The organism is Enterobacter sp. EGD-HP1 (genome assembly GCF_000733275.2).
In the GTDB taxonomy this organism is placed as follows: domain Bacteria; phylum Pseudomonadota; class Gammaproteobacteria; order Enterobacterales; family Enterobacteriaceae; genus Enterobacter.
In genome coordinates, this window is the sequence record NZ_AVOP01000006.1 from 56329 (window position 1) to 101236 (window position 44908).

Here is a 44908-nt window from a genome sequence, read left to right on the forward strand (position 1 = left end):
TATTAAAAAGAATACCAGGAAATATTGTCATTTCTTGTCTGCTTCAGTTCTGTATTAACATCGGGCTATATACGCTTTTTGTTGCAGTAGATAGAGGATATAGTAAATTACATACTTTAAGCTCGGGTGCTACTGATATCACCCACAGCTTTTTTTTAGGGGCGTTGCTGACGAGCACGCTCCTGACCGTCGCGATCGTGAGCGTTATACATGCTAAGTTTCTTTCTTCAAAGCATAAAGATGGGCTACATAAAGGCGTTTGACTGTTACGGCAAAGACAGCAAATGGCAGTATCTCTGCATCATGACATTCCAGCTTGCCTGGTTTTTGTTTTACTTATGGATCCCTTATCGAAGCGATTATGCGATTCTGCTGTTTTTACTGTTTTTCCTGCCCGTGATTTCAAGCAATACGCGGTGCATAAACTACTATGGCCGTTCACGCGCCCTGTGTTTGTTATGGCTTATTGCCCCGTACATCATGCTGTTCGTTCCTCTGTTTTTAACCCGGCGCCGGGATACAGAAGAGAGTTGAAGGAACAAAAAAAACAACGCCACCTCACGGTGGCGTTGTTTTTTTCAGTACTGGTCTCTGTCTAACCAGTTACCGCTTACAATCCGCGTTAACCCTTCGACCGGACGCTGGTAGACATACATCCACGCACTTCCGTACGGCGTCTGGATCAACTGGCGTGCGTATTCACCGCCCCTGGTGCGCAAGGCATCAAGTTCGGCAAGCGTCGCGTTATCAATACGATAGACTTCACCCTGTACTGTTCCTTCGCCCGGAACCGCGCCTGGATAGTGGCCCAGGCTGTACAACTGGTAGTTCTCGATATTGTAATTCCCCAGCAGCAGGGCATTGGTCATCCAGTGACTGTTGCCTTGCTTGGTTCGTAAACTGCCGTAGACAAATATTCGCATTGCTAAAACTCAAACTGATAGAGCAGATCAAGTGCCTGGTCTACGCCGGACACTGCTTCCAGATATAGCTTAGGCATCAGGCGATAGCGTAACGTGAGTGTTGCCAGTGAGTCAAAGATCCCCACACCATATTTTACCTGCAGACCCGGCAGCACATAGCCGCTGACCACCACCTGCGAGGAGTCACCCACGCCCTGGGTGTCCAGCGCCAGATTGCTTACGCCGAACGTCTCGCCGATTTTACCCACAACCTGCCCACTTTGTGCAACCCCCAGACCCACTAACATCGAGGTCATCGCCGCGCTGTCGCTTTGTCCGCTGTCCAGACCTTGTCCACGCAGCAGATAAGAGAGAGCTTCCTGCTGCGACATCGCCGGGTCAGAGAAGATCTCTGCCTTCGGTTCGTCAGCAGAACCGGTGACGCGAACGCCAGCAATGACGTCGTTTTCCGTCGCTTCCGGGTTACGAATCGCTTCGATGTTCAGCAGGGGCTGATCCGGTGGACCGGAGAATAAAAGCTCGCCTTTGCGGACAATCAGATCCTGGCCATAGGCGTGGAAACGCCCTTGAGGGATAGTGATCTGCCCGTTCAGGCCAAGCCCTTGTTTATCCTGTGCCACTTTCAGGTCGCCCGTGAGCCTCGCCTTCAGCCCAAACGCATCCAACCGCACGTTATTCCCCACGTGCACGATAAGGTTACTATTAATCGGTATGCCAGCGCTCTTCTGTTCGACAGGTTTCAGATTTTCATTGAGCATAACTTCATCACTTGAGACGCCGACCGCACTTTCCGGCACGTCGTGAACCACGATGCGCGCCCAGGGTACGTCGACGCGTCCGTCAAGCGTGAAGAGGCTTGGCGTGGCTTCAAAGACCACATCAGGCGAGACGTCCAGGCGCACCATCGGCGGTACGGTGATGCGTACCCGGCTCCCCTTCGCCGCGATGCGGGCGCGCCAGTTATCGATCTGGCTCCAGTCCGCGTCGCCGCTCAGGTTGATTTGCCCCTGCTGGGTGAGCACCGAGCCGCTCAGCGTCGAGCTCATGCCGTTGAAGTTCATCGCAATCTGGCTGGGCTGCATATCGAACGGCATGAAGTTACCGTCGATATCCACACCGCTGAGGCGCAGCTGGCCGAACAGCTGCGGGCTTTGCGCGTTGCCGGCCAGGCGCAGGTTGGCATTCACCATGCCCTCTGCTTTTTCCCCGCGCGCGAAAATCGGGTTCACCATCGCCAGGTTGAAGTTACGAATGTTGACGTTGCCGCCCAGATTACGCCGTCCCTGCGGATCGGTAATCTGGACCTGCCCGTCCATCTGACCGTTGTTGGTCAGGCGGATTGTCCACCCCAGCTGTGCGCGATTGTTATGCAGATCGGCACTCAGGTTCAGGGTGTCGAATGCCACCGGAAGCGGCGCGTCGTTGACCTCCTGCGTCACCTTCACATTACGACCGGATAGCGTGACGCTGCCCTGCGGCAGCCCCTCTTTGGTGGTATCCCATGCCACATCGGCTTTCCCGCTGAAGACGCCGCTGGCCTGAGTCGTGTCCGGCATAAACGGCTTCAGCATCGCCAGATCGAAACGATTAAGGTTGATCTGCGCCCGCCCTTCCGCGCCCGCATCAATGGTCTGCGGCACGCACAGCTCCGCATTCGGGTTGGTCCAGCAGTGTGGCCCAATGCTGATCTTCTGCTCGGCGTTGCGGTAGTCCAGCGCGATGGAGCGTGACAGCGCCAGCGGCCCGACCGGCGTATTAAAACGCGTGTTATCCAGCGTCCCTTTCCAGCGTTCTTCCTTGCGGTCGAAGCTGCCGGTCAGGTGAAGCTGGCCGGAGACCGGCTCGCCCTGCACGCGCAGCTGGAGATCGTGCTGCTTCTCGTTCCCTTTGGCGTCCAGGGTCACCAGGTTAATGTTCACGTCCGGCTGAGAAATACGCTCTACGCGCAGGTTCAGGTTACCGCCGATCTGATCGGTGGATTTCACATCCCCTTCCACGCGGACGCGGGCAACGCTCAGCTCCTGCCAGCGCAGGTTATTGGCGGTAATGTCCGCCAGCAGCTGCGGCGCATCCACGGTGCCGCGCACTTTCACGAGACCTTTCGCCGTCCCCCCCAGACCCGGAAGGGCGTTATCCAGATTCGGCGCGTCGATGGTGGCGTCCAGATTAAGATCTTTCACCCCCAGCTCGCCTTTGATATCCGCCGTGTTGCGGCCCAGCGCCACGTGCAGACCCGGAATGACCCACTGCAGGTAGCTGTTGCCTTTCACCGAGCCTTCAACGTTAACCTTGTTCTGCTTCACGTTCCCGGTGAGCTTAATTTCCGGCACGTCCATCTGCCACGTACCGCCGTACAGGCTGCCGCGCGTTTTGATCAGGCCGTCCAGTTTTGACGGCCAGTCCGGCACCTCTTTGGCGGTGTTAATGCCCGTCAGCTTCAGCTCACCGCGCCAGCTGATCGCCTGCTGCCAGTCGAGCAGCGCGGTCAGCTCGGTTTTGCCTTCCAGCGCCGCGACGGTCAGCTTGTCGAGGTTAACCTGCTGTTCGTTGCCCTTCGCATCCAGCGTGATGTTTGCGGGCGGCACGCCCTGCCCCTTCACCGCGGTGCGGAACGAGAGCGTGTAGTCGGTCATCTTGCCGCTCAGCTTCAGCTTCAGGTCATCGGCCTGGAACTGCTTTTCGCCGGTGAACGGCCAGTAAAGCTGCTTGCTGACAACCTCAAGATTGAGCGGCAGCCCGGCTTCCGCCAGCTGCGTTTGCGCGCGCAGGACCAGGTCCACCGGGCCGGAGAGATTGACGTCAACATCGAGCTTATCGCGCAGCGCCCCGCCCACCTTGACCTTCACCTTCTCGCCTTTCAGCGGATCGATGTTGAGGGCACTGTTGAGGGTGATATCCACCGGCCAGTTGTCGCGCAGCAGCGCATTCCCCGACGCATTCACCGAGCCCTGGTTGGTGTCGATATCCAGCGCGTCGAGCTTCATGTTGCCGTCAATGCTGCTGACTTTCAGCAGCATATTGAAGACCGTCAGATCGGTATCGCCGGTCAGGCGCAGCTGCTCGCCTTTGAACTCCTCAATATTGAGGTTCAGCGGCAGGTGAACGTCGGTCATTTCCGGCAGGACAGGCTTCGAGAAGAGATCTTTCAGCGTTTCGCCCAGCGGCTTTTCTTCCGGCTGCGGGTTCTGGATCTTCGGCTCGACGATCTCTTCCTGCGCCACGTCGGCCACCTTCGGCAGCGCGATCAGCAAGCCCTGCAGGGACGTCGGCGTCAGGGTGAGGTTTTTCTCCTGCCAGCGCAGGCCGGAGGTGAAATCCATCACGGACACGGTGGTGTCGTCGATTTTGATATTGACGTTATCGAGCGCCACCCGATAGAGCGCGATCGGGTACGGCGTGGAGAGATTCAGCGGGCCGCTGTCCTCTTCCTCGACCGGCGCAGACTTCGGCATTTTTTTCGAATCTATCGCCACGTTGACGTCTTTAAGCGACAGATCGTTGACGCAGAGCTTGCTGTCACGCAGACAGCCCAGCTTCACCGCGAGATGGAACTCCCCGGCGTTCACCGCCACGCCCGGCTGCTCGTAGCGGATGTTTTTCAGACGCAGATCGCGCCAGCCGCCCGTTACCTGACCAATCTCCAGCCCCGGCACCCAGCGGTTCGCGGCGTTAAACAGCAGATGCAGCCCGGTCGTCGTTCCCACCAGAAACGCCACCGTACCGAGCAGCAGCACGATAAAGATCAGCACTCCGAGGCTTATTTTCTTCCATAAACTCATAATTCAGGCCCCAGACCGATGTAAAACTGTAATCCGTGTTCATCTTTGTCGCCGACAGGCACGGCAAAATCGAGCTTGATGGGCCCGACGGGTGACTGCCAGCGCACGCCCACGCCCGCGCCGGTTTTAAAGTCGCTGCGGCGGATATCGTTCACCGCTTCACCGCCGTCAACAAACATGGCGCCCCACCACTTTCCGCTGACGTTGTACTGATACTCCAGCGACCCCGTCGCCAGTTTTGACGCGCCGGTTAGCTGGCCCTTTTCGTTCTCAGGCGAGATCGATTTGTACTTATACCCACGAATGCTACGGTCGCCCCCGGCGAAGAAGCGCAGATCCGGCGGCACGCGCTCGAAGTCTCCCGTTTCAATCCAGCCGAGATTGCCGCGCATCACAAAGCGATGTTTGTCATACAGCGTGCGGATCCAGACGTTTTGCGCCTGCAGGACGGAGAAGTCCACGTCGGAGCCCCAGGCGGAGTTGGAATAGTCGATGGAGTAGCGCTGCGAGTCACCCCAGGTCGGCATCAGGCCCCCACGCGAGCGGGTGCGGCTGATCATCACGCCCGGATAAAGCAGCATGGTGGTATTGGTGACGTTGGCCTGGGTAAAGTGGTCCAGGCTCCAGCGCAGGTTAATGGCGCGCTGCCAGCCGCTGGAGAGATCCCAGAAACGGGAGACCGCAAGCGTCGTAGAGTCCTGCTTGGTGTCGTTCAAATCGGTGCGCTTAAAGCCGCCCTGCAGAAGGTAATATTGCTCAAGCGGATTTTTCAGCAGCGGCATTTTGTAGCTGAAATCCAGCTGCTGTTCAGGGGCCGAGAGGCTCAGGCTGGTGGTCAGGCTGTGGCCGTACGAGTTCATCCACGGTTTTTTCCACGAGGTTTTCACGCGTGGTCCTACATCCGTCGAGTAGCCAACACCGGTCTCAATGGTGTTCTCGGTGCGCGGCGAGACAACGCCATGCAGCGGCAACACCTTGGTTTTGCGAGACTTATCAAATTCCGGGGCGACAACCACGGAGTTAAACCAGCCGGTGGCTGAAAGGCGACGGTTCAGTTCCGCCAGGTCCCTCGACTGGTAGTAATCCCCTTTTTTGAACGGCACGAGGTTTTGCAGGTACTCTTCGCGAATTTGCGAACCTTCAAACGTCACATCGCCAAAGCGGTAGCGTTCCCCGCTGTCGTAGTCGATATCCCAGAAGGCCTGACGTCGCGCCAGCGCAATGCCCAGCTGGCTTTTATTAAACTGGCTGTCGAAGTAGCCCTTACGCAGAGAAACGCTCGTCAGCTCTTTTTTGAAATGGTCGTAGTCGCCGTGGTTAAGCACGGTACCGACTTTCGGCCGCGTGCTGAGCAGGTCCAGGTAATCCCGGTCGGTACGCGCTCCGCCGCGCAGGATGACGTTTGTGCCGCCAATCAGTACCGGCTCACCCGGCGAAACGCGGGCAATAAGCACCTGGCGCCCCTTCTTTGGCGGCGGACGGAGATCGAAATCAATGGTGGGTTCGTAATAACCCAGCGCCTTTAGGCCCTCACGGATGGCGTCATCGACGCGCGCGCGAAAACGCCGGTCCGGCGTCACCTCATCACTCTGGATGGTCGACAGCTGCGCACGCACGTTTTTTTCCAGCGCCCCGGATAACCCCTCAACCTGCAAACGGACATTCGCCGCGCTGGCAATCCCGCTTGTCAGCAACACACTGACCAAACATAACTGGCGGATTTTTGTCACGTTTTCTCCTGAATATCCCTGTTTCCACCCTGGAAGCAAATGAAGTGCCGCTCCGCGGCAAAATACGGCCTGTTGGCCAAAAACCCGAATCGCGGGTTGAAAATGGGTGCAACACCCAAATATTTCTTATGATTAAATCTAGACTCATTCAGCGCATTTATTGTGTTCAATTAAACGCGTCGTGACAACCTTAACTGAAACATCGCACCCCGGGAGGCCCCATCGTGAGTTTATTCGACAAAAAGCATCTGGTTTCACAAACAGATGCATTACCGGGACGCAACACCCCTATGCCTGTGGCGACCTTACACGCCGTCAATAACCATTCCATGACCAACGTGCCGGAGGGAATGGAAATCGCCCTGTTCGCCATGGGCTGCTTCTGGGGCGTTGAGCGCCTCTTCTGGCAGCTGCCCGGCGTTTACAGCACGGCAGCTGGCTACACGGGCGGTTACACGCCGAATCCGACCTATCGCGAAGTCTGCTCCGGCGAAACCGGGCATGCGGAAGCGGTACGCGTAGTCTATGACCCTGCGGTGATTAGCTACGAGCAGCTCCTGCAGGTCTTCTGGGAAAACCACGACCCGGCGCAGGGCATGCGCCAGGGCAACGATCACGGCACCCAGTACCGCTCGGCCATTTATCCGCTCACGCCTGAGCAGGATGCCGCCGCACGCGCCAGCCTTGAGCGCTTCCAGCAGGCCATGCGTGAAGCGGGCGATACGCGCGAGGTGACCACGGAAATCGCGACGGCGAAACCGTTCTACTACGCCGAGGACGATCACCAGCAGTATCTGCATAAAAACCCGTACGGCTACTGCGGCATCGGGGGCATCGGCGTCTGTCTGCCGCCACAGCTGGCCTGATTACCGATCCAGCGCCACGCGCGCCGCGTGGCGCGTGGCGTTACTGACCGAACCGTAATCCATCACTTTGCCCTGCAGCAGCAGATTAAAGACCGGCGCCTGCGGTCGGTTAAGCCGCGTTTGCAGCAGATGTACGGCCTCAATCCCCAGCTCGCGGCAGGGCACCGTGACGCCCGTGACCGGTTTTTCCAGACGGTGCGCTAAATTCCAGGCAAAATCGGTCGTAATCAGCGAAATGTCTTCCGGAATGCGCAGCCCGTGGCGCGTTAGCACCCTGACCACCCCTTCCACCATGCGGGTACTGTTCGGGAAAATGACCTCCGGCCACTGGGATCGGTCATGACTCAACAGCCACGCATCCAGCGCCTGCTCGGCCTCTTCAGCGGTAAACCACTCCGTCACGAGCAAATCGCGCTGCGGGTCAAAAGCCACGTGAAAATGGCGGTACGCCTCTTTGATACCGTCCAGACGCGCGTACAGCGTATCCCGCCTCAGGCAGGTGAGCGTGAGCACGCGGCGATGCCCCTGCTCAAAAAGATACTGCATGGCAGTGAAACCAATCGCCCGGTGATCGGGCGACACGGCATCCAGCACCCGATCCCGATCGACGGAATTAATCAACACGCAGGGCTTATTCAGCGTACTCGCCAGTTTAAATATGGTGGAATCATCAGTTCCAATAATAATTATCGCGTTGATATTCTTATGACTGGCCTTTTCCATAAATAATTTCACATCGGCGTGCTGTTCTTCTAACCCACAGCAGCTGACCCACACGTTGTGCGGCGCGCAGGCTTCCGCGATCCCTTTCGTCACTTCCAGATAAAAAATATCCCCGCGTCCCTGAAAGGTTCTTTCCGGCGCAAAAACAGCGATACCGTTAATTAATAGTCTTCCGCTCGCCATTGACTCCAGCACCCCTAATTCTCGCGCGGTGCGAACTATCGCTTCCCGGGCTTTATCGCTGGTATACGACTTGCCGCTTAATACCCGCGAAACCGTGCTGACGGAATAGCCCGTCAGGGCCGCAATTTCCTCCATTTTCAACTTGCCCGGCATAGTGTGACCTCGCTCTCATTCAGTTTTTGCAAATATTTGCAGAAACAGTTCGTTGATTTTAAAACCAAATTTCAGAAAGCCTGGAGATTACTTAATCACCTTGCGAGTATTCTCACAAAAACACATTGTCGCTGCGGCTCCCCTTTCCTATTTTCCGGTCATCACTCATTTCAACTGAAATTAAGGTGTGACATGGAGAAGGTACGTTTTGGCATTATTGGAATAGGGAATATCGGTACGGTCCATGCGCGTTATTTACTGGCGGGTACGGTCAGCGACGCCTGCCTGGCAGCGGTTTGCGATAATGCACTGGAAAAACATCCGGCCATTCGCCAGCTGGTCGGCACCCTCCCCCTTTTCAGCGACGCGCAGGAGATGCTCCAGAGCGGGCTTATCGACGCGGTGATTGTCGCTACGCCGCACTACGAGCATCCGCGCCTGTCGATGCTGGCGATGCGCAGCGGCATCCATACCCTGTGTGAAAAACCAGCGGGCGTGTATACGGCGCAGGTGCAGGAGATGAACGCCTGCGCCCAGACGTGCGACGTGGTGTTCGGCATCATGTACAACCAGCGCCCGAATCCGCTCTACCAGAAGGTGAAAGATCTGATCGACAGCGGCGAACTGGGTGAGATCCGCCGCTCCAACTGGATCATCACCAACTGGTATCGCTCGCAGAGCTACTACAACTCCGGCGGCTGGCGCGCCACCTGGAAAGGAGAAGGCGGCGGCGTATTGCTCAACCAGGACCCGCACCAGCTCGATCTCTGGCAATGGCTGGTCGGCATGCCGGTCCGCCTGCGCGCGTTCTGCCAGTTCGGTAAGCATCGTGAAATCGAAGTGGAAGACGAGGTCACCGCCTACGCCGAATATGCCAACGGCGCGACGGGCGTGTTTATCACCACCGTGGCGGAAACGCCGGGCACCAACCGGCTGGAAATCGTCGGCGATCGCGGCAAGGTGGTCGTCGAAGAGGGCAAGCTGCGCTACTGGCGGCTGCGTGAATCTGAAACCGCCTTCAACGCCCGCTGGCAAAACGGTTTTGGTGAACCCGAATGCTGGGAAGTCACGCTTCCCGTCGCCCCGGAGTGCAGCGAACACCACGTCATTACCGCCAACTTCTGTGCCGCCATCCTGCGCGGCGAGCCGCTCATTGCGCCGGGTCTGGAAGGGATCCTCGGGTTGACGCTCTCAAACGCCATGCACCTCTCCACCTGGACGGACGACTGGGTCGACCTCCCGCTCAACGAAAAACAGTATCTGCGCCTGCTTCAACAGCGCATCAGCACCTCAGTGGCTAAAGAGACAGCCAGCGTCACGCTGGATGCCTCCGGCACCTGGTAACTCCGGAGAAGAATCGATGTTAAATGTCGCTATTGTGGGAACAGGAAATATCTCGCATAACCATATTCAGGGCTATTTGCAGTTTGGCCAGCGCTGCCGGATCGTCGCGCTGGTGGATATCTACCCGGAAAAAGCCCACGAGAAAAAAACGCGCTACGGCCTGACGGAAGCACGCGTGTATGACAGCCACCAGCAGATGCTGGCCTCAGAGCCGGATATCGACATCGTCGACGTCTGCACGCCGCCCTACGTCCACGCAGAGATCGGCATTGATTCCCTGAACGCGGGGTGCCACGTGCTGTGCGAAAAACCGATGGCCGCCTCGCTGGAGGAGTGCGACGCGATGATCGCCGCGCAGCGAGCCAGCGGCAAAACGCTCGCCATCATTGCCCAGAACCGCTTTACCGATGCCTTCTGGCGTCTGAAAGCCGCGCTCGATTCCGGCCTTGCGGGAAAAGTCTGCCACGCGCAGGTGGATTCGTTCTGGTGGCGCGGACACTGCTACTACGACCTGTGGTGGCGCGGCACCTGGGAAAAAGAGGGAGGCGGCTGCACCCTTAACCACGCGGTGCACCACATCGACGCCATTCAGTGGATGCTTGGCTTCCCGTCCGAGGTGGTGGCGATGATGACCAACGTGGCGCACGACAACGCTGAAGTCGAAGACCTCAGCGCCGCGATCTTCAAATACCCCAGCGGCGCGCTCACGCAGTTGACCGCCTCGGTCGTGCACCACGGCGAAGACCAGAAAATTATCATTCAGGGTGACAAGGCGCGCATCTCCGCCCCGTGGCAGGCCTTTGCCAGCGTCAGCGCCGATAACGGCTTCCCGCAGGAAACCCACGACCAGCAGCGAGAAGGGCAGCTTAATGCCGTTTTTCAGGAGACGCCGAAGCTCGAGTGGACGCTGCATACCGGGCAAATTAACGACCTGCTTTATGCCATTGAGCACGGCACCGCGCCGTTAGTGGATGGCCTGCAGGGCAAACGCTCCCTGGAGCTGATTACTGCGATCTATAAATCCGCCATTACCCGCAGCGTGGTCTCGCTGCCGATTCAGCGCGATGACCCGTTTTACCGTACCGGCGGGACGAACGCCCTCGCCCCCCGTTTTTATGAAAAATCCGCAAGCGTCGCCAACTTCAGCGAAGTCGGTGCGATTCCTCTTGGCAAAGATCTGGATGAAGGAGTGACACCATGAACAAGCATGACGGAATGAACTATGCACCGGTGGGCAAACCGCAGCCGGTTGTCCGCGAAGGTGAATTCGTCTTCGCCGCCGCCGCGCTCGACCACGGCCATATCTACGGGATGAGTAACGGCCTGATAGAAGCCGGGGCCACCCTGAAATGGGTGTACGACCCCGATCCGGCCAAAGTGGATAAATTTATCCATCAGTACCCGCAGGCAAAAGTGGCGGAGTCGCTGGAAGTGATACTCAACGACGACGAGGTGCGTCTGGTTGCGGGTGCGGCCATCCCCTCCGAGCGCTGCGCGCTGGGGCTGAAAGCCATGGCCGCGGGCAAGGACTACTTCACGGATAAAGCGCCGCTCACCACTCTTGAACAGCTGGCGGATGCCAAAGCGATGGTCGAGAAAACCGGACGGAAATACGCCGTGTACTACAGCGAACGTCTGCACGTCGAAAGCGCGGTTTTTGCCGGACAGCTGGTACAGCAGGGGGCGATCGGTCGCGTGGTGCAAACCCTGGGCACCGGCCCGCACCGGGAAGGAACGGGCCGCCCGGACTGGTTCTACGATCGTCGCTACTTCGGCGGCATTCTGTGCGATATCGGCAGCCACCAGATCGAGCAATTTCTCTTTTACACGGGCAACAGTAACGCCACCGTGGTCGCCAGCCAGGCACGCAATTTCAACCATCCGCAGCATCCGGCATTTGAAGATTTCGGCGACGCAACAATCAGAGGCGAAAACGGCGCCAGCGGCTATTTCCGCTGCGACTGGTTCACCCCGGACGGACTCTCAACCTGGGGCGATGGCCGTCTGACGCTGCTCGGAACCGAAGGCTATATCGAAATCCGCAAATATGTCGATCTCACCCGCGGCGAGCAGGACGTGGTTTATCTCGTCAATAAAAAGGGGGAATTCCGCTATCCGGTCGCCGGAGAGGTCGGGTTCCCGTTCTTTGGCGAACTGATCCTCGACTGTCTGCATCGTACCGAAAACGCCATGACGCAGGCGCACGCTTTCAAAGCGGCGGAGCTCTGCGTGAAGGCTCAGATGCTGGCGAACGCGACGGAATAACGGGAGGCGATAATGACGATCCTGAACACGGCGGTTATCGGTGCCGGTGCAATTCACGGCTGCCACGTGAACGCGCTGCGCCAGATGCCCAACGTCGCACTGCGCGCGCTGGTAGACATCGACTGCGTCAAAGGACAGAAGCTGGCGATGGGCTATCAGTGTCGCTTTTATCAGGATTACCGGGAAATGCTGCTGGATGGGGGCATCGACGTGGTCCATATCTGCACCCCGCATTTCGAGCATAAAACCATGATCCTGGCGGCGCTCGCCGCCGGGAAGCATGTTTTCTGCGAAAAACCGGTGGGGATGAACAGCAGCGAGCTCGTTGAAATCACCCGCGCCGCGGAGCAGGCGCCGGGGCTGCTCGGCGTGTGCTACCAGAACCGGCTCAACCCCACCAGCCTGGGCATTCTCCAGGCGCTGGACGACGGCGAGCTGGGGAAAATGCTCAGCATCAAAGCGGTGCTGACGTGGTCACGCTCGGGCACGTACTACACCGAAAGCCCGTGGCGCGGGCGGCTGGCAACGGAAGGCGGCAGCCTGCTGATCAACCAGGCCATCCATACCCTCGACCTGATGCAGTGGTTCGCCGGCGGCGTGACGCGGGTGAAAGGCGTGGTGGACCGCGGCGAGCTGGCGGACGTGACCGAGGGAGAAGACAGCGCGATGGCGACGCTGCATTTTGCCAACGGCGCGCGCGGCCTGTTTTATGCCAGCAACTGCAATACCACGGACTCCCCCCTCTGGCTTGAAATCCACTGCGAACGGGGCTCTCTGCTGCTCAGTGACAACGTGCTCTGGCGCATCACTCCCGGCGAGCGCCGGAGGCTGGCCAGCGATAACTCCCCTGACGGCTCGGTCAAAAGCTACTGGGGGCTGGGGCATGAGCAGGCGATCCGCCGTTTCTATCATGCCATTTCTCATCCCGGAAACGCGAATTACACCGACATCCGCGAAGCCGGAAAATCACTCACCCTTGTGGAGGCAATTTATCGCTCATCTCAGTTAAGACAATGGATAGAACTCAATAAGTAGAACGTAATGTGTCGTCCAGATTTGAATAAAAATACGACCTGAAAAACAGGTTAATCATTACCCTACACTGGATATTATTATGGTCAAACCTACTGAACGTAGAGTGGGTTACGGCGTGGCGCTTGGCTACGGCGTAACCGATCTGTTTGGCGGAGGTGCGTTCACCATCATTGGCACCTGGCTGCTCTTTTTTTACACCACCTATTGCGGGCTCTCGGTTATTGAAGCGGGGTCCATATTCGCCATTGCCCGCGTGATTGATGCGTTATTAAGCCCGATTATGGGCTATATCACCGATAATTTCGGCGATACCTGGCTCGGACGTAAATTTGGCCGTCGCCGCTTCTTTTTACTACTCAGTTCGCCGCTCATGTTTTTGTATGCCCTGCTGTGGCTGACGGACATGGGCTACTGGTATTACCTGGGGACCTATCTCTCTATTGAGCTGCTGTCGGCAATGGTGCTGGTGCCCTGGGAGACGCTGGCGGCGGAGATGACAAACCGCTATGAAGAGCGTAGTCGCCTCTCCGGCGTGCGCATGATCTGCTCTCAGTTGGGCGGTTTTCTTGCGGTTTCCGTTCCCGGCGTGATTATGCAGTTCACGGGGAAAGATAATCCCTTTACCTATACTCTCACCGGACTGATATTTTCCTGCGTGTTCTGCATCGCGGTATTTATTACCTGGTACACCACCTGGGAAGCAAAGGATGTGCATCAAGAGTCCGATTTTAAAGTGGACAACCAGCGCAGCAGCGGGATACTCAATCACCTGAAATACCTGGTACTGGATCTCTTTTCGTCATTCCGCATTCGCGCGTTTCGCCTGCATATTATTATTTATATCTTTTCGTTCACGGCGATGGACGTATTCGGCTCGGTCTTTACCTATTATGTCGTGTATTGCCTGAGCCAGGATGCCTCAGCGGTTTCCGGCTGGCTCAGTATTGCCGCCTTTGCCTCAGTACCCGGTACCTATGGATTTATGCTGCTGTTGAACCGTCTGAACATGACGCCGTCTGCCGCCCTGCGACTCGCGTACGGCTGCATCCTTCTGGTACTGGCGTTCCTGTTTACGGTCTACCTGACCAAAACGCAGGTGCCGACGCTGCTGTTCTCGGCGGTCTTTGTTCTGTTGGGTGCCGCCCGCGCCGGTCTCTATTATATTCCGTGGAATATTTACAGCTTCATTCCGGATATTGACGAGATGGTGACCCAGCAGCGCCGCGAAGGCATTTTTGCCGGTGTGATGGTCCTGACCCGTAAGAGCACCGTGGCGATTGCCATCATGATCATTGGCCTGGTGCTGCAGGAGTCCGGCTTCGTGAAGGGCAGCGGTGCACAGCCTGAAAGCGCGCTGGGGGCGATTATCGGCCTGATGATCTTCGCGACGGCAGCCCTGCTGGCGGTCAGCTTCTTTACCACCTACAGGTTCAAGCTCACCCGCGAGACGCACAAGCTGCTCCTGAAGGAGATTGCGCGCCGCAAGCTGGGCGGCGATTACCGCGACTGCGACGCCAGGACCCGCGTGGTGATAAAGCAGTTAACGGGTTATGAGTATGACCAGGTGTGGGGAGGAAGCGCCTCACGACGCGCGGAGGGGAACGCCCGTTTATCCGCCGCGAAATAGCGCCCTGTACCGGACAGCGCCACGCTGTCCGGTCTGTTTTATGCCAAAAATGTGACCTCTGGCAGATTTACATCTCTTTACGCTATACTACCCGCTGAAATAATCGGCTCAACGCTACGAGCTGACGTTCAATGTGTTTTCACACAAATGGTATCAACTTCCCTTCCGAGGATCTGGCGAGAAGCCGGATAAACTATGTTAAACAGTATTTTAGTAATACTTTGTCTGATTGCCGTCAGTGCATTTTTCTCGATATCTGAGATCTCGCTGGCCGCGTCCCGTAAAATCAAACTGAAGCTGCTTGCCGATGAAGGCAACATCAATGCTACCCGCATCCTGAAAATGCAGGAAAACCCCGGCATGTTCTTCACCGTGGTGCAGATTGGCCTTAACGCGGTCGCCATTCTCGGCGGTATCGTGGGTGATGCGGCGTTTTCCCCGGCGTTTTATAGCCTGTTCGTTAAGTACATGTCCGTTGAACTGGCCGAACAGCTGAGCTTTATCCTCTCCTTCTCGCTGGTAACCGGCCTGTTCATCCTCTTTGCAGACCTGACCCCGAAACGCATCGGTATGATTGCGCCAGAAGCTGTGGCTTTGCGTATCATCAACCCGATGCGCTTCTGTCTGTACGTGTTTCGTCCGCTGGTGTGGTTCTTCAACGGCCTGGCAAACGTCATTTTCCGCATCTTTAAGCTGCCGATGGTGCGTAAAGACGACATCACGTCTGACGACATTTATGCGGTCGTGGAAGCCGGCGCGCTGGCGGGGGTGCTGCGCAAGCAGGAGCACGAGCTGATTGAGAACGTATTCGAACTGGAATCCCGTACCGTGCCGTCTTCCATGACGGGCCGTGAAAGCATTATCTGGTTCGATTTACATGAAGATGAGCAGAGTCTGAAGAACAAGGTGGCGCAGCATCCGCACTCCAAGTTCCTGGTCTGTAATGAAGATATCGACCACATCATCGGTTACGTCGACTCCAAAGATCTGCTGAACCGCGTGCTGGCAAATCAGAGCCTGGCGCTTAACAGCGGCGTGCAGATCCGCAATACCCTGATTGTGCCGGACACCCTGACGCTCTCCGAAGCGCTGGAAAGTTTCAAAACCGCCGGAGAAGACTTCGCGGTGATCATGAACGAATACGCGCTGGTGGTGGGTATTATCACCCTGAATGACGTGATGACCACGCTGATGGGCGACCTGGTTGGCCAGGGGCTGGAAGAGCAGATTGTTCAGCGCGACGATAACTCATGGCTGATTGATGGCGGCACACCGATTGAAGACGTGATGCGGGTGCTGGATATCGACGAGTTCCCGCAGTCCGGCAACTACGAGACCATCGGCGGCTTTATGATGTTTATGCTGCGTAAAATCCCGAAACGTACCGACTCGGTGAAGTTCTCTGGCTACAAGTTTGAGGTGGTGGATATTGATAACTACCGCATCGACCAGCTGCTGGTGACGCGCATCGACAACAAGCCGACCGTACTGGTGCCGAAGCTGCCGGATGCGGAAGAGAAAGTGTCGGCGTAACCTTCCTGCCCCCACAAACATCAACGGCTCCCATTGGGAGCCGTCTTTTTATCTACTACTACTGCATAGCACGTTGGTTAAGCCATCTCAGTCTGCAGACGCATAACCTGACGGTTGACCTCGGACATCACAGACAGGTGCTGTTTGTCCTTCACTTTTGGGACAAGGATCTTGCCCTTATCAAACTCAAAAGCGCCAACATCCTTGATGTACAACCGTCCACGGAACAGGATCTTCACGTACTTCGCCACCTGAAGCGGGTTGTAGCGTTGGAAAATTTTCATTCTTGTATCTCCTGCGAATCATACGCTCTTGCGGTGCCACAATCGGCCCGACTGTCCTGAGCGCAAATTTTGATGCCCAATGACTATAGACCAGAACTACGGTGTTACCCAGTGTGCATAAGTTTATTTACCGTTTGATTACAATTATTCAGAATAATCTTTGCAAAGCGTGACTGAGAGCAGTATAAGCCGTCGTTTTTTCATGGATATGTGCGTTCACCCGCAAACTGGCATCGGGATTGCGGGAAAACCCCATTGATCGCACTTATGATTAAAAGCGCAAGACCAAGTGGTCGGATCACCTGCAAACAATAAGGAAACGCCATGACCCTACGTAATATCCTTGCAGCAGCCTGCCTGCTGCTGCCCCTGTGGGCTTCCGCTCACAGCATTGAAAAAGGACAACGTGTACCGCCAGTCGGCATTGCTGACCGGGGAGAATTGATTCTCGACAATGATAAGTTTAGCTACAAACCCTGGAATAGCGCGCAGCTCGCGGGCAAAGTGAGAGTTGTACAACATATTGCTGGTCGTACATCCGCAAAAGAGAAAAATGCCAACCTGGTGGAAGCGATCAAGGCCGCAAAATTCCCTCACGACCGCTACCAGACCACCACGATCGTGAATACCGACGATGCCATCCCGGGCTCCGGGATGTTTGTGCGCTCCAGCCTTGAGAGCAACAAAAAGCTCTATCCGTGGTCGCAGTTTATCGTCGACAGCAACGGCGTAACCCGTAAGGCCTGGCAGCTGGAGGAAGAGAGCTCCGCGATTATCGTGCTGGATAAAGAGGGCCGCGTACAGTGGGCGAAAGACGGCGCGTTAACCCAGGAAGAGGTGCAGCAGGTTGTCGACCTGCTGCATAAGCTGCTGGCTCAGTAAATAGAGACGCGGAAGCCGGGGTTGAGGAAGGATTCGCGCGGGGTATAGTCAAGCGGCTTGCCCTGCCAGTCATGAACGTGCGCCCCGGCGGCCGCGGCAACGGCATGACCTGCCGCGGTATCCCAGACGTTGGTTGGCCCAAAACGAGGGTAGAGCTGCGCGTGGCCTTCCGCCACCAGGCAGAATTTCAGCGATGAGCCAATCGAGGTGGTCTGGTGTTCACCCAGCTGCTGCAGATACTCCTGCAGCTCGCTGTCGCCGTGCGAGCGGCTAATCACCACCAGCGGTGGACGCGCATCGCGCACCTGGATCTGCTTGCGCACGCCGCACTCTTCCTTCCACGCCTTCCCTTCTGCGGCGCTGTACATCACCTTCATTACCGGCGCGTAGACCACGCCCAGCACCGCTTTGCCCTTCTCAATCAGGGCGATATTGACGGTGAATTCACCGTTGCGCTTGATGAACTCTTTCGTCCCGTCCAGCGGATCGACCAGCCAGTAGCGCTGCCAGCGCTGGCGTTCGTCCCAGCTTTGTGGCGCTTCTTCTGACAGAACGGGGATGTCCGGCGTTAAGGCCTGTAACCCTTTCAGGATAACCTTATGCGCCGCAATATCCGCCGCCGTGACCGGAGAGTCGTCGGCTTTGCTGACCACCTCCATAGGTTTGCTACCGTCATACACCTGCATGATGGCATCTCCCGCATCCCGTGCGAGCTGACAAATTTTATCTAGCATTTTCCACCTCTTTGTTAACGCAGTGAGGTTAACTCTTTGTTTTAGTTATATCGTAATGTGAACAATTCCGCTATCTGTGAAGCAATTCCGGTTTCAGGTGACTTTTTTCTGTCAGGATTCACATTTCTGTAAGCAACACGTTATAGATACATACTCTTTTGTGCTCTGCATCGAAAAAAGGACTCCTCTGATGATTAAGTTTAGTGCAACGCTTCTGGCGACGCTGATTGCAGCGAGCGTGCAGGCGGCGACGGTAGATCTGCGTATTCTGGAAACGACCGATCTGCACAGCAACATGATGGACTTCGATTACTACAAAGATACCCCGACGGAAAAATTCGGACTGGTGCGCACGGCAAGTTTGATCGATGCGGCGCGTGGCGAAGTGAAAAACAGCGTGCTGGTCGACAATGGCGATCTCATTCAGGGTAGTCCGCTCGGGGATTACATGGCGACCAGGGGCCTGAAAAAAGGCGAGATCCATCCGGTGTATAAAGCGATGAACACCCTGGACTATACCGTCGGCAACCTCGGCAACCACGAATTCAACTACGGTCTGACATACCTGCATGACGCGCTGGCCGGTGCGAAATTCCCGTATGTTAACGCCAATATCATCGACGTTAAGACCCAAAAGCCGCTCTTTACCCCTTATCTGATTAAAGAGACAAACGTCGTCGACAAGGACGGTAAAAAACAGACGCTGAAAATCGGCTACATCGGTTTTGTCCCGCCGCAGATCATGACGTGGGATAAAGCCAACCTCGACGGAAAAGTGACCGTTAACGACATCACCGAAACCGCACGCAAATACGTGCCGGAAATGCGGGAAAAAGGCGCCGATCTGGTGGTCGTTGTCGCCCACTCGGGTCTCTCCGCCGATCCGTACCAGGCCATGGCAGAAAACTCTGTTTACTATCTGAGTGAGGTCCCGAGTGTCGACGCGATCCTGTTCGGCCACGCCCACGCGGTCTTCCCGGGCAAAGATTTCGCCAGCATCAAAGGGGCAGACATTGAGAAAGGGACGCTCAACGGCGTGCCGTCGGTGATGCCGGGCATGTGGGGCGACCATCTTGGCGTGGTGGATCTGGTGCTGAACAACGACGACGGCAGCTGGAAGGTGACGCAGTCAAAAGCCGAAGCGCGCCCGATTTACGACGCTGCGGCTAAAAAATCTCTGGCGGCGGAAGATAAAAAACTGGTCGACGTGCTGAAGCACGATCACGACGCCACGCGCGAATTTGTCAGCAAGCCGATCGGCAAATCCGCCGACAACATGTACAGCTTCCTGGCGCTGGTGCAGGACGACCCGACCGTTCAGGTCGTCAACATGGCGCAGAAAGCCTATGCCGAACACTTTGTGCAGGGCGATCCGGATTTGGCAAAACTGCCGGTCCTGTCAGCCGCTGCGCCATTCAAGGTGGGCGGGCGTAAGAATGACCCGGCAAGCTATGTTGAAGTCGAAAAGGGCCAGTTGACCTTCCGTAACGCCGCCGATCTCTATCTCTACCCGAACACGCTGGTGGTGGTAAAAGCGACGGGCCAGGAAGTGAAAGAGTGGCTGGAGTGCTCTGCCGGACAGTTTAACCAGATTGACCCGCACAGCAGCAAGCCGCAGTCGCTGATTAACTGGGACGGCTTCCGGACCTATAACTTCGACGTAATCGACGGCGTGAACTACCAGATTGACGTCACCCAGCCGGCGAAATATGACGGCGAGTGTCAGGCGATTAACCCGCAGGCGGAGCGCATCAAAAACCTGACCTTCAACGGCAAGGCGATCGACCCGAATGCCACCTTCCTGGTGGTGACCAATAACTACCGCGCCTACGGCGGCAAGTTTGCCGGGACGGGAGATAGCCACATCGCCTTTGCCTCGCCGGACGAGAACCGCTCGGTGCTGGCGGCGTGGATCGGCGCGGAGTCGAAGAAGGCGGGTGAAATTCATCCGGCAGTGGATAACAACTGGCGTCTCGCGCCGATCCACAGCGATACGAAAATGGATATCCGCTTCGAAACGTCGCCGTCCGATAAAGCTGCCGCGTTCATTAAGGACAAGGCGCAGTATCCGATGAAGCAGGTCGCGACGGATGATATTGGGTTCGCTATTTATCAGGTGGATTTGAGCAGGTAGCGGTGATTGTGCCGGGTGGCGCTTCGCTTACCCGGCCTACGGGATGGAAGATTACGGGTAGGCCGGGTAAGGCGAAGCCGCCACCCGGCTTTTACGCCGCACGATCGTCCCGATTCGCCATCACCTTCGGTGTATTCACTTCAATCCAGTCCGCCAGCGCGGCGACCTTCTCGCTCACCTCAACGCCCAGCGGCGTCAGGCTATACTCTACGTGCGGCGGCACCACCGGATACGACACGCGATCGACAAACCCGTCCAGCTCCAGCGCCTGGAGCGACTGGGACAGCATCTTTTCGCTCACCCCGCCCATTTTACGGCGCAGATCGCTAAAGCGATGCGTTCCCTGGCGCAGGGCCAGCAGAATCAGGACACCCCAGCGGCTGGTCACGTGTTTGAGCACCTCGCGTGAAGGGCACTGCTCCGCGAAAAGATTGCCATCGCGCATTTGTTCGCTGAGCGTTGGTATCGTTGTTTTCATACTTACCTTTTTGTACGTACTTACTAAAAGTTAGCTATGGTGCTAGTGTGCCACAACACCAGACAAACACGAAGGAGATTCATCATGATCGCGATTACCGGCGCTACCGGCCAGCTTGGCCATCTCGTTATCGAACAGCTGTTGAAAACCGTACCGGCCAGCCAGATTGTGGCCATCGTACGTAACCCGGCGAAAGCGCAGGCCTTAAGCCAGCAGGGAATTGTGGTTCGTCAGGCGGACTACACGGATGAAGCCGCATTCACCGCCGCGCTGAGCGGCGTGGATAAGCTACTGCTGATCTCTTCCAGCGAAGTCGGCCAGCGCGCGACCCAGCACCAGAACGTGATTAACGCCGCCAAAACGGCAGGGGTGAAATTTATCGCCTACACCAGCCTGCTGCATGCGGACAAATCACCGCTGGGTCTGCACGTTGAACACGTTGCCACTGAAAAAGCGCTGGCGGCGTCCGGCATTCCGTATGCCCTGCTGCGCAATGGCTGGTATACCGAAAACTACCTGGCGAGCGCGCCACCTGCCCTGGAACACGGGGTATTTATTGGTGCGGCAGGCGAAGGCAAAATTGCCGCTGCTCCCCGTGCAGACTATGCCGCAGCGGCAGCCAAAGCGATCGCAGAAGAAGGCCATGCGGGCAAGGTCTACGAACTGGCGGGCGACCACGGCTGGACGCTGAGCGAACTGGCGGCTGAACTCAGCAAACAGAGCGGGAAGCCTGTCACCTACCAGAATCTCAGCGAAGCGGATTTTGCCGCCGCGCTGAAAAGCGTCGGCCTGCCTGCCGGGCTGGCAGATATGCTGGCGGACTCCGATGTGGGCGCGTCCAAAGGGGGACTCTTTGACGATAGCCATACGCTGAGCAAACTGATCGGGCGCGCAACGACGCCGCTTGCGCAAAGCATTAAAGCCATTCTGTAACGGTGTCACCGTTCTTTCCTGCGGCCGGGTGATTTCCCTTACCCGGCCTGCTCATATTGATTAATAACAAAATCAGATATAGCGATTAAAAGTCCGGATATTCTTTATCCGTCGCGTAGGTTATCGGTTTTTCAAATCCGGGAATGGTGATGCCATTCATATCAATCTTAATATCTTCCTCATTTATCCCCTGCTGGCCGAAAAGATAAATAACATTGAGTTTACCCTGCGATGCCGCTTCGTCGTATGCGTTTGCCTGACGTCGCACCTGGCGGTTACGCTGTTGATATTCCGCAAACACCGCGTCCCCGTAGCGTTTACGCAACCATTGATGGGTAAGCTTTGGCGAGTAAACCACCCCCGTGGCATTATTACCGCCAAAGCCTTTTGAATTAATAAAGGCGATTTGTCCCTGGCCTTCCTCTAACTTGCAGTCCTGAAGAGGAATGGCTAAGCGCGCGTTGTTCACCTGCGGCGCGATGTGGGACACGCTTTTAATTCCCGGCAAAATACCGTAGCGGAAGACGCCGAGGCAGCCGATCAACTGGTCGCCGCTGGCGGGCCCCAGAGAGTGGCCGAGATACGATTTCACCGCCGTCACCGGCCAGTCGCGAATAGAAAAGGCTTGCGCAACGCGGTCAAAAATATCCGCCTCGGAGACGCAATTCTTCGGCGTGCTTGATCCGTGCGCCTGAATAAACGATCCCTTCTGCACCGTCTCCATCCCGGCCATCGATACCGCAGAGGCTACGGCTTTCGCCATGGTGATGTAGTTCCCCGGCCCCGGCGACGCAATAGAACGTTTAAAGCCGTCAGCGTTGATAAAGACATTCCCCACCGAACCGTGGATCTCTGCGCCAAGCTGCAGCGCCAGCTCGTCGTCCATTAACACAACATACTGGCTGGATTCTGCGATAACAAAACCGCAGCTGTTACCAAACGGGCGGCTGCTGTTGCGCCAGTCGGCCGTTTCCGTTTCATCAATGTGCTTAAGCTTGCTCTGTGTTGCCAGGGCGCCCATGGCGTCGAATCCTTCAATCACTTCTGAGGTAACCGGCGCTTCGGCGCTACCAACGACGGCTACGCGAATGCGCCCCGCTTTGATATCTTCGACTGCCGCATTCAGGTTATACAGAAACGTGGCGCACGCCCCCAGCGTGGCGCTGGTATGACCGACGCTACCCAGCACATACGCATTGAGGAAATCAGCACACATGCTGTTCAGGCCCAGCGGACAGTGTTTAGCGCTGACGCGATGGCCTTTCAGGCGAGACTGCAGCATTCCGCCAAAACCATAATCGTCGAGCTGTCCCAGGATATTGCCCGAATAGACACCGAGCTGATCCGGCGCGATTTTTGCCTGCACCTCTTGCCACGGGATCCCCAGGGCGTTGATGGCGTCTGACGCCCCAACAATCGCCATTTGTAACGCCCGCGGATGAAACTGCGAGCTGTAATGGTCGCCCGGGCGGAATCCCTGCGGCAGCAAGCCTGCAGCCTGAACTTCCGTGCGCAAAAACGCCTCAATTTTGCAGTCCATCTCTCCCTGAACGGTAATACGCGCGCGCTGATCCGCTAATGCCTCAACCTGCCATCCCGCCGGTAAAGGGTCAGGTAATTGCCTGGCAGAGATATTAAAACTGAATACTTCTTCGCCTGAAACCATATTCAATTTTGCATGGCTGGCGATAGCATCGACATCGAAATAGTCGCGCGTAATTTTTCTGATTAGGGTTCCCTCAAGCACCTCGTCTTTTATCCTCGCGGCAGCCTGAGCAGGTGTAAATCTTTTACCTGAAATGTCGCAATAATCGCCCTCATTATATTTAAGCGTGCCCATCAGGATGGCTAACGATAATAATTCCTCCTGCCTTTCCTCTTCCGATAATGACTCAATAATCATTCGACGAAATGCATGATGTGAAGAACTACGACCCGCTGGACCGTAGCCGCCAAAAGCCGTTATTACGGGTAATTTCGCCATAATCCATCCTGTAGTGGTCTCTGATTAATATTGCTAAGTAAGTGCGATCGTTTCAGATATGAGTTTACAAATCACCCACAAAAGCTAATATGAAAATCCAGCCAAAATGCTGACTTTTCTGGCCAGGGTAACGTTGAGCCACCAAAAATAATAGCCAAAACAGGTATTAACCAAAAATGACAAATACACAAATAGGATTTGTGTTATGTGAACGCATGCTAATTTCCGGTCTCAGCCTGCCGATTGAAATGTGGAAAGCCGCAGCCAGCAGCTTTTTAGCCGAGCAAAAAACAATGTCCCACGCAGAAACGCACAAACCTGAGAAGTCGCTCTTCAGACTCTGTCGCCCGGAGAGTATTCTGAAGGTGAATATCATTGGCATAAACAGCGAGCCTATCCTGACGCACAGTGGTTTTAGCATCACCGCCGATATCACGCTTGCTGCAGACAGGCACTATGACGTTATCTATCTTCCTGCCCTGTGGCGGAATCCTCGTGCAGTGGTCAGACAGCAGCCTGAACTTCTGAAATGGCTGACCGAGCAGGCCGCGCGAGGAACCCGCATCGCCGCCGTCGGAACGGGGTGCTGTTTTCTGGCGGAGTCGGGACTGCTCGACGGGAAGCCCGCCACCACCCACTGGCACTACTTCAAACAATTCTCGCGCGACTACCCCAGCGTAAAATTACAAACAAAACACTTTCTCACGCAGGCCGATAATATTTTCTGTGCCGCAAGCGTTAAGGCCCTGTCAGACCTGACGATTCATTTTATCGAAACGATATACGGAAAACGTGTAGCCACACATACTCAGCGGACATTTTTCCATGAAATTCGCAGCCAGTTTGATCGCCAATGCTACAGTGAAGAAAACAAACCTCATCCGGATGAAGAGATCGTTCAAATACAAATCTGGATAAAAGCCAACTGCGCTACAGATATATCCATGCAAAATCTTGCCGATATGGCTGGCATGAGTTTGCGCAACTTTAATCGCCGCTTTAAAAATGCCACCGACATGTCTCCTCTGCAGTATTTATTAACCGCCAGAATTGAATCCGCCATGACAATGTTGCAATCCACCAATCTGTCCATTCAGGAGATTGCGAATGCGGTTGGATATCAGGATATTGCGCACTTTAATCGCCAGTTTAAGCATAAAACCACGATTTCTCCGGGGGATTACCGTAAGACCGTCCGGGCAAAGATGTTTAGTGCATAAACGCCGGTCATCTCTGATAATGAAAAGATGACCACGAGGAGGCTCACCGTGCAAGGCGTACCGGAACAGTTTATTGATGAAAGAGACAGCGCGCGCTTTCGCCATCTGGCGCAGCTACCGGGTCTGGAGCTGTATCACGCGCACATTTCTGACTACGCCTTTGAGCCTCACACCCATGAAGCCTTCGGGATCGGCACGATTGAAACCGGTGCCGAACGCTTTCGCTATCGCGGTACCCAGCATCTCGCGGCGGAAAAATCCGTCGTTACCATGAACCCGGACGAGATCCACACCGGTGAATCCGCCACCGAGGGCGGCTGGCGCTATCGGATGGTCTATATCGAACCCGATCTGCTGGAAGAGGTGACCGGCCTCCGGCACTGGTGGTTTAGCGACGTGACCCGTCATGACCCGCTGCGCTCGCAGCAAATCGGCAGACTCATTTACGGCCTGTGGCATACGGACGATCCGCTTGCGCAAAAAGGATTACTGCTGGATCTGATTGATACCTTCCGGCCGTTTGCCCATCACGCGCCGGTGGCTCAGGAAGGCGCGCACCGCTTCGAACGCGTGCGCGAGTACCTGCACGACAACTATATGCGCGCCCTGACGCTGGACGAGCTGGCCAGCGTCGTTTCGCTCAGCCCGTACCATTTCCAGCGCCAGTTCAAAGCCCATTTTCACGTGACGCCGCACCAGATGCTGATGGCCATTCGCCTCTGGCGCGCCAAAGCGTTCCTCACGCACGGCATGCCCGCGGCAGAGGTTGCCGCCGCGACCGGACTGACGGACCAGTCTCATTTAACCCGCGCGTTTACCCACCGCTACGGCATTACCCCCGTGCGCTACCAGAAGCAGGTCACCCGGCGCTAATGCGCAACCTCATACAATACGCGCGCATTTTCCCCTCCTACACTGCATACAGCGTAAATACCTGTGGATGGAAAAATGATTAGTGGTGTGTTGTATGCCCTGCTGGCCGGGCTGATGTGGGGGCTGATTTTTGTCGGCCCGCTGATTGTGCCCGAGTATCCGGCAATACTGCAGTCGACCGGACGTTATCTGGCGCTCGGGCTGATTGCTCTGCCTCTGGCGTGGCTGGGACGCGCGCGCTTGCGTCAGCTCAGCCGCAAGGACTGGGGTACCGCGCTGGCGCTAACCATGATGGGGAATCTTATCTACTACGTTTGCCTCGCCAGCGCCATTCAGCGTACCGGTGCGCCGGTATCTACCATGATTATCGGCACGCTGCCGGTCGTCATCCCCGTCTTTGCGAACCTGCTCTACAGCCACCGCGATGGCAAACTGGCGTGGTCAAAAATGGCGCCGGCGCTGATCTGCACCGCCGTGGGGCTGGTATGCGTCAATATTGCCGAGCTGCGTCATGGGCAGGCGGAAGTTGACCTGTGGCGATACGGTTCTGGCATTGTGCTGGCGTTCATTTCCGTGGCGTGCTGGGCCTGGTATGCCCTGCGCAACGCGCGCTGGCTGCGGGAGAACCCGGACAAGCACCCGATGATGTGGGCGACGGCGCAGGCGCTGGTCACCCTGCCCGTCTCAATGGTGGGCTATGCCGGGGCGTGCATCTGGTTAGGCCATCAACAGCCTGACTTCGCCCAGCCCTTCGGGCCAAGACCGTGGGTGTTTGTCGGCCTGATGGTGGCGATTGCGGTGCTGTGTTCATGGGTGGGCGCGCTGTGCTGGAACATTGCCAGCCAGAAGCTGCCGACGGTGATCTTAGGGCCGCTGATTGTCTTCGAAACCCTGGCCGGACTGCTTTATACCTTCCTGATGCGCCAGAGCGTGCCGCCGCTATTCACGGCCTGCGGGATCGCGCTGTTGGTGGTGGGGGTGGTGATGGCGGTAAGGGCGAAGCCGGAAAAACCGCGGGTCGTTCCGGCGTCGGAGATGTGATTTTTGCCGGGTGGCGCTGGCGCTTACCCGGCCTACAAGGAGCCGTTTCGTAGGCCGGGTAAGCGCCAGCGCCACCCGGCATGATGTTAAAACGTTTCCCAGTTCCCTTCAGACGCCGCCGCTGCAGGCTGCGCTTTTGGCACGTAGGTTTTTACCGGCGCCGCTTTAACCGCCTGGTTGCGGGTGATTTTGAACACCGCCACCGCTTCGTTCAGGCGTGCTGCCTGATCTTCCAGCGCTGCCGCCGCGGCCGCAGACTCCTCTACCAGCGAGGCGTTCTGCTGGGTCACGCGGTCCATTTCGGCTACCGCCTGGCCCACCTGGTCGATACCGCGGCTCTGCTCGTCAGAGGCCGAGGCAATTTCGCCCATGATGTCGGTGACGCGGGTGACCGCATTGACGATCTCCGCCATCGTCTCCCCGGCTTCGTTAACCAGCTGGGAGCCCGCGTTCACGCGCTCGCCGGAATCATCGATCAGCGCTTTGATCTCTTTCGCCGCCTGGGCGCTGCGCTGTGCGAGAGTACGTACTTCACCGGCCACCACCGCAAAACCGCGACCCTGCTCGCCCGCGCGCGCCGCTTCCACCGCCGCGTTCAGCGCCAGGATGTTAGTCTGGAAGGCAATACCGTCGATCACGTTAGTAATTTGCGCGATTTTGCTGGAACTGGTGGCGATTTCGTCCATTGTACGCACCACGCCTTCCACCACGTTACCGCCCTTCTTCGCCGTTGAGGAGGCGTCCAGCGCCAGACGAGACGCCTGACGCGCGTTGTCGGCGTTCTGCTTCACGGTTGCCGTCAGCTGTTCCATGCTGGCAGCCGTTTCTTCCAGAGAAGCGGCCTGCTGCTCGGTACGTGAGGAGAGATCGTTGCTGCCCGCAGAGATTTCGCCTGCACCGGTGTAAATGGTATCGGCGCCTTCACGCACCACGCCCACCGTGTTCGCCAGCGAGGTTTGCATCTCCTGAACGTTGCGCGCCAGGATGGCCATCTCATTTTTACCGTCAGCCTGAATCGGCTGGGTTAAATCCCCTGCCGCAATGGCGCGAATATGGTTAATCACCTCTTCCAGAGGCAGCAGCAGCACGCGGCGCATGGCTACCCAGCTGGAAATAATCACCACAATCACCAGCAGCATGACCGCAGAGAGGATCCACAGGATGTGTTTGTAATCACTTTCATTATCCTGAATGCCTTTATCGGTGAGCGCGGCCTGCGCTTCACGCCATTCACGATAAACCTTCTGCATCGCATTTTGCTTTTGTTCTGCATTCTGCTTGAACATATCTTCCAGATTGCCCTGGCTCAGCAGAACGTTCATTTGGGTCAGCGTTGCAGAGTAAATGCGGTACTGCTCTTCGAGCCGGTTAGCCAGGTTCTCATCCAGCCCTGGAGTATTCGGCAAGGCATAGTATTTATCGTAATGAACCTGGGCTTCTGTCAGCAGATTTTTCGCCGTCGTCACCAGTTCATTCAGCTGACCGCCGTTAATTTGCGAGGCCATGCTGCTTTGCAGGCGCAACATCCCGCGGTTCAGGGTCACGCGGGCCTGATTCAGACTGATCCACGCATCGGTAAACTCCGCCACGTTCTTGCTGGAGAGCTGCGACACGGTGAAGTTGTCTTTATCGTTGTTCAGCGCGTTGATAAAGATACCGGCGGAAATCACTTGCATGATGCCGAGCACAAGCAGCACCGAAATCAGAAGGGTAATGACTTTTATACGTTTAAACATGCGTTGCCTTTGTTATATGCAGGTTTGTCTGACGTGGATATATCGGCAGGCGCGGCGGGTTGTTTACTGTTTCTACACCTTTAAAAAGTTTCTAAACCACTTTCCTAAGTCCATTCAGAGAGTTAAATCGGATATTTTTGTGATCCGCATCTCACTTTTACCCGTCCCTCTAAAGGGTTATAGCGTCGCCTTAAAGATGCATTTAATATGCATCTTATATTATTAATGACGAGGTAACTGCTATGGCCTTTCGCGACCAACCCCTTGGCGAGCTGGCGCTCTCCATTCCTCGCGCTTCAGCGCTGTTCCGTAAATACGATATGGATTACTGCTGCGGCGGTAAGCAAACCCTGGCGCGAGCGGCTTCCCGCATGGAGCTGGACGTTGAGGTGATTGAAGCAGAGCTGGCGGAGCTAGCCGAGCAGCCCGTCGACAAAGACTGGCGAACCGCCCCGCTCGCTGAAATCATCGACCATATCATCGTGCGATACCATGACCGTCACCGTGAACAGCTGCCGGAACTGATCCTGCAGGCGACCAAAGTCGAGCGCGTTCATGCCGATAAACCGTCCGTACCGCGCGGCCTGGCGAAGTACCTGACCCTGCTGCACGAAGAGCTTTCCAGCCACATGATGAAAGAAGAGCAGATCCTCTTCCCGATGATTAAACAGGGAATGGGAAGCCAGGCAATGGGGCCAATCAGCGTGATGGAAAGCGAGCACGATGACGCAGGTGAATTGCTGGAGGTGATCAAACACACCACCCACAACGTCACGCCGCCGCCAGAAGCGTGCACAACGTGGAAAGCGATGTACAATGGCATTAACGAGTTGATCGACGACCTGATGGAACACATCAGTCTTGAGAACAACGTTCTGTTCCCGCGGGCATTAGCTGATAAATAAAAAAGCCCGGTGGCGCTAGCGCTTACCGGGCCTACAACGTCCTCGAACGTAGGCCGGGTAAGCGTCAGCGCCACCCGGCAACATCCTTAACGCATGCCTGCCATACGTTTCTTACCGATAAACACCCAGCCCAGCCCCAGCGCGATAAACCACAGCGGCGTGACGATCAGCGCCTGACGGGTATCATCTTCCAGCGTCAGCAGAACCAGCACGAAGACGAAGAACGCCATGCACACCCAGCACATCAGCTTGCCCAGCGGCATCTTGTAGATCGATTTTTCATGCAGGTGTGGACGCTGCTTGCGGTACACCAGGTATGAACAGAGGATGATGGTCCAGACGAACATAAACAGGATCGCAGAGACCGTGGTAATCATGGTGAACGCGCCAATCACGCTTGGGTTCACGTAGAGCATCACCACACCGCCCAGCAGGCACATGCAGGAGAAGGTCAACCCTTTAGCCGGTACCGCGCGCTTCGACAGCTTGGCGAACGCGCTCGGCGCCACGCCTTCCTGCGCCAGACCAAACAGCATACGGCTGGTGGAGAATACGCCGCTGTTCGCGGAAGACGCCGCAGAGGTCAGCACCACGAAGTTAATCAGGCTCGCGGCAGCAGGCAGGCCTACCAGCACGAACAGTTCAACGAACGGGCTCTTGGTTGGCACCACGGAGCTCCACGGCGTCACGGACATAATAATGACCAGCGCGAAGACGTAGAACATGATGATACGAACCGGAATAGAGTTAATGGCGCGCGGGAGAGACTTCTCGGGATCTTTGGTCTCTGCAGCCGTGGTTCCCACCAGCTCAATGCCCACGAAAGCAAATACCGCAATCTGGAAGCCGGCAAAGAAGCCGCTGATGCCTTTCGGGAACCAGCCACCGTCATTCCACAGATGGGTAAACGAGGCCTGAACGCCCGTTGGCGACTGGAAGTGGGTGAGCACCATCACCAGACCCACGACGATAAGCCCGACAATCGCCACGATTTTGATCATCGCGAACCAGAACTCCATCTCACCGAACATTTTAACGGTGGCGAGGTTAAGGCTCAGCAGTAGAACAATGACCGCCAGCGAGGCGACCCAGTCCGACAGCCCCGGGAACCAGAACTGCGCGTAGGCGGTAATCGCCACGACGTCCGCCATACCGGTGACCACCCAGCAGAACCAGTAGGTCCAGCCGGTGAAATATCCCGCCCACGGCCCGAGCAGGTCAGAAGCGAAGTCGCTAAAGGATTTGTATTCGAGGTTCGAGAGCAGCAATTCACCCATTGCACGCATCACGAAGAAGAGCATAAAACCGATGATCATATAAACGAATATGATCGACGGCCCGGCAAGACTGATGGTTTTGCCTGACCCCATAAACAGCCCGGTACCGATGGCACCCCCAATCGCAATGAGCTGAATATGACGGTTTGTGAGATTGCGCCGTAGCGACTGTTCAGACGTCGCCTCTTCTGTAGCGGCGACTTTGACCTGATCTACCATGTAATTTTCCTGTTTATGCCTGTCTGTGTTGTTAAGGCTCTTCTGGCCTTTAAAAACGTCAAAAAAATGACGGTCCCTTTGTAAGGGTTTATCGATATTAGGTAAGAATCGGCGGGATGAATACTATGATTTAGATATTATGTTAATAATATGTTGAAAGTGAGTGTCATATCACTCATACAGCGCGAAACAGCTCACAAAAATACACGCAACAGTTTCGTTTGCAAGATAAAATATTGATTACGTCGTAACTATAGGTTTTAACACTTATTTCCTCTCCCCAACCGGGGAGAGGAAATAAGAAAAGTCGATTACAGAATTTCCAGCAGCTCGACTTCAAACACGAGGGTGCTGAATGGCGGGATGGACGCGCCAGCGCCGCGCTCGCCGTAAGCCAGGTTGTGCGGGATGGTCAACTCCCATTTAGAACCCACTGGCATCAGGGTCAGCGCTTCGATCCAGCCTGCGATAACGCCATTCACCGGGAATTCAGCCGGTTCGCCGCGCGCCACGGAGCTGTCGAAGACGGTGCCGTCGATCAGCTTACCGGTGTAGTGTACGCGAACGTGGTCGGTACGTGCCGGGATTGCGCCGTCGCCCTGATTGATCACGCGGAACTGCAGGCCGGATTCGGTGCTGTTCACGCCTTCACGCTCGCGGTTCTCTTCCAGATATTTCACACCTTCAGCGGCCATCTCTTCAAAGCGCGCGCGACGCACGGCGTCAGCACGCTCGTGGATTTCACGCAGCGCACGGTGCACGACGTCAACCGGAACGGCAGGCTGTTTGCCTTCCAGCGCGTCAGCGATACCCGCCACCAGCGCTTCTGGTAACAGACCTTCCAGGCCGGATTCGCTCAGCTGCTGTCCTACCTGCAAGCCGATACCGTAACTTGCCTGCGCTTCGATAGTGTCAAAAGTCGGGGTGGTCATGGGTTTTCCTTCCATCACATTTAAAGTAGCGGGCAGCATATCAGCCATGCCCTTATGGGTAAAACTTTGTCTGAAGTTAAGGTGACAAACCGCGACGAAACAGAAACAATAGAGATAACCAGGATTAATCCCGAACTGATGTCACGGATGTCGGGTTTACTACGCCGTTCAGGCAGTTAGCAAACTATACTTCGGGGCACAGGATAAAAAATACGCGGAGCAGGAGGAGTGCCATGCCCGGGCGATTTGAACTGAAACCTACCCTGGCGAAAATCTGGCAGGCGCCGGACAATTTTCGCATCATGGACCCGCTGCCTCCTCTGCATCGCAGAGGGATCATCATTGGCGCGCTGATGGTGATCTTGGGCTTCCTGTTACCTTCCGGGGGCGATGATGTCGATACCGCACCCGTCACCCGCAATGCCCAACTGGACATTCAGTCGCAGACGCGGCCGCAGCCTGACGCACAGCCGATGCAGACGCAGCTCGTCACCCCGTCTAACGATCCGGGTCAGGTCGCGCCGGTTGAGCCAGAGCCTATTCAGGATGAACAACCGCAGGATCAAGCCGCCGCCCCGTCTCAGCCTCAGGCGCAACAGCCCACCGGCATTGAGCAACAGTGGCGTTCCTATCGCGTAGAGCCGGGCAAAACCCTGGCACAACTCTTCCGGGACCACAACCTGCCGCCAACCGACGTATATGCCATGGCGCAGGTGGAAGGTGCGGGTAAACCGCTCAGTAACCTGCAGAATGGTCAGATGGTACAGATTCGCCAGAATGCCAGCGGGGTGGTGACAGGGTTAACGATTGATACGGGAAGTGGACAGCAGGTACTGTTTACCCGCCAGCCGGACGGCAGTTTTATCAGGGCGCGTTAAAAACCCGGTTCTCTAAAAAGCAAAACGCCGGCACAAGGCCGGCGTTTCAACGTGAGCAGAGTAAAAAATTACTCAGCTACAACGTTAACAACCAGTTTAGCGAACACTTCGCTGTGAACCTGGAAGTCAACTTCGTGCTCACCAGTGGTACGCAGAACGCCGTTCGGCAGACGAACTTCGCTCTTAGCCACTTTAACGCCTGCTGCAGAAACTGCATCAGCGATATCGCGGGTACCGATGGAACCGAACAGTTTACCTTCGTCGCCAGATTTAGACGCGATGGTAACGGTGCCCAGTGCGTTGATTGCTTCAGCGCGAGCGTTAGCAGCCGCCAGAACGTCAGCCAGTTTGGCTTCCAGTTCAGCGCGACGTGCTTCGAAAAACTCTACGTTTTTCTTGGTAGCTGGAACAGCTTTACCCTGTGGAACCAGGAAGTTACGTGCGTAACCCGCTTTAACGTTAACCTGATCACCCAGGCTGCCCAGGTTTGCTACTTTATCAAGCAGAATAACTTGCATTACCTTATCCTCTTAAAGTCGTATTAATGGACCGTGCCCGATTACTGATGACGATCAGTGTACGGCAGCAGGGACAGGTAGCGAGCGCGTTTGATAGCGCGAGCCAGCTGACGCTGGTATTTTGCACGAGTACCGGTGATACGGCTTGGGACAATCTTACCGCTTTCGGTGATGTAGTTTTTCAGCGTTGCGATATCTTTATAGTCGATCTCTTGAACGCCTTCCGCGGTGAAACGGCAGAACTTGCGACGACGGAAATAACGTGCCATATGGCTAGTCTCCAGAATCTATCAAATCAATCTGCTCGGCATGCAGAACCATTTTGCTCAGGCCGTTCTTTGCCTTGTGGCAAGAGATGAACCCCTGAACGATTACTGCACTACCGACCGTTAAACTGTGAGTAATGGCCTGGTTTTCGTGTCCGCTAATAATAACGGGCATTTGGCACCACGCCTGCCGGTGAAACCCGGCTTCCTCTTGCACAGAACGATGCTCAAGCACGAACTGGCAATGCGGAATTCCTGATGGACTGACCTTTCGAAGGGGAGCCCTGCATACGATGCCGGACAACGCCAGACGGTTGGTCATCAGAAATTACTCTTCAGAATCCCCAGCATCAGAATCATCTGCGGTTTCGTTTGCGAAATCATCGCGACGCTCACGGCGCTCGTCTTTCGCTTTAACCATCGGAGATGCTTCGGTAACTGCGTTTTTGGTACGCATAACCATGCTGCGGATAACGGCATCGTTGAAGCGGAAGGTAGTTTCCAGCTCATCGATCACTTCCTGCGGCGCTTCAACGTTCATCAGAACGTAGTGTGCTTTGTGCAGTTTGTTGATCGGGTAAGCCAGCTGACGGCGGCCCCAGTCTTCCAGACGGTGGATCGTACCTTCTGCACCAGTGATGGCAGCAGAGTAACGCTCGATCATACCCGGAACCTGTTCGCTCTGGTCAGGATGGACCATAAAAACGATTTCGTAATGACGCATCGAATTGCTCCTTACGGATTATTCAGCCTCCTGTCTGGGTCAGCCGAGGCCCGGGGAGGCAAGGAACGTGTTAAAGGTCGGCTGAAAAATTGACGCGTCATAATACTTGCGCGCCCCTGGAAACTCAAGCTGATTGCACAAATAATTCGCACAAAGCGCGAAGCGGGTCTAAGTGGGTGATTTAAAATTGGTCACACCCGGAAGCGCTGTTTTTTTGAACAACTGCATCAGAAATGGTCACGCATCCCCGCAGGATGAGTGATTACACTTTAATCAGAGATCACCTGAATTAAAGAAGGAGTATCCCCCCTCTCGCAGCACGTAGTCGTGGAGCGCATATCATGAAAAAAATCGCATTAGCCATAATGGCGGCGCTTTTGCTTAGTGCAAACGCGATGGCAGCCATCAAGATAGACAGCCGACAGGCCAGAAACATGGATGATGTGCAAAGCTTGGGCGTAATTTACATCAATCATAATTTCGCCACGGAAAGTGAAGCAGATCAGGCATTAAACGAAGAAACCGATGCGCAGGGCGCAACCTATTATCACGTGATGTTAACCCGTGAGCCCGGCAGCAACGGCAATATGCACGCCAGTGCAGATATTTACCGATAACGCTTTAACGCTAGCACCAGGAAAGCCAACAACGAGAACATAGCCATAGTTGACGTTGCCCCCTGCCCGGGGGCTTTTTTTTGTGAATGGCTCCGGAATACCACCGGTTACAACTGTTTTTCGGTATTCCAGAGCACTTATTCACTTCTGCCCGTAGTAGGCATTCGGGCCGTGCTTGCGCATGAAATGCTTGTTCATCAGGTAGTCATCAATGCCCTGAAGCTGTGGGTTGATGCCGCGGGCAATCCACGCCATACGTGCCACTTCCTCCATGACGACCGCATTATGGACGGCGTCGTGGGCATCTTTTCCCCAGGCGAACGGGCCGTGCTGATAGACCACAATACCCGGCGTATGCAGCGGTTCGCTTTCACCCAACGTTTCGATGATGACATTACCGGTGTTGAGCTCGTATTCGCCTTCCACTTCAGCCTGCGTTAATGCGCGCGTGCAGGGAATGTCGCCAAAGAAGTAGTCCGCGTGGGTCGTGCCCAGCGCCGGGATGGGCAGCCCCGCCTGTGCCCAGGCCGTCGCGTGCGTGGAGTGGGTATGCACCACGCCGCCAAGGGACGGATAACGCCGGTACAGCGCCAGATGGGTAGCGGTATCTGAAGAGGGACGCCATTTTCCCTCCACGACGTTTCCGTCGAGATCCACGACAACCATATCGTCTGCTTTCATGGTGTCATACGCCACGCCGCTCGGCTTAATCACGATCAGCCCCTGCTCGCGGTCGATTGCGCTCACATTGCCCCAGGTGAACGTGACCAGACCATAGCGCGGCAGATCCATGTTGGCTTCAAAGACCTGCTGTTTAAGCTTAAGCATGTTCAGCCTCCAGCAACCCTGCACGCGCCATACGTTCGCGCACCCAGTCCCGTGCCTTCGCCACTTCCGCAGCCGGGTCGTCCGACGTCTCGCTCCACATCTCAATCAGGTACGGCCCGCAATAGCCTGTCTGCCTGAGCGTTTCGAAGCACCGTTCGAAATCCACCACCCCGGTGCCGAACGGTACGTTTTTAAACACGCCAGGTCGGGTATCTTTGACGTGCACCGCCACGATATGCCCGACGCCCGCCTGCAGCTCCATCTGCACGTCGTTATCCCATGCAGACAGGTTGCCGATATCGGGATAAAGCTGGAACCACGGGTTATTCAGGTAGTGCGCGTAGCCCAGCGCCTTGCTGATGGAGTTCATCAACGGGTAGTCCATGATCTCCATCGCCAGCGTGACCTGCGCGCGGCTTGCCATCTCAACGCTCTCCTTCAGGCCGTCACGGAAACGACGGCGCGTTTCATCGTTGGCTTCCTGATAGTAAACGTCATAACCCGCCAGCTGGATCACGCGGATACCGACATCCTGCGCAAAGCGAATGGCTTTACGCATGATCGCCAGCCCCTGCGCGCGCACGGCATCGTCTTCGCTGCCGAGCGGAAAACGACGGTGGGCGCTCAGGCACATGGACGGCACGCGCACGCCCGTTTCAGCGACGGCGCTCACCAGCGCCAGCCGCTGTTCGCGGTTCCAGTCGAGGCGAGAGAGACGATCGTCCGTCTCATCCACGGACATTTCGACAAAATCGAAACCCAGCTGTTTTGCCAGCTGTAACCGCTCCAGCCAGCACTCCCCCGCAGGGAGTGCCTTTTCATAGATGCCAAGCGGGACCTGTTTTGACAACATACCCGCTCCTTAGCCCCAAAGCTGAGCGATTGAGCGTTTGAACTGACGCGCCGCTTCCACCGGAGACGCCGCATCACGAATGCTACGACCGGCAATAAAGACGTGAATCGGGATCCCCTGGAACAGCGGCAGATCTTCCAGCGCCAGGCCGCCGGTGACGGTGACTTTGAAGCCCATATCCGCCAGACGTTTGATAGCACTGATATCCGCTTCGCCCCACGCCACCCCTGCGGCCTGCGCATCGCGGCTACGGTGGTAAACCACCTGCTGAATGCCCGCGTCACGCCACTCCTGGGCCTGCTCCCAGGTCCAGAAGCCGGTCAGCTCAATCTGCACGTCGCCGTTAAACTCTTTTGCCACGTCCAGCGCGCCTTTGGCGGTGTTGATATCCGCACAGCAGATCACGGTGACCCAGTCAGCATTCGCTTCGAAGCACATGCGGGAAAGGATTTTGCCTGCATCGGCGATCTTGGCATCCGCCAGCACGATTTTATGCGGATAGAGCGCCTTCAGGTCGCGAACGGCACGGACGCCTTCGCCCACGCACAGAATGGTGCCCACTTCGATGATGTCGACTTCTTCCGCAATCAGGCGGGTGGTTTCGTAAGCGTGGGACAGAGTTTGGTTATCCAGCGCAACCTGCAACATTGGTAATGACATGTTCAATTCCTCTTAGACTGCCGCCGCATTGGCGTTATCAATTAAATCCAGCACTTCCTGCTCGGTACGGCAGGCGCGTAAACGGTCGAAATTGGCTTCGTCATCAAACAGATTGACGATCTGCATGATGCCCACCTCCTGGTGGGTGTTGGCATCCACGGCGGCCATGGTGATCAGGATATCGACCGGGTCGTTATCTTCATGGTTGAATACCAGCGGCGTTTTCAGCGTCACCAGCGCGAAGCCGGTTTTCTTCACGCCCTCTTCAGGACGCCCGTGCGGCATTGCCAGCCCAGGCGCTATCACAAAGTAAGGGCCGTGCTGCGCGACGCCATCAAGAATGGCCTGGTAGTATCGCGGCTCGACAACGTCAGCCTTAACCAGCAGATCCACGCTCAGCTTCACCGCTTCCTGCCAGGTGCTGGCCTCAGCCTGTAAAAGGATGGAGTTATTCTCTGCCAGCGAATCACGTAGTTTCATATGGCGTCCTTACTTCACGTCTTGTGGGAAGTGTTCTTTAATCACTTCCAGCAGTTTTGGTCCGAAATCCGCAGGCGACAGCATGTTGCGCACGCCCACCACATATTTATTGCCAGACACGCTAATTTCGCCGGCGATATGGGTAGAGGCGATGATGATGTCCGCGCCGTTCAGTTCACTTTTGTATTCACCCACTGCGCAGCTGTTCACCGTGTGGTCGATGTTTGACTGGGTTAAAAACTGGTCCACTTTCATCTTCATGATCATGGAGCTGCCTTGCCCATTGCCACACACAGCCAGGATACGTACGGTCATAATCGAAACTCCTTAATGAGCAGACACTTCTGCTGTTTGTTTTTCCGCATCTTCTTCAGCCCGCAGCGAACGGCCAGCGAAGAACATATAAGTAAGAGCAATCAGGATGATGACGGCCATAAAGACCAGCCCGACGGAGGCAAAGCCCTGCATCATCGGCGGTGCCAGAATTGACCAGTCCGCCATGCCCATCCAGGCACTCATACCGGTGAGCTTGACCGCCCACACGCACCCGAAGATTTCAACCATGCCCATCACCAGGCAGATCTTGAGCGCTGCGCGCCAGCCGCCAAAGTGGTTAGCAAACACGCCGATGGTGGCGTTGGAGAAGAACATCGGAATAAAGCCAGGAATAATCAGGATTGAAGAGCCGCAGCCGACCAGGATGCCCACCGCAATCAGCTGGCCGATGGTGCCCCACATAAAGCCCCAGACCACCGCGTTTGGCGCGAAGCTGTAGATAGCGGCACAGTCAATCGCCAGCACCGCTCCGGGGATCAGGCGCTGTGAGATACCGTTGAAGGCTTCCGACAGTTCGGCGACGAACATGCGCACGCCTTGAGTGATGATGAAAATAGCCACCGCGAAGGAGAAGCCGGTCTGCAGGATATAAACCGTCCAGTGGGTTTTACCCGCCATAGCCTGAACAACATCAATGCCGAAGGAGAGCAGAATGGCGCCGAAGAAGATGGTCATCACAATGGCGGTGGAGACGATATTGTCATGGAAGATATTCAGCCAGCCCGGCAGCTTAAGGTCTTCAACGCTCTCTTCTTTTTTGCCCAGGTACGGCGCAACTTTATAGGCAATCCATGAGGCGAACTGCTGCTGGTGACCGATGGAAAAGCCACAGCCGTCAGTCACTTCCTGGGTTGGCTTGTACATCATGTTGGAGGTGATACCCCAGTAGAGCGAAACCAACACCGCGGTGCAGATAATCGTGGTCCACATTGGGTAGCCGAAGATATAGAGAGAAACCGCGATCAGCCCCGCCTGCTGGAACATGATGTGCCCGGTAAGCATGATGGTGCGAATGCCGGTAATACGGCGCAGAAGAACGTAAATGATGTTCAGCGCCAAGGCGAGCAGAACCGCATAACCCACCCAGCTATAGGCATCACCCATGCGGTCGATGGTCGCCATCATTGAGGCGTAGGTGTCAGAGATGGCACCGTTGATGCCATACACCTCAGACATTTTGGCGACGACCGGCTTGAAGGTGCTGGTCAGAATGCCTGACCCCGCCTGCAACAGCATGAAACCGATAATGGTTTTGATGGTGCCTTTGATAATCACGCTGACGCTTTTGCGCAGCAGGATATAGCCCAGGCACGTCACGATACCCAGCAGCAGCGGGGCGTTGGTCATTACCTGATTAAAGAACACGGTAAAGACGTTGTAGAGGATCTCCATAACTCTCTCCAAAAATGAGAACACGAGGGGCAATCCCTGTGTGGTTGGTGCCATCACTCTATTAATCACAAATAATCACCACAAGATTGAATCTGATTATTTGTGACGTATCACGCAAATTATTTCCACGGTGTTAGTAATGATTTTCAGTACCGTACACAGAAAATGAATTAATCTTTATAATTCATGTAATTAATATTTATTGCGGGATAGTCTAACAAGGAAGAAGCGCAGAGTCCGTGAAGTCGAGCAGATAAAATTCCTCATTTTTGCCATTGCAAAGCGCATCAAATGGTGACAGCATTAATCATAACGAATCACATAGTGATTACTTTTGATTAAACCAGGAGTCAAAACGATGAGTAAAGTGAACACCATCACCCGTGAGTCATGGATTCTGAGCACCTTCCCGGAGTGGGGCAGCTGGCTGAATGAAGAGATTGAGCAGGAACAGGTTGCTCCTGGCACGTTTGCAATGTGGTGGCTGGGCTGTACCGGCATCTGGCTGAAATCAGAGGGTGGCGCCAATATCTGCGTCGATTTCTGGTGCGGCACCGGCAAGCAGAGCCACGGCAACCCCCTGATGAAAAAAGGCCATCAGATGCAGCGCATGGCGGGCGTAGAAAAACTGCAGCCGAACCTGCGTACCACACCGTTTGTGCTTGATCCGTTTGCCATTCGCCAGATCGACGCCGTCCTTTCTACTCACGATCACAACGATCATATCGACGTGAACGTGGCGGCAGCGGTGATGCAAAACTGCGCGGACGACGTGCCGTTTATCGGGCCACAGACCTGCGTGGATCTCTGGATTGGCTGGGGCGTGCCGAAAGAGCGCTGCATCGTGATGAAGCCTGGCGACGTGGTGAAAATCAAAGATATTGAAATCCATGCGCTGGATGCCTTTGACCGTACCGCATTGATTACCCTGCCAGCCGACCAGAAAGCCGCTGGCGTTCTGCCGGACGGTATGGATGAGCGTGCGGTCAACTACCTGTTTAAAACCCCTGGCGGTTCCCTGTACCACAGCGGCGACTCTCACTACTCCAACTATTACGCGAAGCACGGTAACGAGCACCAGATCGACGTGGCGCTGGGCTCCTACGGTGAGAACCCGCGCGGCATTACCGACAAAATGACCAGCGCCGATATGCTGCGCATGGCGGAAGCGCTGAATACCAAAGTGGTTATCCCGTTCCACCACGATATCTGGTCAAACTTCCAGGCCGATCCGCAGGAAATCCGCGTGCTGTGGGAAATGAAAAAAGACCGCCTGAAGTATGGCTTCAAGCCGTTCATCTGGCAGGTCGGCGGCAAGTTCACCTGGCCACTGGACAAAGATAATCTGGAATATCACTATCCACGTGGTTTCGATGATTGCTTCACCATTGAGCCAGACCTGCCGTTCAAGTCCTTCCTCTGATTGTGCAGCCAAATCGCCAGACGTGATGTCTGGCGATGCCATATTTCTTTTAGTAATTTCACGCTATTTCAAATATCATCTTTTCAAATCAATTCTTATCGGAATAGCTCATGACGGAAGCGCAACGGCATCAAATTCTCCTGGAACTCCTGGCGCAAACAGGGTTTATCACCGTCGAGAAAGTGATCGAACGTTTAGGGATCTCCCCGGCAACGGCACGGCGAGACATTAACAAGCTGGATGAAAGCGGCAAGCTGAAAAAGGTCCGCAACGGTGCGGAAGCCATCAGCCAGCAGCGCCCCCGCTGGACGCCGATGAATATTCATCAGGCGCAGAATCATGATGAAAAAGTACGGATCGCCAGAGCCGCGTCGCAGCTGGTGAATCCCGGCGAGAGCGTGGTCATCAACTGCGGCTCCACGGCGTTTCTGCTGGGTCGTGAAATGTGCGGCAAGCCGGTGCAGATCATCACCAACTACTTACCGCTCGCCAACTATCTCATCGATCAGGAGCATGAGAGCGTGGTGATCATGGGCGGCCAGTACAACAAAAGCCAGTCCATCACCCTTAGCCCTCAGGACAGCGAGAATAGTCTCTATGCCGGACACTGGATGTTTACCAGCGGCAAAGGCCTGACGGCGGATGGCCTGTATAAGACCGATATGCTAACCGCGATGGCGGAGCAGAACATGCTTAACGTTGTGGGCAAGCTCGTTGTGCTGGTCGACAGCACCAAAGTGGGCGAGCGCGCAGGGATGTTATTCAGCCGTGCCGAACAGATCGACATGGTGATCACTGGCAAAGGCGCCAACCCTGAGATCCTCCAGAAGCTGGAAGATCTGGGGGTGAAAGTCCTGCGCGTCTAAAGATGCTGGCGGAAAAAGGCCACCGTGGCGTCCAGCGCCGTTGGCGTGATGCGGTGGCGGACGCCCGATTCCCACAAACAGGTCAGATTATCGTCCAGTCCTTCATTTATTAACGCCTGCTGCAGACGGAAGGTTCCCTCGGGCGGAACCACATCATCCGCGTCACCGTGCCACAGCAGCAGTGGGCGATCGGCCACGCGTGGCAATGCCCGGGTCACTTCCCACTCTGCCAGCATCGCGGTCATTTCCGTTAAATCCTGCGGGGGAAAAAGCGTCTTCGCCAGCGACGTAAAGTAGCCCGAGCCCATCAGACAGGCGACAGACGTCACTTCAGGGTGATGCGTCATAATCCCCAGCGCCGTCATACCCCCCATCGACGCCCCGGCTACCGCCAGACGATTGTCGGCCACCAGCCCAGCCTCATAAAGCGCATCGCGCAGCCCGGCAAACTCGGTCAGGCTACCGTGCAGAATCTGCCAGAACTGCCCCAGCCGCGCCTGTTCGTTACCCATAAAGCGTGCGCCGTGGTCTGGTGCATCTGGCATTACCACGCGAAAACCCGCCTGTGCCAGCGCTACCGCAAAATAACTGTAAACCAGCTTCGATGAGGTAAACCCGTGATAAAAAACCACAACAGGCAGCGGTTTATCACGTTTACCCGCTGGCATCGCGTGTAAAATTTCATGGTCGCCGAGGTGGCGTATTTCAATTTCAATCATTGTCGACCCTGTGCGAATGTATGATTCATAATGTTGAGAACTGGGTTACGCTTTCACGTCATTTTCATTCGAAATATACGTCCCAGATAACACTTCGGGAACATTCCCCCAAAACTAAATTCACAGACAACTACACTATGGCTATCAGGAAACGAGATATGGTTATGCGCAGGTTTGCTGCTTTATTGCTGGTGTTTCTGCTGAGTGGCTGTAGCGCGCTGCAGGGTACGCCGCAACCCGCTCCACCGGTCGCCGATCATCCACAGGAGATTCGTCGTAATCAGACGGAAGGATTACAACGAATGGGCACCGTCTCCGCGCTGGTTCGCGGCTCTCCGGATGACGCAGAATCAGCAATAAAAGCACAAGCCGTCGCCGCCAAAGCAGATTATTACGTCATCATTATGATCGACGAAACCATCATAACGGGACAGTGGTATTCACAGGCCATTTTGTACCGGAAATAATGGTTTTCCTTTGAACGAGATTTACACTGCTTTGCGTCCATAGACATTTTCCTGTCCACAATAAACTCCATGCCCGCGTCAATGGAAGGGAGTTTATTTGCGAAGGATTGCCCGGCGGATACCGGATATATGTGAAATGGAGCTGACGATGAAACGAACTCTTGCTTTGACCTCACTGTTGCTCTCAGCAGGCCTGGTGAGCACCACCGCGCAGTCAGCAGAATTCGCCAGTGCTGACTGCGTGACTGGCCTGAATGAAATTGGCCAGATCTCCGTGAATAATATCTCGGGAAGCCCGCAGGACGTTGAACGTGTCGTGGCATTAAAGGCCGATGAGCAGGGTGCTTCATGGTATCGCATCATCCAGATGCAGGAAGATAACCATATCGATCGCTGGCGGGTACAGGCCATTCTCTACGTGTAATCTCCCTCCTGATAAAAGCCACTTATTTTTAGTGGCTTTTCATTTTTGCAAATTTTTTATCTTATACAAAACCAATTAAGAACAATAAAATAACATTTTGTTACATTAATTCAGTAAACGTAATCCCCGCTCTGCCGTTGAAGAACCATACCTTTTCAATGATGAGCAATTTATGATCAACGTTTTTCGCCGTGCAGGCCTGGGTACGAAGCTGTCACTGCTTACGGGCGTCAGTGTCGCCACGCTGTTTCTGCTTTTTACTTTTCTGCTCAGCCAAAAAGCCAGCCAGCAGCTTGAAGCCCTTGCGGTAGAAGATCTGCATAATCAGTCCACCGGCATGGTCGACATGGTGCAGATGTTTAACACCAGCCTGAGTGAAGAGGTTGAGAGCTATACCCGTCTGTTCACCACCTTTTTACCGCAGCCCCTGAACATTGATACTTCCCAAACCCAGACGATTAACAGGCTTAGCGTTCCGCTTCTGAAAGGCGGAGAAACCGGGCTGCATGAAAACAACACCCTATCAGACGAGTTCCTGAACCGTACGGGAGCCATTTCGACGCTGTTTGTACGCAGCGGTAACGATTTTGTTCGCGTAGCCACGTCGCTGCGCAAAGAGAACGGCGATCGGGCAATGGGTACCGTTCTGGATAACGCCAGCCCGGCCTTTGCCGCCGTCAGCAAAGGTGAAGTCTACCGCGGCCTGGCACTGCTGTTTGGCAAACGCTACATCACTCAGTACCAGCCCGTTAAAAACGCCGAAGGACAGGTGATTGCGATCGTCTTTGTCGGGGTGGACATCACCCACTCCTGGAACGTCATGCGTGAGAAAATCCTCAACCGCCGGTTGGGCGAGAGCGGTCACTTCTTTGTGCTGGATCGCAGCAACGGTAAAACGCGCGGGCAATACCTGTTCCATAACAGCGAAGAGGGAAAACTGCCGAAGTGGGACGGCACAACACAACAACAGCTTCTGAGTGACAAACCCGGCACGCTGGAGCGCGTAAGCGACGATGGTCGCACGCTGAAAATGGCCTATACCCCGCTGCCGGGCTGGAACTGGACTATCGTGGGCGAAGTGGATAAATCGGTGCTGCTCTCAAGCGTCACCGCCATGCGCGATCGTTTCCTGCTGGCTGGAGTGGTCTTATCCATCCTGTTTGCTGGCCTGTTCGTGGTCCTGATTCGCCGCGTGCTGACCCGACCGCTGCGCAATGTGATCCATCTTGCCCGGCAATATGCCGCAGGGGATCTCCGTTCCAGCCTGCCGGTGACGCGCCAGGACGAAGTGGGTCAGCTGATCGATGCTATCAACGGCATCGGCGGCGGCCTGCAAAAAATTGTGCTGCAGGTCCGTGAGGCTGCAGGCGAGATCCATTCAGGCACCAACGCGCTGGCCGCCGACACTGGCGAGATTTCAGAGCAGATCAACAAGCAGGCCAGCAGCGTGGAAGAGACGTCCGCCAGCATGGAGCAGCTGGCCGCCACCGTGCAGCAAAATGCCGCTAACATGGAGCAAACCCAGCAGCTGGTAGGTGAAACCTCGCTCGCGGTTCATCAGGGCGGTGAGACGGTCACCCACGCTGTGTCGACTATGGACGACATTCGCGAAGCGTCAAAACGCATCGAAGACATCACCCGCGTGATCGAGTCCATTGCTTTCC

General features: G+C 55.7%; 45 protein-coding genes (1 of these 45 cut by a window edge). 23 read left to right on the plus strand and 22 right to left on the minus strand.

Translation table 11 applies throughout. From position 1 onward, the window contains the following. Both N037_RS23560 and N037_RS06755 read left to right on the plus strand, forming a co-directional pair. Positions 1-263, plus strand: partial view of a hypothetical protein gene (locus N037_RS23560; RefSeq protein ID WP_023334292.1) — the 3' portion only. It extends 208 nt beyond the left edge of the window; the window shows 263 of its 471 coding nt (coding positions 209-471); the start codon falls outside the window, past its left edge; it ends in the stop codon at positions 261-263. A 21-nt stretch (positions 264-284) separates the two neighbouring features. Next, a complete protein-coding gene (locus N037_RS06755; RefSeq protein WP_156369712.1) occupies positions 285-599 on the plus strand; it encodes a hypothetical protein in 315 nt (104 codons plus the stop codon). Here N037_RS06755 and N037_RS06760 read toward each other — a convergent pair. From N037_RS06760 to tamA, 3 genes are read right to left on the minus strand one after another with little or no spacing between them, the layout of a single operon-like run. Then, a complete protein-coding gene (locus N037_RS06760; protein WP_014830431.1) occupies positions 579-923 on the minus strand; it encodes a gamma-glutamylcyclotransferase family protein in 345 nt (114 codons plus the stop codon). The genes N037_RS06755 and N037_RS06760 overlap by 21 nt on opposite strands. A 2-nt stretch (positions 924-925) precedes the next feature. After that, positions 926-4702 (minus strand): autotransporter assembly complex protein TamB, encoded by a 3777-nt coding sequence (tamB, locus tag N037_RS06765; RefSeq protein ID WP_032639845.1) that lies wholly within the window; start codon positions 4700-4702, stop codon positions 926-928. Further along, complete coding sequence (gene tamA, locus N037_RS06770; protein WP_032639847.1) at positions 4699-6432, minus strand: autotransporter assembly complex protein TamA; 1734 nt, start codon at positions 6430-6432, stop codon at positions 4699-4701. Before tamA ends, tamB begins: the two co-directional genes overlap by 4 nt. A 224-nt stretch (positions 6433-6656) precedes the next feature. On the opposite strand from tamA, the gene msrA reads away from it, so the two are divergent. Further along, entirely contained in the window at positions 6657-7298 is a 642-nt protein-coding gene (gene msrA, locus N037_RS06775) for a peptide-methionine (S)-S-oxide reductase MsrA (protein WP_023334288.1), read from the plus strand. Here the strand turns inward: msrA and N037_RS06780 are convergent, their stop codons facing one another. Further along, positions 7299-8357 (minus strand): LacI family DNA-binding transcriptional regulator, encoded by a 1059-nt coding sequence (locus N037_RS06780; RefSeq protein ID WP_023334287.1) that lies wholly within the window; start codon positions 8355-8357, stop codon positions 7299-7301. It abuts the gene before it with no gap. Between the two features lie 192 nt (positions 8358-8549). Between N037_RS06780 and N037_RS06785 the strand changes: the two genes are divergently transcribed. From N037_RS06785 to N037_RS06810, 6 genes are all read left to right on the plus strand, one after another. Then, positions 8550-9701: a Gfo/Idh/MocA family protein gene (locus N037_RS06785; RefSeq protein WP_032639849.1), complete on the plus strand. Its 1152-nt coding sequence runs from the start codon at positions 8550-8552 to the stop codon at positions 9699-9701. Between the two features lie 16 nt (positions 9702-9717). Beyond that, positions 9718-10902 (plus strand): Gfo/Idh/MocA family protein, encoded by a 1185-nt coding sequence (locus N037_RS06790; RefSeq protein ID WP_032639851.1) that lies wholly within the window; start codon positions 9718-9720, stop codon positions 10900-10902. Continuing rightward, positions 10899-11966, plus strand: coding sequence for a Gfo/Idh/MocA family protein (locus N037_RS06795; protein WP_032639853.1), 1068 nt, complete (start codon positions 10899-10901; stop codon positions 11964-11966). The genes N037_RS06790 and N037_RS06795 overlap by 4 nt, the downstream gene beginning before the upstream one ends. 12 nt (positions 11967-11978) lie before the next feature. Further along, complete coding sequence (locus N037_RS06800) at positions 11979-13001, plus strand: Gfo/Idh/MocA family protein (protein WP_032639855.1); 1023 nt, start codon at positions 11979-11981, stop codon at positions 12999-13001. Positions 13002-13080: 79 nt separating this feature from the next. Continuing rightward, positions 13081-14628, plus strand: coding sequence for an MFS transporter (locus N037_RS06805; protein WP_023334282.1), 1548 nt, complete (start codon positions 13081-13083; stop codon positions 14626-14628). Positions 14629-14823: 195 nt separating this feature from the next. Further along, positions 14824-16161, plus strand: coding sequence for a hemolysin family protein (locus N037_RS06810; protein WP_023310162.1), 1338 nt, complete (start codon positions 14824-14826; stop codon positions 16159-16161). Between the two features lie 77 nt (positions 16162-16238). Here N037_RS06810 and N037_RS06815 read toward each other — a convergent pair whose 3' ends face one another. After that, entirely contained in the window at positions 16239-16445 is a 207-nt protein-coding gene (locus N037_RS06815) for a DUF1107 domain-containing protein (protein ID WP_008501430.1), read from the minus strand. A gap of 324 nt (positions 16446-16769) precedes the next feature. On the opposite strand from N037_RS06815, the gene N037_RS06820 reads away from it, so the two are divergent. Beyond that, positions 16770-17327, plus strand: a complete 558-nt coding sequence (locus N037_RS06820) for a YtfJ family protein (protein WP_023334281.1) — start codon at positions 16770-16772, stop codon at positions 17325-17327. On the opposite strand, the gene cysQ is transcribed toward N037_RS06820, so the two are convergent. Beyond that, the gene (gene cysQ, locus N037_RS06825) at positions 17321-18061 is read right to left on the minus strand and encodes a 3'(2'),5'-bisphosphate nucleotidase CysQ (RefSeq protein WP_032639857.1); all 741 of its coding nucleotides are present in this window, start codon (positions 18059-18061) and stop codon (positions 17321-17323) included. The two genes, N037_RS06820 and cysQ, sit on opposite strands and share 7 nt — an antisense overlap. 190 nt (positions 18062-18251) lie before the next feature. Between cysQ and N037_RS06830 the strand changes: the two genes are divergently transcribed. After that, positions 18252-20195: a bifunctional 2',3'-cyclic-nucleotide 2'-phosphodiesterase/3'-nucleotidase gene (locus N037_RS06830; protein WP_032639859.1), complete on the plus strand. Its 1944-nt coding sequence runs from the start codon at positions 18252-18254 to the stop codon at positions 20193-20195. A 91-nt stretch (positions 20196-20286) separates the two neighbouring features. Here N037_RS06830 and N037_RS06835 read toward each other — a convergent pair whose 3' ends face one another. After that, positions 20287-20673: a winged helix-turn-helix transcriptional regulator gene (locus tag N037_RS06835; RefSeq protein ID WP_023334278.1), complete on the minus strand. Its 387-nt coding sequence runs from the start codon at positions 20671-20673 to the stop codon at positions 20287-20289. Positions 20674-20757: 84 nt separating this feature from the next. Here N037_RS06835 and N037_RS06840 point away from each other — a divergent pair, with 84 nt between their 5' ends. Further along, a complete protein-coding gene (locus N037_RS06840) occupies positions 20758-21606 on the plus strand; it encodes an SDR family oxidoreductase (RefSeq protein ID WP_023334277.1) in 849 nt (282 codons plus the stop codon). Between the two features lie 85 nt (positions 21607-21691). Here the strand turns inward: N037_RS06840 and N037_RS06845 are convergent, their stop codons facing one another. Then, the gene (locus N037_RS06845) at positions 21692-23353 is read right to left on the minus strand and encodes a beta-ketoacyl synthase (protein WP_231686670.1); all 1662 of its coding nucleotides are present in this window, start codon (positions 23351-23353) and stop codon (positions 21692-21694) included. 413 nt (positions 23354-23766) lie between these two features. On the opposite strand from N037_RS06845, the gene N037_RS06850 reads away from it, so the two are divergent. The 3 genes from N037_RS06850 (at position 23767) to N037_RS06860 (ending at position 26724) form a co-directional block, all read left to right on the plus strand. Continuing rightward, on the plus strand, positions 23767-24810 hold the full coding sequence (locus N037_RS06850) for a GlxA family transcriptional regulator (protein ID WP_032639863.1): 1044 nt from the start codon (positions 23767-23769) through the stop codon (positions 24808-24810). 48 nt (positions 24811-24858) lie between these two features. After that, positions 24859-25683, plus strand: coding sequence for an AraC family transcriptional regulator (locus N037_RS06855; protein WP_023334274.1), 825 nt, complete (start codon positions 24859-24861; stop codon positions 25681-25683). Positions 25684-25758: 75 nt separating this feature from the next. Beyond that, positions 25759-26724: a DMT family transporter gene (locus N037_RS06860; RefSeq protein ID WP_032639866.1), complete on the plus strand. Its 966-nt coding sequence runs from the start codon at positions 25759-25761 to the stop codon at positions 26722-26724. Positions 26725-26810: 86 nt separating this feature from the next. Here N037_RS06860 and N037_RS06865 read toward each other — a convergent pair whose 3' ends face one another. Next, on the minus strand, positions 26811-28460 hold the full coding sequence (locus N037_RS06865; RefSeq protein ID WP_023334271.1) for a methyl-accepting chemotaxis protein: 1650 nt from the start codon (positions 28458-28460) through the stop codon (positions 26811-26813). 242 nt (positions 28461-28702) lie between these two features. On the opposite strand from N037_RS06865, the gene ytfE reads away from it, so the two are divergent. Further along, positions 28703-29365 (plus strand): iron-sulfur cluster repair protein YtfE, encoded by a 663-nt coding sequence (ytfE, locus tag N037_RS06870; protein WP_032639868.1) that lies wholly within the window; start codon positions 28703-28705, stop codon positions 29363-29365. Positions 29366-29451: 86 nt separating this feature from the next. Here ytfE and cycA read toward each other — a convergent pair whose 3' ends face one another. Together cycA and fklB are read right to left on the minus strand one after the other, a co-directional pair. Beyond that, positions 29452-30861, minus strand: a complete 1410-nt coding sequence (gene cycA, locus N037_RS06875) for a D-serine/D-alanine/glycine transporter (protein WP_023334269.1) — start codon at positions 30859-30861, stop codon at positions 29452-29454. Positions 30862-31172: 311 nt separating this feature from the next. Continuing rightward, positions 31173-31793: an FKBP-type peptidyl-prolyl cis-trans isomerase gene (gene fklB, locus N037_RS06880; protein WP_008502892.1), complete on the minus strand. Its 621-nt coding sequence runs from the start codon at positions 31791-31793 to the stop codon at positions 31173-31175. A 233-nt stretch (positions 31794-32026) separates the two neighbouring features. Here fklB and N037_RS06885 point away from each other — a divergent pair, with 233 nt between their 5' ends. After that, positions 32027-32671, plus strand: coding sequence for an OapA family protein (locus N037_RS06885; RefSeq protein WP_032639870.1), 645 nt, complete (start codon positions 32027-32029; stop codon positions 32669-32671). A gap of 68 nt (positions 32672-32739) precedes the next feature. On the opposite strand, the gene rplI is transcribed toward N037_RS06885, so the two are convergent. The 4 genes from rplI to rpsF are packed head-to-tail and all read right to left on the minus strand — an operon-like array spanning position 32740 to position 34179. Beyond that, complete coding sequence (rplI, locus tag N037_RS06890; RefSeq protein WP_023310148.1) at positions 32740-33189, minus strand: 50S ribosomal protein L9; 450 nt, start codon at positions 33187-33189, stop codon at positions 32740-32742. Between the two features lie 41 nt (positions 33190-33230). Then, positions 33231-33458, minus strand: a complete 228-nt coding sequence (rpsR, locus tag N037_RS06895; RefSeq protein WP_000135199.1) for a 30S ribosomal protein S18 — start codon at positions 33456-33458, stop codon at positions 33231-33233. Between the two features lie 4 nt (positions 33459-33462). Beyond that, positions 33463-33777: a primosomal replication protein N gene (gene priB, locus N037_RS06900; protein ID WP_008502895.1), complete on the minus strand. Its 315-nt coding sequence runs from the start codon at positions 33775-33777 to the stop codon at positions 33463-33465. A 6-nt stretch (positions 33778-33783) separates the two neighbouring features. Further along, on the minus strand, positions 33784-34179 hold the full coding sequence (gene rpsF / locus N037_RS06905) for a 30S ribosomal protein S6 (RefSeq protein WP_014068637.1): 396 nt from the start codon (positions 34177-34179) through the stop codon (positions 33784-33786). A 341-nt stretch (positions 34180-34520) separates the two neighbouring features. On the opposite strand from rpsF, the gene yjfY reads away from it, so the two are divergent. Further along, positions 34521-34796: a DUF1471 family protein YjfY gene (yjfY, locus tag N037_RS06910; RefSeq protein WP_010427445.1), complete on the plus strand. Its 276-nt coding sequence runs from the start codon at positions 34521-34523 to the stop codon at positions 34794-34796. A gap of 141 nt (positions 34797-34937) precedes the next feature. On the opposite strand, the gene N037_RS06915 is transcribed toward yjfY, so the two are convergent. From N037_RS06915 to ulaA, 6 genes are read right to left on the minus strand one after another with little or no spacing between them, the layout of a single operon-like run. Further along, entirely contained in the window at positions 34938-35624 is a 687-nt protein-coding gene (locus N037_RS06915) for an L-ribulose-5-phosphate 4-epimerase (protein ID WP_032639872.1), read from the minus strand. After that, positions 35617-36477, minus strand: coding sequence for an L-ribulose-5-phosphate 3-epimerase (locus N037_RS06920; protein WP_032639874.1), 861 nt, complete (start codon positions 36475-36477; stop codon positions 35617-35619). The genes N037_RS06915 and N037_RS06920 overlap by 8 nt, the downstream gene beginning before the upstream one ends. Positions 36478-36486: 9 nt before the next feature. Further along, on the minus strand, positions 36487-37137 hold the full coding sequence (gene ulaD / locus N037_RS06925; RefSeq protein ID WP_023334265.1) for a 3-keto-L-gulonate-6-phosphate decarboxylase UlaD: 651 nt from the start codon (positions 37135-37137) through the stop codon (positions 36487-36489). A 12-nt stretch (positions 37138-37149) separates the two neighbouring features. Beyond that, entirely contained in the window at positions 37150-37617 is a 468-nt protein-coding gene (gene ulaC / locus N037_RS06930) for a PTS ascorbate transporter subunit IIA (RefSeq protein ID WP_023334264.1), read from the minus strand. Positions 37618-37626: 9 nt separating this feature from the next. Further along, positions 37627-37932 (minus strand): PTS ascorbate transporter subunit IIB, encoded by a 306-nt coding sequence (gene ulaB, locus N037_RS06935; protein WP_003856022.1) that lies wholly within the window; start codon positions 37930-37932, stop codon positions 37627-37629. A gap of 12 nt (positions 37933-37944) precedes the next feature. Continuing rightward, positions 37945-39345, minus strand: a complete 1401-nt coding sequence (ulaA, locus tag N037_RS06940; RefSeq protein ID WP_023334263.1) for a PTS ascorbate transporter subunit IIC — start codon at positions 39343-39345, stop codon at positions 37945-37947. 358 nt (positions 39346-39703) lie between these two features. Here ulaA and ulaG point away from each other — a divergent pair, with 358 nt between their 5' ends. Both ulaG and ulaR read left to right on the plus strand, forming a co-directional pair. Next, the gene (gene ulaG / locus N037_RS06945; RefSeq protein WP_010427455.1) at positions 39704-40768 is read left to right on the plus strand and encodes an L-ascorbate 6-phosphate lactonase; all 1065 of its coding nucleotides are present in this window, start codon (positions 39704-39706) and stop codon (positions 40766-40768) included. Between the two features lie 110 nt (positions 40769-40878). After that, positions 40879-41634 (plus strand): HTH-type transcriptional regulator UlaR, encoded by a 756-nt coding sequence (ulaR, locus tag N037_RS06950; protein ID WP_032639876.1) that lies wholly within the window; start codon positions 40879-40881, stop codon positions 41632-41634. Here the strand turns inward: ulaR and yjfP are convergent. Next, a complete protein-coding gene (gene yjfP / locus N037_RS06955) occupies positions 41631-42353 on the minus strand; it encodes an esterase (protein WP_023334261.1) in 723 nt (240 codons plus the stop codon). The genes ulaR and yjfP overlap by 4 nt on opposite strands. A gap of 137 nt (positions 42354-42490) precedes the next feature. On the opposite strand from yjfP, the gene bsmA reads away from it, so the two are divergent. The 3 genes from bsmA to N037_RS06970 form a co-directional block, all read left to right on the plus strand. After that, entirely contained in the window at positions 42491-42820 is a 330-nt protein-coding gene (gene bsmA, locus N037_RS06960) for a biofilm peroxide resistance protein BsmA (RefSeq protein WP_071787435.1), read from the plus strand. Positions 42821-42956: 136 nt separating this feature from the next. Further along, positions 42957-43244 carry a DUF1471 family protease activator YjfN gene (gene yjfN, locus N037_RS06965; RefSeq protein WP_032639878.1) on the plus strand — a complete coding sequence of 96 codons (288 nt, stop codon included), beginning with the start codon at positions 42957-42959 and terminating at the stop codon, positions 43242-43244. Positions 43245-43416: 172 nt separating this feature from the next. Then, positions 43417-44908: methyl-accepting chemotaxis protein (locus N037_RS06970; RefSeq protein WP_032639880.1), on the plus strand; the 1492-nt coding region annotated here is incomplete at its 3' end.

Excerpts from the sequence above, each read along its gene's own strand:
- N037_RS06755 (WP_156369712.1), top strand. The coding sequence starts at position 285 with ATGGCAGTATCTCTGCATCATGACATTCCAGCTTGCCTGGTTTTTGTT.
- N037_RS06760 (WP_014830431.1), bottom strand. The coding sequence starts at position 923 with ATGCGAATATTTGTCTACGGCAGTTTACGAACCAAGCAAGGCAACAGT.
- tamB (WP_032639845.1), bottom strand. The coding sequence starts at position 4,702 with ATGAGTTTATGGAAGAAAATAAGCCTCGGAGTGCTGATCTTTATCGTG.
- N037_RS06780 (WP_023334287.1), bottom strand. The coding sequence starts at position 8,357 with ATGCCGGGCAAGTTGAAAATGGAGGAAATTGCGGCCCTGACGGGCTAT.
- N037_RS06785 (WP_032639849.1), top strand. The coding sequence starts at position 8,550 with ATGGAGAAGGTACGTTTTGGCATTATTGGAATAGGGAATATCGGTACG.
- N037_RS06790 (WP_032639851.1), top strand. The coding sequence starts at position 9,718 with ATGTTAAATGTCGCTATTGTGGGAACAGGAAATATCTCGCATAACCAT.
- N037_RS06795 (WP_032639853.1), top strand. The coding sequence starts at position 10,899 with ATGAACAAGCATGACGGAATGAACTATGCACCGGTGGGCAAACCGCAG.
- N037_RS06800 (WP_032639855.1), top strand. The coding sequence starts at position 11,979 with ATGACGATCCTGAACACGGCGGTTATCGGTGCCGGTGCAATTCACGGC.
- N037_RS06805 (WP_023334282.1), top strand. The coding sequence starts at position 13,081 with ATGGTCAAACCTACTGAACGTAGAGTGGGTTACGGCGTGGCGCTTGGC.
- N037_RS06810 (WP_023310162.1), top strand. The coding sequence starts at position 14,824 with ATGTTAAACAGTATTTTAGTAATACTTTGTCTGATTGCCGTCAGTGCA.
- N037_RS06815 (WP_008501430.1), bottom strand. The coding sequence starts at position 16,445 with ATGAAAATTTTCCAACGCTACAACCCGCTTCAGGTGGCGAAGTACGTG.
- N037_RS06820 (WP_023334281.1), top strand. The coding sequence starts at position 16,770 with ATGACCCTACGTAATATCCTTGCAGCAGCCTGCCTGCTGCTGCCCCTG.
- cysQ (WP_032639857.1), bottom strand. The coding sequence starts at position 18,061 with ATGCTAGATAAAATTTGTCAGCTCGCACGGGATGCGGGAGATGCCATC.
- N037_RS06830 (WP_032639859.1), top strand. The coding sequence starts at position 18,252 with ATGATTAAGTTTAGTGCAACGCTTCTGGCGACGCTGATTGCAGCGAGC.
- N037_RS06835 (WP_023334278.1), bottom strand. The coding sequence starts at position 20,673 with ATGAAAACAACGATACCAACGCTCAGCGAACAAATGCGCGATGGCAAT.
- N037_RS06840 (WP_023334277.1), top strand. The coding sequence starts at position 20,758 with ATGATCGCGATTACCGGCGCTACCGGCCAGCTTGGCCATCTCGTTATC.
- N037_RS06850 (WP_032639863.1), top strand. The coding sequence starts at position 23,767 with ATGACAAATACACAAATAGGATTTGTGTTATGTGAACGCATGCTAATT.
- N037_RS06860 (WP_032639866.1), top strand. The coding sequence starts at position 25,759 with ATGATTAGTGGTGTGTTGTATGCCCTGCTGGCCGGGCTGATGTGGGGG.
- N037_RS06865 (WP_023334271.1), bottom strand. The coding sequence starts at position 28,460 with ATGTTTAAACGTATAAAAGTCATTACCCTTCTGATTTCGGTGCTGCTT.
- ytfE (WP_032639868.1), top strand. The coding sequence starts at position 28,703 with ATGGCCTTTCGCGACCAACCCCTTGGCGAGCTGGCGCTCTCCATTCCT.
- cycA (WP_023334269.1), bottom strand. The coding sequence starts at position 30,861 with ATGGTAGATCAGGTCAAAGTCGCCGCTACAGAAGAGGCGACGTCTGAA.
- fklB (WP_008502892.1), bottom strand. The coding sequence starts at position 31,793 with ATGACCACCCCGACTTTTGACACTATCGAAGCGCAGGCAAGTTACGGT.
- N037_RS06885 (WP_032639870.1), top strand. The coding sequence starts at position 32,027 with ATGCCCGGGCGATTTGAACTGAAACCTACCCTGGCGAAAATCTGGCAG.
- rplI (WP_023310148.1), bottom strand. The coding sequence starts at position 33,189 with ATGCAAGTTATTCTGCTTGATAAAGTAGCAAACCTGGGCAGCCTGGGT.
- rpsR (WP_000135199.1), bottom strand. The coding sequence starts at position 33,458 with ATGGCACGTTATTTCCGTCGTCGCAAGTTCTGCCGTTTCACCGCGGAA.
- priB (WP_008502895.1), bottom strand. The coding sequence starts at position 33,777 with ATGACCAACCGTCTGGCGTTGTCCGGCATCGTATGCAGGGCTCCCCTT.
- rpsF (WP_014068637.1), bottom strand. The coding sequence starts at position 34,179 with ATGCGTCATTACGAAATCGTTTTTATGGTCCATCCTGACCAGAGCGAA.
- yjfY (WP_010427445.1), top strand. The coding sequence starts at position 34,521 with ATGAAAAAAATCGCATTAGCCATAATGGCGGCGCTTTTGCTTAGTGCA.
- N037_RS06915 (WP_032639872.1), bottom strand. The coding sequence starts at position 35,624 with ATGCTTAAGCTTAAACAGCAGGTCTTTGAAGCCAACATGGATCTGCCG.
- N037_RS06920 (WP_032639874.1), bottom strand. The coding sequence starts at position 36,477 with ATGTTGTCAAAACAGGTCCCGCTTGGCATCTATGAAAAGGCACTCCCT.
- ulaD (WP_023334265.1), bottom strand. The coding sequence starts at position 37,137 with ATGTCATTACCAATGTTGCAGGTTGCGCTGGATAACCAAACTCTGTCC.
- ulaC (WP_023334264.1), bottom strand. The coding sequence starts at position 37,617 with ATGAAACTACGTGATTCGCTGGCAGAGAATAACTCCATCCTTTTACAG.
- ulaB (WP_003856022.1), bottom strand. The coding sequence starts at position 37,932 with ATGACCGTACGTATCCTGGCTGTGTGTGGCAATGGGCAAGGCAGCTCC.
- ulaA (WP_023334263.1), bottom strand. The coding sequence starts at position 39,345 with ATGGAGATCCTCTACAACGTCTTTACCGTGTTCTTTAATCAGGTAATG.
- ulaG (WP_010427455.1), top strand. The coding sequence starts at position 39,704 with ATGAGTAAAGTGAACACCATCACCCGTGAGTCATGGATTCTGAGCACC.
- ulaR (WP_032639876.1), top strand. The coding sequence starts at position 40,879 with ATGACGGAAGCGCAACGGCATCAAATTCTCCTGGAACTCCTGGCGCAA.
- yjfP (WP_023334261.1), bottom strand. The coding sequence starts at position 42,353 with ATGATTGAAATTGAAATACGCCACCTCGGCGACCATGAAATTTTACAC.
- bsmA (WP_071787435.1), top strand. The coding sequence starts at position 42,491 with ATGGCTATCAGGAAACGAGATATGGTTATGCGCAGGTTTGCTGCTTTA.
- yjfN (WP_032639878.1), top strand. The coding sequence starts at position 42,957 with ATGGAGCTGACGATGAAACGAACTCTTGCTTTGACCTCACTGTTGCTC.